57 protein-coding genes, 2 tRNA genes and 1 other RNA gene (1 of these 60 running past the window's edge) are annotated in these 57,671 nt (G+C 40.6%); 35 read left to right on the top strand and 25 right to left on the bottom strand.

Annotated elements, in window-relative coordinates; translation table 11 throughout:
- Positions 1-17 precede the first annotated feature (17 nt).
- The 3 genes from ispE to A7P54_RS09615 are packed head-to-tail and all read right to left on the bottom strand — an operon-like array spanning position 18 to position 3,170.
- Entirely contained in the window at positions 18-851 is an 834-nt protein-coding gene (gene ispE, locus A7P54_RS09605) for a 4-(cytidine 5'-diphospho)-2-C-methyl-D-erythritol kinase (RefSeq protein ID WP_171549433.1), read from the bottom strand.
- Positions 852-865: 14 nt separating this feature from the next.
- Positions 866-1,447: a lipoprotein insertase outer membrane protein LolB gene (gene lolB, locus A7P54_RS09610; RefSeq protein WP_171549434.1), complete on the bottom strand. Its 582-nt coding sequence runs from the start codon at positions 1,445-1,447 to the stop codon at positions 866-868.
- Between the two features lie 4 nt (positions 1,448-1,451).
- Positions 1,452-3,170 (bottom strand): tetratricopeptide repeat protein, encoded by a 1,719-nt coding sequence (locus A7P54_RS09615; protein ID WP_216077076.1) that lies wholly within the window; start codon positions 3,168-3,170, stop codon positions 1,452-1,454.
- A 79-nt stretch (positions 3,171-3,249) separates the two neighbouring features.
- Here A7P54_RS09615 and hemA point away from each other — a divergent pair, with 79 nt between their 5' ends.
- On the top strand, positions 3,250-4,533 hold the full coding sequence (hemA, locus tag A7P54_RS09620) for a glutamyl-tRNA reductase (protein WP_004804973.1): 1,284 nt from the start codon (positions 3,250-3,252) through the stop codon (positions 4,531-4,533).
- Positions 4,534-4,540: 7 nt separating this feature from the next.
- On the opposite strand, the gene A7P54_RS09625 is transcribed toward hemA, so the two are convergent.
- Both A7P54_RS09625 and A7P54_RS09630 read right to left on the bottom strand, forming a co-directional pair.
- Positions 4,541-6,427 (bottom strand): CHC2 zinc finger domain-containing protein, encoded by a 1,887-nt coding sequence (locus tag A7P54_RS09625; protein WP_033134437.1) that lies wholly within the window; start codon positions 6,425-6,427, stop codon positions 4,541-4,543.
- A gap of 127 nt (positions 6,428-6,554) precedes the next feature.
- A complete protein-coding gene (locus A7P54_RS09630) occupies positions 6,555-7,658 on the bottom strand; it encodes an outer membrane protein assembly factor BamD (RefSeq protein ID WP_171549436.1) in 1,104 nt (367 codons plus the stop codon).
- 71 nt (positions 7,659-7,729) lie between these two features.
- Between A7P54_RS09630 and rluD the strand changes: the two genes are divergently transcribed.
- From rluD to A7P54_RS09645, 3 genes are all read left to right on the top strand, one after another.
- Complete coding sequence (rluD, locus tag A7P54_RS09635) at positions 7,730-8,779, top strand: 23S rRNA pseudouridine(1911/1915/1917) synthase RluD (protein WP_026057564.1); 1,050 nt, start codon at positions 7,730-7,732, stop codon at positions 8,777-8,779.
- Between the two features lie 72 nt (positions 8,780-8,851).
- Positions 8,852-9,592 carry a peptidoglycan editing factor PgeF gene (gene pgeF / locus A7P54_RS09640; protein ID WP_171549437.1) on the top strand — a complete coding sequence of 247 codons (741 nt, stop codon included), beginning with the start codon at positions 8,852-8,854 and terminating at the stop codon, positions 9,590-9,592.
- Positions 9,593-9,675: 83 nt separating this feature from the next.
- Positions 9,676-10,248: a flavodoxin family protein gene (locus A7P54_RS09645; protein WP_151716560.1), complete on the top strand. Its 573-nt coding sequence runs from the start codon at positions 9,676-9,678 to the stop codon at positions 10,246-10,248.
- Positions 10,249-10,288: 40 nt separating this feature from the next.
- On the opposite strand, the gene smpB is transcribed toward A7P54_RS09645, so the two are convergent.
- Positions 10,289-10,765: an SsrA-binding protein SmpB gene (gene smpB, locus A7P54_RS09650; protein ID WP_005210928.1), complete on the bottom strand. Its 477-nt coding sequence runs from the start codon at positions 10,763-10,765 to the stop codon at positions 10,289-10,291.
- A 129-nt stretch (positions 10,766-10,894) separates the two neighbouring features.
- Between smpB and coaD the strand changes: the two genes are divergently transcribed.
- The 5 genes from coaD (at position 10,895) to A7P54_RS09675 (ending at position 12,511) form a co-directional block, all read left to right on the top strand.
- On the top strand, positions 10,895-11,386 hold the full coding sequence (coaD, locus tag A7P54_RS09655) for a pantetheine-phosphate adenylyltransferase (protein ID WP_004805114.1): 492 nt from the start codon (positions 10,895-10,897) through the stop codon (positions 11,384-11,386).
- Position 11,387: 1 nt separating this feature from the next.
- Positions 11,388-11,651 carry a YfhL family 4Fe-4S dicluster ferredoxin gene (locus tag A7P54_RS09660; protein ID WP_004805118.1) on the top strand — a complete coding sequence of 88 codons (264 nt, stop codon included), beginning with the start codon at positions 11,388-11,390 and terminating at the stop codon, positions 11,649-11,651.
- A gap of 26 nt (positions 11,652-11,677) precedes the next feature.
- Positions 11,678-12,033: RNase P RNA component class A (gene rnpB / locus A7P54_RS09665), an RNA gene on the top strand.
- Positions 12,034-12,094: 61 nt separating this feature from the next.
- Positions 12,095-12,171 (top strand) — tRNA-Met (locus A7P54_RS09670).
- Between the two features lie 263 nt (positions 12,172-12,434).
- Positions 12,435-12,511: transfer RNA gene (locus A7P54_RS09675), tRNA-Met, on the top strand.
- Between the two features lie 112 nt (positions 12,512-12,623).
- Here A7P54_RS09675 and A7P54_RS09680 read toward each other — a convergent pair.
- On the bottom strand, positions 12,624-13,655 hold the full coding sequence (locus A7P54_RS09680) for a hypothetical protein (protein WP_005205467.1): 1,032 nt from the start codon (positions 13,653-13,655) through the stop codon (positions 12,624-12,626).
- The gene (locus A7P54_RS09685) at positions 13,648-15,273 is read right to left on the bottom strand and encodes an NAD+ synthase (RefSeq protein WP_033134440.1); all 1,626 of its coding nucleotides are present in this window, start codon (positions 15,271-15,273) and stop codon (positions 13,648-13,650) included. The genes A7P54_RS09680 and A7P54_RS09685 overlap by 8 nt, the downstream gene beginning before the upstream one ends.
- A gap of 864 nt (positions 15,274-16,137) precedes the next feature.
- On the opposite strand from A7P54_RS09685, the gene A7P54_RS09690 reads away from it, so the two are divergent.
- Positions 16,138-16,299: a hypothetical protein gene (locus A7P54_RS09690; RefSeq protein ID WP_004805126.1), complete on the top strand. Its 162-nt coding sequence runs from the start codon at positions 16,138-16,140 to the stop codon at positions 16,297-16,299.
- 44 nt (positions 16,300-16,343) lie between these two features.
- Here the strand turns inward: A7P54_RS09690 and A7P54_RS09695 are convergent, their stop codons facing one another.
- Positions 16,344-16,880: a hypothetical protein gene (locus A7P54_RS09695; protein WP_005321396.1), complete on the bottom strand. Its 537-nt coding sequence runs from the start codon at positions 16,878-16,880 to the stop codon at positions 16,344-16,346.
- 77 nt (positions 16,881-16,957) lie between these two features.
- On the opposite strand from A7P54_RS09695, the gene A7P54_RS09700 reads away from it, so the two are divergent.
- Positions 16,958-17,683, top strand: coding sequence for a tetratricopeptide repeat protein (locus tag A7P54_RS09700; protein ID WP_171549438.1), 726 nt, complete (start codon positions 16,958-16,960; stop codon positions 17,681-17,683).
- A gap of 55 nt (positions 17,684-17,738) precedes the next feature.
- The gene (locus A7P54_RS09705; RefSeq protein ID WP_171549439.1) at positions 17,739-18,140 is read left to right on the top strand and encodes a hypothetical protein; all 402 of its coding nucleotides are present in this window, start codon (positions 17,739-17,741) and stop codon (positions 18,138-18,140) included.
- Positions 18,141-18,218: 78 nt separating this feature from the next.
- Here A7P54_RS09705 and hemJ read toward each other — a convergent pair whose 3' ends face one another.
- Both hemJ and A7P54_RS09715 read right to left on the bottom strand, forming a co-directional pair.
- On the bottom strand, positions 18,219-18,671 hold the full coding sequence (hemJ, locus tag A7P54_RS09710) for a protoporphyrinogen oxidase HemJ (protein ID WP_004805133.1): 453 nt from the start codon (positions 18,669-18,671) through the stop codon (positions 18,219-18,221).
- A gap of 21 nt (positions 18,672-18,692) precedes the next feature.
- The gene (locus tag A7P54_RS09715; protein WP_171549440.1) at positions 18,693-19,922 is read right to left on the bottom strand and encodes a beta-ketoacyl-ACP synthase II; all 1,230 of its coding nucleotides are present in this window, start codon (positions 19,920-19,922) and stop codon (positions 18,693-18,695) included.
- Between the two features lie 291 nt (positions 19,923-20,213).
- Here A7P54_RS09715 and A7P54_RS09720 point away from each other — a divergent pair, with 291 nt between their 5' ends.
- The 8 genes from A7P54_RS09720 (at position 20,214) to rimI (ending at position 29,195) form a co-directional block, all read left to right on the top strand.
- Positions 20,214-21,545, top strand: coding sequence for an EcsC family protein (locus A7P54_RS09720; RefSeq protein WP_171549441.1), 1,332 nt, complete (start codon positions 20,214-20,216; stop codon positions 21,543-21,545).
- A gap of 160 nt (positions 21,546-21,705) precedes the next feature.
- Positions 21,706-22,080, top strand: a complete 375-nt coding sequence (rpsL, locus tag A7P54_RS09725) for a 30S ribosomal protein S12 (RefSeq protein WP_004648013.1) — start codon at positions 21,706-21,708, stop codon at positions 22,078-22,080.
- Between the two features lie 159 nt (positions 22,081-22,239).
- Positions 22,240-22,710 (top strand): 30S ribosomal protein S7, encoded by a 471-nt coding sequence (gene rpsG, locus A7P54_RS09730; protein ID WP_004638185.1) that lies wholly within the window; start codon positions 22,240-22,242, stop codon positions 22,708-22,710.
- A 177-nt stretch (positions 22,711-22,887) separates the two neighbouring features.
- Complete coding sequence (gene fusA / locus A7P54_RS09735; RefSeq protein ID WP_004805140.1) at positions 22,888-25,026, top strand: elongation factor G; 2,139 nt, start codon at positions 22,888-22,890, stop codon at positions 25,024-25,026.
- A 92-nt stretch (positions 25,027-25,118) separates the two neighbouring features.
- Positions 25,119-26,309: an elongation factor Tu gene (gene tuf, locus A7P54_RS09740; protein ID WP_004802222.1), complete on the top strand. Its 1,191-nt coding sequence runs from the start codon at positions 25,119-25,121 to the stop codon at positions 26,307-26,309.
- 342 nt (positions 26,310-26,651) lie between these two features.
- Positions 26,652-27,533 carry a metal-dependent hydrolase gene (locus A7P54_RS09745; RefSeq protein WP_005205449.1) on the top strand — a complete coding sequence of 294 codons (882 nt, stop codon included), beginning with the start codon at positions 26,652-26,654 and terminating at the stop codon, positions 27,531-27,533.
- Between the two features lie 222 nt (positions 27,534-27,755).
- Positions 27,756-28,640, top strand: coding sequence for a metal-dependent hydrolase (locus tag A7P54_RS09750; protein ID WP_171549442.1), 885 nt, complete (start codon positions 27,756-27,758; stop codon positions 28,638-28,640).
- Between the two features lie 93 nt (positions 28,641-28,733).
- Entirely contained in the window at positions 28,734-29,195 is a 462-nt protein-coding gene (gene rimI / locus A7P54_RS09755) for a ribosomal protein S18-alanine N-acetyltransferase (RefSeq protein WP_354667336.1), read from the top strand.
- Here rimI and A7P54_RS09760 read toward each other — a convergent pair.
- The 4 genes from A7P54_RS09760 to trxB all read right to left on the bottom strand — a co-directional run bounded on the left by A7P54_RS09760 (position 29,181) and on the right by trxB (position 33,466).
- Positions 29,181-29,996, bottom strand: coding sequence for an arginyltransferase (locus tag A7P54_RS09760; protein ID WP_004805148.1), 816 nt, complete (start codon positions 29,994-29,996; stop codon positions 29,181-29,183). The genes rimI and A7P54_RS09760 overlap by 15 nt on opposite strands.
- Before the next feature lie 28 nt (positions 29,997-30,024).
- The gene (gene aat / locus A7P54_RS09765; protein ID WP_005321428.1) at positions 30,025-30,756 is read right to left on the bottom strand and encodes a leucyl/phenylalanyl-tRNA--protein transferase; all 732 of its coding nucleotides are present in this window, start codon (positions 30,754-30,756) and stop codon (positions 30,025-30,027) included.
- A gap of 86 nt (positions 30,757-30,842) precedes the next feature.
- Complete coding sequence (locus A7P54_RS09770; protein WP_171549444.1) at positions 30,843-32,399, bottom strand: class I SAM-dependent methyltransferase; 1,557 nt, start codon at positions 32,397-32,399, stop codon at positions 30,843-30,845.
- A 116-nt stretch (positions 32,400-32,515) separates the two neighbouring features.
- A complete protein-coding gene (gene trxB, locus A7P54_RS09775) occupies positions 32,516-33,466 on the bottom strand; it encodes a thioredoxin-disulfide reductase (RefSeq protein WP_004805153.1) in 951 nt (316 codons plus the stop codon).
- 252 nt (positions 33,467-33,718) lie between these two features.
- Between trxB and A7P54_RS09780 the strand changes: the two genes are divergently transcribed.
- Complete coding sequence (locus A7P54_RS09780; protein WP_171549445.1) at positions 33,719-36,805, top strand: DNA translocase FtsK; 3,087 nt, start codon at positions 33,719-33,721, stop codon at positions 36,803-36,805.
- Positions 36,806-36,872: 67 nt separating this feature from the next.
- Here A7P54_RS09780 and A7P54_RS09785 read toward each other — a convergent pair whose 3' ends face one another.
- The 7 genes from A7P54_RS09785 to A7P54_RS09815 form a co-directional block, all read right to left on the bottom strand.
- Positions 36,873-37,406, bottom strand: a complete 534-nt coding sequence (locus A7P54_RS09785) for a hypothetical protein (protein WP_171549446.1) — start codon at positions 37,404-37,406, stop codon at positions 36,873-36,875.
- A gap of 146 nt (positions 37,407-37,552) precedes the next feature.
- A complete protein-coding gene (locus A7P54_RS09790) occupies positions 37,553-37,840 on the bottom strand; it encodes a PA4642 family protein (RefSeq protein ID WP_004805161.1) in 288 nt (95 codons plus the stop codon).
- Between the two features lie 122 nt (positions 37,841-37,962).
- Positions 37,963-38,235, bottom strand: coding sequence for a cell division topological specificity factor MinE (gene minE / locus A7P54_RS09795; RefSeq protein WP_004655180.1), 273 nt, complete (start codon positions 38,233-38,235; stop codon positions 37,963-37,965).
- A gap of 2 nt (positions 38,236-38,237) precedes the next feature.
- A complete protein-coding gene (gene minD, locus A7P54_RS09800; RefSeq protein ID WP_004805162.1) occupies positions 38,238-39,050 on the bottom strand; it encodes a septum site-determining protein MinD in 813 nt (270 codons plus the stop codon).
- Between the two features lie 74 nt (positions 39,051-39,124).
- The gene (gene minC, locus A7P54_RS09805; protein ID WP_216077077.1) at positions 39,125-39,844 is read right to left on the bottom strand and encodes a septum site-determining protein MinC; all 720 of its coding nucleotides are present in this window, start codon (positions 39,842-39,844) and stop codon (positions 39,125-39,127) included.
- A gap of 117 nt (positions 39,845-39,961) precedes the next feature.
- A complete protein-coding gene (locus tag A7P54_RS09810; protein WP_171549447.1) occupies positions 39,962-41,020 on the bottom strand; it encodes a preprotein translocase subunit SecA in 1,059 nt (352 codons plus the stop codon).
- 27 nt (positions 41,021-41,047) lie between these two features.
- Positions 41,048-41,962 (bottom strand): acyltransferase, encoded by a 915-nt coding sequence (locus A7P54_RS09815; RefSeq protein WP_005205432.1) that lies wholly within the window; start codon positions 41,960-41,962, stop codon positions 41,048-41,050.
- A 390-nt stretch (positions 41,963-42,352) separates the two neighbouring features.
- On the opposite strand from A7P54_RS09815, the gene A7P54_RS09820 reads away from it, so the two are divergent.
- The 11 genes from A7P54_RS09820 to A7P54_RS09870 all read left to right on the top strand — a co-directional run bounded on the left by A7P54_RS09820 (position 42,353) and on the right by A7P54_RS09870 (position 53,125).
- On the top strand, positions 42,353-43,006 hold the full coding sequence (locus A7P54_RS09820) for an OmpA family protein (RefSeq protein WP_004805169.1): 654 nt from the start codon (positions 42,353-42,355) through the stop codon (positions 43,004-43,006).
- A 197-nt stretch (positions 43,007-43,203) separates the two neighbouring features.
- Positions 43,204-45,243, top strand: coding sequence for a DNA helicase Rep (gene rep, locus A7P54_RS09825; protein ID WP_004805171.1), 2,040 nt, complete (start codon positions 43,204-43,206; stop codon positions 45,241-45,243).
- Between the two features lie 23 nt (positions 45,244-45,266).
- Positions 45,267-45,719 (top strand): dUTP diphosphatase, encoded by a 453-nt coding sequence (gene dut / locus A7P54_RS09830; protein ID WP_005205429.1) that lies wholly within the window; start codon positions 45,267-45,269, stop codon positions 45,717-45,719.
- 195 nt (positions 45,720-45,914) lie between these two features.
- Complete coding sequence (locus A7P54_RS09835; protein WP_005205428.1) at positions 45,915-47,336, top strand: phosphomannomutase/phosphoglucomutase; 1,422 nt, start codon at positions 45,915-45,917, stop codon at positions 47,334-47,336.
- Between the two features lie 12 nt (positions 47,337-47,348).
- A complete protein-coding gene (gene argB / locus A7P54_RS09840) occupies positions 47,349-48,248 on the top strand; it encodes an acetylglutamate kinase (protein ID WP_171549448.1) in 900 nt (299 codons plus the stop codon).
- Positions 48,249-48,375: 127 nt separating this feature from the next.
- A complete protein-coding gene (locus A7P54_RS09845) occupies positions 48,376-49,152 on the top strand; it encodes a GNAT family N-acetyltransferase (RefSeq protein WP_005205426.1) in 777 nt (258 codons plus the stop codon).
- A gap of 363 nt (positions 49,153-49,515) precedes the next feature.
- On the top strand, positions 49,516-50,364 hold the full coding sequence (locus A7P54_RS09850; RefSeq protein ID WP_026057514.1) for a class II glutamine amidotransferase: 849 nt from the start codon (positions 49,516-49,518) through the stop codon (positions 50,362-50,364).
- A 9-nt stretch (positions 50,365-50,373) separates the two neighbouring features.
- Complete coding sequence (locus A7P54_RS09855) at positions 50,374-50,778, top strand: hypothetical protein (RefSeq protein ID WP_005205424.1); 405 nt, start codon at positions 50,374-50,376, stop codon at positions 50,776-50,778.
- Positions 50,779-51,028: 250 nt separating this feature from the next.
- The gene (locus tag A7P54_RS09860; protein WP_004655155.1) at positions 51,029-51,484 is read left to right on the top strand and encodes a bacteriohemerythrin; all 456 of its coding nucleotides are present in this window, start codon (positions 51,029-51,031) and stop codon (positions 51,482-51,484) included.
- 244 nt (positions 51,485-51,728) lie between these two features.
- Positions 51,729-52,811 (top strand): hypothetical protein, encoded by a 1,083-nt coding sequence (locus A7P54_RS09865; RefSeq protein ID WP_171549449.1) that lies wholly within the window; start codon positions 51,729-51,731, stop codon positions 52,809-52,811.
- Positions 52,811-53,125: an RnfH family protein gene (locus tag A7P54_RS09870; protein WP_171549450.1), complete on the top strand. Its 315-nt coding sequence runs from the start codon at positions 52,811-52,813 to the stop codon at positions 53,123-53,125. Before A7P54_RS09865 ends, A7P54_RS09870 begins: the two co-directional genes overlap by 1 nt.
- Positions 53,126-53,187: 62 nt before the next feature.
- Here the strand turns inward: A7P54_RS09870 and bamE are convergent, their stop codons facing one another.
- Entirely contained in the window at positions 53,188-53,586 is a 399-nt protein-coding gene (gene bamE, locus A7P54_RS09875) for an outer membrane protein assembly factor BamE (RefSeq protein ID WP_004805189.1), read from the bottom strand.
- A 111-nt stretch (positions 53,587-53,697) separates the two neighbouring features.
- Here bamE and fur point away from each other — a divergent pair, with 111 nt between their 5' ends.
- Complete coding sequence (gene fur, locus A7P54_RS09880) at positions 53,698-54,135, top strand: ferric iron uptake transcriptional regulator (RefSeq protein ID WP_004655147.1); 438 nt, start codon at positions 53,698-53,700, stop codon at positions 54,133-54,135.
- 97 nt (positions 54,136-54,232) lie between these two features.
- Here the strand turns inward: fur and A7P54_RS09885 are convergent, their stop codons facing one another.
- The gene (locus A7P54_RS09885) at positions 54,233-55,351 is read right to left on the bottom strand and encodes a PilT/PilU family type 4a pilus ATPase (protein WP_171549451.1); all 1,119 of its coding nucleotides are present in this window, start codon (positions 55,349-55,351) and stop codon (positions 54,233-54,235) included.
- 24 nt (positions 55,352-55,375) lie between these two features.
- Positions 55,376-56,413 carry a type IV pilus twitching motility protein PilT gene (locus tag A7P54_RS09890; protein WP_004655144.1) on the bottom strand — a complete coding sequence of 346 codons (1,038 nt, stop codon included), beginning with the start codon at positions 56,411-56,413 and terminating at the stop codon, positions 55,376-55,378.
- Positions 56,414-56,538: 125 nt separating this feature from the next.
- Between A7P54_RS09890 and A7P54_RS09895 the strand changes: the two genes are divergently transcribed.
- Positions 56,539-57,225 (top strand): YggS family pyridoxal phosphate-dependent enzyme, encoded by a 687-nt coding sequence (locus A7P54_RS09895; RefSeq protein ID WP_171549452.1) that lies wholly within the window; start codon positions 56,539-56,541, stop codon positions 57,223-57,225.
- A gap of 187 nt (positions 57,226-57,412) precedes the next feature.
- On the top strand, positions 57,413-57,671 hold the start of the coding sequence (locus tag A7P54_RS09900) for a hypothetical protein (protein ID WP_171549453.1). Its footprint extends 488 nt past the window's final position; 259 of the gene's 747 nt are visible here — the first part of the coding sequence; it begins with the start codon at positions 57,413-57,415; its stop codon lies beyond the right edge, outside the window.

Raw genomic sequence — 57,671 nt, forward strand, 5'->3', positions numbered from 1 at the left:
ACCACTTGGCGACGCCCCTAACAGGTAACTTCAAAATGTCTTAGAGGTGATTCTGCTAAACTGTTGACCAAGTAAGCTTTACAAGGCGCGTTTTGCAAAATTTGCTCTATATCCATTTCATCGGTTACTTCAGTAAAAACACAAGCACCTGTACCTGTAAGCTTTGCTAGACCAAATTGATCTAAATATTGCATTGCTTCATCTACTTCAGGGTATAACTGTCGAGCCAGAGGTTCAAAGTTATTTCCAAAATTAGAAGGTTGTAACTGATAGGCGCAAAATGTAGTGATCTTAGAATCTCTTGTCAATGTTTTTTGTGAAAAAAGCTGTTGAGTGCTGATAAAACAGTCAGGTTTTAAGATTATGAATTTTTTTTGAGCTAAGTCTATGAATGATAAATGTTCACCGATGCCTTCAGCCCATGCATTACGACCTAAAACAAAGATCGGAACATCCGCTCCAAGCTGTACGCCATAATCGGCTAATTGCTGTTCATTTAAGCCGCATTGCCAGAGCTGATTCAGTACAATCAGTGTGGTTGCTGCATTGGATGAACCACCACCGAGACCAGCACCCATTGGAATATTTTTTTCAATGCTGATAGTTAGCCCACAGATTTTTTTTGCATGTGGTTTGAGTAGCTGTGCAGCACGATAGATTAAGTTTTGTTCAAGAGTGACTTCGTTCAGACCCTCAATTTGAATGATTTGCTCTGAGCATTGCTCAAAAGTCATCCAGTCATATAGATCAATCAGTTGAAAAATAGTCTGTAATTCATGATAACCATTGTCACGATGACCTGTAATATGCAGAAACAAGTTCAATTTAGCAGGGGAAGGCACTCTAATCATAAAAACAATCTAAATCATCGGTTTTGAATCACCATTGTAATACGGTTTTCTTTGTTATCGGCAAGTGCTTGCTTCAATAAAAGTTTATTGGGAAGGGTTTGCGCATCGTTATAGCTAAAATCAACCGTCCAGCCATCTTCAACTAACTGCTTTAGACGATTACTTTCATCTTTATTAACTTGTGCATCTTGAGTCGCAGGCTTAGCTTGTACCCAATAAGCGAGATGCATAATCGGTGCTTGCCAACCGGTTGCTTTCTCTAATAATTCTTCAGGTGTTTCAGCCGTAATTAGACCTGTTTTGGCACTGTTTAATGTCACTTCACCTGGTTTACCTTCGATCTGGGTTTTACCAACCCCTAAAATTCCAGTGAGTTCAATATCAAACTGATCCTGTTGTTGAACCCATGTGAAAAAAGCACTGCCAGATTGTTGTGGTGTGCGGACACCGATTTTACCTTGTAAGCTAAAATTATTTTCATCTTGAACTTGTGGTGATGCAATCACTTTATTTGGCTGACTTAAATGTTGGCAACCAGTTAAAAATAGAACGCTACTACTACAAACGGTGATGCATAATTTTGAAAACAAGCGCATGAATTTAACTCTTTTTTACGGTGATGGGTAAGATTAAGCTATCAAGTTGTTGTAATTGTGGGGCATTGGCATGTTTTTGTTTCAATTGCTGTAACACCTCGCTAAATTGCGTGAGTGCGCCTTGCATATATAAGGCTTTAGCATAACGAATACCAATATTGACATTCTCACTCAGCGAATACGCTTGGCCCAAGACTTTGGATGCGGTATCGAAATCATTTTGTAAAAAGGCGATATAGCCTAAGGTGTCTAGGATAGATGCCTGTTCTGGGGCAAAATCTAACGCTAGTTCTGCATATTTACGTGCTTCTTTAAGGCGACGGTTTTGTAGTGCCAGTGTATAGGCATAAGCATTGAGATAGGTTGGGCTATTGGGCTCAATTATTAAGAGTTGCTTTAATGTTCTGTCTAATTTATCTCGATCGGTATATGGATCGAGTAATAATACTTCGGCATAGATCAATTCTGGATCATCTGGCAAACTCTTAATCGCTTCATCCAGTAAAGCAAGAGCTGCTTTTTTATTATCCATCTTCTTTAAAATATCGGCTTGTGCTTGATATAAGAAACTGGCATGTTGTGGATAATTCACCCGTTCTTGGGTCAAGAAGCGTAAGGCATCATTCAGTTGACCTTGTTTTTCAAAGATCGCAATCATATTGCGTCGAGAAACGATATATAAACTACCATCGACTAGGCGATAGTATGCTTTTGCAGTTTCATAATGTTGTTTACGTTGTGCATTGATCGCAAGGTAATAATAAGCCTCATTTTGGTATTTTGCCGATGAGCGCAGTTCAACCAGATATTGTTCGGCTTTTTCGTATTGCTTTAAGTCAATACTGGTCAAGCCTGCAATAAAAAGAGCTTCTTCTGCCTTGGGATGGTCTTTAATAATATCTTCAAGTTTATCCAAGGCTTCTTGTTGCTGATTAATTTGAATGTAATAGCGCGCTTCCGCCATTCGTACATCAATATTATTCTTATTTTTGCGACTGGCTTGAGCAAACCATTTTTGAGTTTCCTCATCATTGCGCAAAGCCATCAATAAATTAGCTTTCATTAAAATGAAACTGGTTGATTTTGAACGTTTGCGTAACGCACGATTAATATTATTCAGTGCTTGTTCATACAAACCATCTTGCGCTTCTAAACCTGCAATTAAAGCGAGAATAGAGGGATTGTTGCGCTCCTCACTGGCACGGAGCGCATTGAGTAGAATCTCACGATCTTGTGCCTGTTCAGGTGCAATACCCGCCAAAATCTGTTCAAGATCGGCAGTAGGATCAATATTGAGAATCTTATCCAGCGTCTTGGCTGCTAACTCATATTCATGTGTTTTTAACGCGATATGAGACAAATAGAACAGGGCTGGAACATCTTTGGGTTCTTGTTCAACCCAATGCGTGGCAATATTTAAAGCAGCTTGTAAGTCATTGTATTCTAAAGCAATGTCTAAAGCACGTTGTTTAATGGTGGTTGAGTTACTACGAATCGCAAGCACAGTATAATTATGGAGTGCCGTTGCAATATCGTCATAAGCAAGAGAAAATTCAGCAATCATGCTCTGTTGCAGTGCATGCTCAAAGCTCTTATCTGCATACATGTCGTGTATTGCTTGTGCAGAGACATAAGAGCTCATGCTACCTAACAACAAGATTGTGGTAGAATACCGTCTAATCGTCTTGCCGCTAAAAAGGGTACGGCGATATAGCTGACGCAATTTTTATTGATCCAAAGTAATGCTTTTTATGACACCGATGTTGCACAATAACATAAATTTAGCGAAATGATGATCTGATATGTCTTTCTTTGCATTGGGCGTCAACCATCAAACAGCCTCTGTTGAACTTCGCGAACAAATTGCTTTCAATGCAGAGCGATTAGCTGCGCTATTGCTTGAACAAAACCAACATGCATCACTGAATGATTTAGTGGTGGTGTCGACCTGCAATCGTACCGAAGTGTATGCCATGACTGAAGATGCGGATAGCGTCCTGAGTTGGCTGGCCCAAGTGAATAATATTGATGTAAAACAGTTAATTCATCATGTTTATCGTTACGAAAATGCCCAAGCGGTTACACATTTAATGCGTGTTGCCAGTGGTTTAGACTCGCTGATGCTGGGTGAGCCGCAAATTTTAGGGCAAGTGAAAAGTGCATTGGCGCTGTCAAAAGATGCAGAAACTGTTTCGCCTGAATTGAATAGTGTCTTTGAATATGCGTTTTATGCAGCAAAGCGCGTCCGTTCTGAAACCTCGGTAGGAAGTCATGCCGTTTCAATGGGTTATGCGGTTGCGCAACTGGCCTCACAAGTGTTTAGCCACACTGAAAAACTCACAGTGATGGTGGTCGCGGCAGGCGAGATGAACACCTTGGTTGCCAAACATTTGGCCGAAATGGGGGTTGCTAAAATCCTGATTTGTAACCGTAGCCGCGAACGTGCAGATCTGTTGGCACAAGAAATTGCCCATCAAGTTGATGTGGAAATTATTCCCTTTGCTGAGCTTGCACAAAACTTGCATAGAGCGGATGTCGTCTCTAGCTGTACAGGTAGTTTGCATCAAGTGATTGAATATTCAGACGTTAAAGCTGCATTGAAAAAGCGTCGCTATCAACAAATGTTGATGGTCGATTTAGCTGTTCCGCGTGACATTGATCCGAAAGTGGAATCATTGGATAACGTGTATTTGTATGGTGTTGATGACTTACAAAGTGTAATTGATGAAAACCTAGCGCAACGTCGTCAGGCAGCTGTTGAAGCTGAGATTATGGTCAATCAATTGGCGACCCAATTGATGACTCAGCAAAAGGTTAAAGAGGCGAGTGGAACTATACAAGCCTATCGCCAGCACAGTGAAGAAGTGAGTCAAAAAGAATTGGCGCATGCTTTAGAATCGTTGCAACATGGAAATACTGCTGAACAGGTCTTACAAGAGTTTGCACATCGCTTGACCCAAAAGTTGATGCACCCAACCTCAATTTTACTTAGAGAAGCAGCTAAGGCTGAAAATCCAGATTACTTTGAATGGCTACAGCAACATCTACAAGATGTGTTTGAACATGAGCGTAAGCCACGCCAGTAATGGACAATTAAGACAATAAACGCAAACTAATCTGTTTGGTCAATTCATTCAGTTGTTGACGTAAATTACGCGATTCAATTAAAGAAATTGGCGATTTGAGTTTTAAGCGCAAATACTTCTCTTGTAGCCCTAGCGCATATTCTTTTGCAAGTTTATCGGCAACTTCAGGTGCTTGGGTTAAGGATTGGATATTGGTACGCTGCATAATATCCGCCAGTTCATGGCTATAACTACTACAAGCGCCCAGCACATAATAGGTTGCAAGTTCCTGATCATCAGGAAGATCATCAAATACAATATTCAGTGCCGCTAAAATCTTCGCCAATAATTCATTTTGATCAATCACCGCGCGTAGCTCTTCAAAATGAATATACAGGAAGGGATGATGCATCAGAATTGCTACCGCAAAATCTTCATCTTTGGTCTGAATATTAAAAGATAAAGAGGCATCATGACTGATTTGTGGCGTGAAGCGTTTGCCTAGACCGAGTTTTTCACGGAAAGACTGACTCAGCAGATAACGGAATGAGCCATGTTTGGGTAATAATTCTGTCAATTCACGCAGTTCACCCATGACCAGACTTTTACCTTCGGGTGTACTGACGTCATGTTGTCCTGTTAAATGGGCAAACACAAAGTCTGATAACAGTGGTGCTTGCTGTAATAATTTTTGGAAATTTTCTAAGCCTTCACGACGAATCAGGGAGTCTGGATCGTGCTCATTCGGAAGCACAAAGAATTTTAGTTCACGCCCATCATTAAGTAATGGTAACGCAATTTCCAAGGTGCGTCGTGCCGCTTTCTGTCCTGCGGCATCTCCATCAAAGGCGATGGTAATTCGAGAATTCTGTTTAAATAGCGTGGTTAAATGATCGGCATTACTGGCTGTTCCCAATGTCGCTACAGCACCATTGATGCCATATTGCTGCAAGGCAATCACGTCCATATAACCTTCGACCATCAACCAGTCATTGGCTTTGAGTTTACGGCCTTCATATAAGCCATAAAGCAATTGATTCTTATGGAACACTTCTGAATCAGGCGAGTTGATATATTTGGGTTTAATCTCATCGTTTAAGGCACGACCACCAAAACCCACCACACGGCCTTTATGATCGCGAATCGGGAAGATGACACGCTCACGCAATAAATCGAAATCTCGACCGCTATCACTGGAACGAATTAAGCCCAGTTGTTTTAAACCTTCAATATCTTGTGGGAAGGCTTTTTCTAAATGTTGCCAGTCTTCGGGGGCATAACCCAAACGCCAAAATTGAATGGTTTGTGGGGATAACCCACGTTGTTTGAAATAGTTTTGTGCCTTTTGACTATTAGGGAGTTGGCGTTCATAAAATTGGGCGACATTTTCTAACAAGTCGTAGAGATTACCTTCTTGTACTTGTTCTTGAATGTTAAATGAAGGATCAAACTGCGCAAAAGGATCATCCATATAGTGATCCATATCAACAAAATGATCGTCCAGCGCTTCCTGGATAGAAGGAGCTGGTGCTGTTGATTGCTCTTGCGGGGTTTGTGTGATTTGCGGAGCTACAGCCTGTTGTGGGCTGCGTTTATAGGATAATTTTTTATTGTCGTGATTATCTTTGGGTAATTCGATGCCTGTCTGATTAGATAAATCTTTCATTACATCGACAAAGTTACGACTGTCAATGTCCATCAAAAAGCGAATGGCATTGCCATTGGCTTGGCAACCGAAGCAATGATAGTACTGCTTATCTCGATAAACATGGAATGAGGGTGACTTTTCCTGATGGAAAGGACAGCAACCCGAATAAGTACGTCCCGTCTTTTTTAACTTCACACGTTGACCGATCAGATCGACAATGTCGGTTCGATCTAAAATTTGATCAATCGTATGTTGTGGAATTGCCATGTGTGTTTAACCATTTAAGACCGGGAGTAGAACATTGTTGCACTGCAAAATGTCAGGAATCATTGTTGCATAAAATAAAAAACAGGCAAGGGAGACTTGCCTGTTTGATGTATCAGATGATTGCAAATTAGTTTGCAGCATCGTCCTCAGATGTATTGCTCGCTTCTGGCTTATCGAGTAGGCCAAAGCTTAAACGGTTTTTCCAACTCGGTTTATTTTCCGTGGTTGCTGCTGGTGCTTCAGGTGCTACCACTGGAGCAGGTGTGGCTTGTTCAGTTTCAGGTTTATCAAACAAACCGAAGCTTAAACGGTTGGTTAAGCTGCGTTGTTCAGTATCGCTGCTTACTTCATCTTTTTTCGTTTGAACCGTTTTAGATTCGCGACCCAACAAACCTAAAGTTGCGCGATTCACCCAACTACCTTCTTTACGTGCAGCACGTAAATTCACTTCACCATTCGATTTTACGAGATTTGGATAGTTGAGTTTTAAGATATCAATATATTGCTGAGAGGTCGCATTATCGCCAAGTTTTTGATAGCTGTAAGCTAAAGTCGCTAATGCTTCAGGCGTTTGTGATGTTTGCGGATAGTGTTCAATCACCCATTGTGCACGTTCAGCAGCAGCAAGCCATGCTTTGCGTTCAATGTTGAAACGCGCTGCGTTCATTTCGCTTTCAGCCAATTCTTGACCAATAAACTTCATACGCTGTGCAGCATCAACCGAATATTGGCTACTTGGGAAGCGACGAATCAGTTCCACGAAGTTTTGATAAGCAACTTTGACATAGCTCACATCACGGTGAGATTGCTGTAAAGAAGTATAGCGAATCAAACTGTCGTAATTCATTTCCATGTTGGCTACGCCACGAACATAGTAGGCATAATCAACATTTGGATGTTGAGGATTTAATCGAATGAAACGATCTGCAAGTGCAATCGTACCTTCATAATCTTTTTGCTTGAATTTTGCATAAAGCAGCTCAAGTTGAGCTTGTTGCGTATATTGCCCAGTTGGATAGTACGTGTCTAAAGCTTCAAGTGACTTTACTGCATCGGTATATTGATTGCGTTCAAGCGATTTTATTGCTTTTTCAAAATAAACTTGTTCACTTGATTGTGGTCCTTTATCCACCACATCTTTCTTACTTGGATTGCTGCTACAGCCCACAAATGCAGACGCTACACCTAAAGATAGTGCAAGCACCGTAATTTTATAACGTGGTAGCGACATAAAAACTCCTCTGTTATTCTGGGCAATGAGCTACAATGGTGCTATTAAACCATTTTTGTACCGATCATCAAATGACTTCAGCACAATCTTCCAATTCAAACATCTCTGAAACAGATTTCTTACTCGAAGATTCTGTGGATGCAGATAATCATAATTCCGACTCAACTGCAACACGTTTATCGTTGCAAATTCAACTTGATGAAAACTATTTAGGTCAACGTATTGATCAGGTTGCCGCATTGGTTTGGAGCGAGTTTTCTCGTGAAAAACTCAAGCAATGGATGAAAGACGGTCATCTGTTGGTAAATGGTAACATTGTTAAACCGAAGTACCGTTGTGAAGGCAATGAGCTGCTTACGCTTGAAGTTGAACTTGAGACACAAACTTCAAGCCAACCTGAAAATATTCCATTAAATATTGTCTATGAAGATGACGATATTATTGTAATCAATAAAGAAGTGGGGATGGTCGTTCATCCAGGCGCAGGCAATCCAACTGGAACCTTAGTGAATGCGTTACTTTATCATGCGCCAAAATTGGCAGAGCTGTCTCGTGCAGGCTTGGTACACCGTATTGATAAAGACACCAGTGGCCTATTGGTGGTTGCAAAAAATCTGGAAGCTCAATTTTCTCTGAGCAAGCAGTTAGCCAAGAAAACCGTTTATCGCGTTTATGATTTAGTTGTGTATGGTAATGTCATTGCGGGTGGCACCATTGATGAACCGATTAAGCGTCATCCTGTAGACCGTGTCAAAATGGCGATCTTACCGGGTGGGCGTGATGCGGTAACACATTATAATGTGAAAGAACGCTTCCGTGACTTTACCCGTATTCAGGCACAACTTGAAACAGGGCGTACCCATCAAATTCGTGTGCACTTTAGCTATCTTGGGCATGGTTTGGTTGGCGATCCTGTTTATGTCAATCGTGTACGTTTCCCAGCAGGCGCATCAGAAACATTAACTGATAAGTTACGTAGCTTTAAGCGTCAAGCGCTGCATGCAGCCAAACTCGGTTTGGTACATCCGCGTACAGGTGAAGAAATGATGTTTGAAGCGCCTTGGCCTGAGGATTTTACTCAGTTGCTTGAAGTCCTCCGTAGTGAAAATGAAGCCTATTAAGTAAAGTTCCTTTTTAATAAAGGATGATTTATTCAGCTCCTCCCTTTGAAAAGGGAGGTTGGGAGGGATTTTATGGAATTTATACAAGGTCTGCCTAAAGGTATTTATGTTGGGCAAACACGAATTGAACATCCTCAAACTATTGCAACATCAAATGAAAATCTGTCTGGATTTAATCTGGCTTTGCATGTCAATGATGATGCACAACGTGTTCAACAGCATCGTATGGTCTTGTTGAATCAGTTATCTATATTTGGTGTAGATAAAATCACATGGATGACGCAAACCCATAGCACGATTTGTCATACCGTAAATGAACAAATTCCATTTATTGCGCTTGAAGGCGATGGCTTGGTTACGCAAAAAGCAGGCCATGCTTTAATGATGATGACAGCTGATTGCCTGCCTGTAGTCTTGGGCAATGCCGAAGGGACTGAGGTTGCCAATTTGCATGCTGGTTGGCGTGGTTTAGCCAATGGGATTATTGAAAATACTGTCATTGAAATGCGGTCTCAGCCTGCTTGGGCATGGCTAGGTGCAGCAATTAGCCAACCGTGTTTTGAAATAGGCGCAGAAGTTAAAGCTGCATTTTGTGAAAAATATCCTGAACTAGAAACAGCTTTTGTTGCTGGCCAAGTGATGGGTAAATATCATGCGGATCTTTATGCGATTGCTCGCTTTATTTTAAACCGTTTGGGCGTGGAAACTGTTTTTGGCGGAGATCAGTGCTCTTATCAACAAGCCGAAGATTATTTTTCTTATCGTCGTGATACAAAAACAGGACGAATGGCAACTTTTGTATTCATGCAATAAATTGCATCCCTTGTGTTGTTGATTCGCCATGTCGTAGTGAAAATGTTAAACTTGATCTAATTCATTGGTTTTTAAAATTCTCCATGTCTGTTATTGAGCAAATTATTCCCCAAGTTAAAGTTTGTGTGGTTTATCACAGTCCTTATGGGCATACAGCCAAAGTTGCGCAATATATTACTCAGGGTGCCGAGCAGGCAGGTGCAGAGGTGCATCTCATTTCTGTGGCTGCGCCACAGTGGGACTTATTAGACCAAGCAGATGTGATAGTTATTGGTTGTCCAACCTATATGGGCAGTCTCACAGCTGCATTGAAACAGTTTATGGAAGATTCGTCTAAACGCTGGTTGGCGCGGGCATGGCAAGGCAAACTGGCTGCTGGTTTTACCAATGGTGGCGGTCTTAGTGGCGACAAATTGGCGGTATTGCAGCAGATTAACTTATTTGCGATGCAACATGGCATGGTGTGGGCTGGTTTGCCATTTATGCCAACGGGAAGAAGCGCTTTAGATATTAACCGTATGTCGAGCTTTCTGGGCTTAATGACTCAGTCAGATAATGCCAGTGTTGAAATTACTCCACCTGAAGGTGATTTGGAAACTGCACGCAAGTTCGGAAAATATTTAGCTGAATTAAGATTGACACATATCCCAGTTTAATCTTGAACGAAAAAAAACCTCCAATAATTGGAGGTTTTTTTTATTTATACAGCAGACGAGATTTATCACGTTGCCAATCACGGTCTTTTTCTGTGGCACGTTTGTCGTGTAATTGCTTACCTTTCACCAGCGCAATTTCCAACTTAACCAAACGGCCTTTCCAGTAACAAGCCAACGGCACACATGAATAGCCTTTTTGATTCACTGCACCCAAAAGCTTTTCTAGCTCACGACGAGAGAGTAGCAACTTACGCGTACGTGTTGCTTCTGGAACGACATGGGTTGATGCAGACAATAAGGGCTGAATTTGTGAGCCCAGCAAAAAAGCTTCGCCATTTTTAAAAATCACATAGCTTTCAGTGAGGGTCATACGTCCTGCACGCAAAGACTTTACTTCCCAGCCTTGGAGGGACATGCCTGCTTCAAATTTTTCTTCGATAAAGTAATCGTGACGCGCTCTTTTATTTTGAGCAATCGTGCCACCATTATGTTTTTTTACAACTGTTGCTTGCGCCATAATCTAAACTTCCACAATTACAGCTATTGTGCCGTAAAACGCAACCTTTTTCCAATGTTTAGGAATTTCGCGTTTAGAGCCAAGATTTGTTAAAATACGCTCCTTATCTCATTAACTAGAGTACAACGCATGTCTAAAACACGTGTGATTTATCCGGGGACTTTCGATCCAATTACCAATGGACATGTTGATTTGGTTGCAAGAGCATCAAAAATGTTTGATGAAGTTGTGGTTGCAATCGCGATTGGTCATCATAAAAATCCTGTGTTTAGTTTAGAAGAGCGTGTTGAATTAGCCAAAGCATCATTGAGTCATTTGACCAATGTTGAGTTTGTTGGTTTTGATGGTTTACTGGTTAATTTCTTCCGAGAACAGCGTGCAACAGCCGTACTCCGTGGTTTAAGAGCAATTTCTGATTTTGAATATGAATTTCAACTGGCGAATATGAACCGTCAACTTGATCCACATTTTGAATCAGTCTTTTTAACTCCCTCTGAGCAATATTCATTTATCTCATCAACATTGGTAAGAGAAATTGCTCGTTTAAAAGGTGATGTGACCAAATTTGTGCCTGCCATTGTGGTTGAGGCCTTTGAACGTAAACATCAACAAGGTTGGTAGCGTGTCTTTATATATTACAGATGAATGCATTAACTGTGATGTCTGTGAACCTGTTTGTCCCAATGAAGCCATTTATATGGGTGAGCTGATTTATGAGATCGATCCTGCACTCTGTACAGAATGCATCGGTCATCATGATCAGCCACAGTGTCAGTTGTTTTGTCCCGTTGATTGTATTCCGCTCGATCCGCAACATGTCGAATCGCATGATGACTTGATGGCGAAATACAAAAAGTTAACTGGGCAAAAAAATGCGAGCAATTAACATCGATCTTTGATAAGATGCGCCACGAAGTGGGCTGGACGGTCGCTGCTGTGGAGGTCTCCGTGACTGAAACAGGGGAGGAAAGTCCGGGCTTCATAGGGCAAGGTGCCAGGTAACGCCTGGGCGGCGAAAGCCGACGGCAAGTGCAGCAGAGAGTAGACCGCCTCATTCGTGAGGTAAGGGTGAAAGGGTGCGGTAAGAGCGCACCGCGTGTCTGGTAACAGTTCACGGCAAGGTAAACCCCACCAGAAGCAAGACCAAATAGGAATCCTGAGGCACGGCCCGTGCTGGATTCGGGTAGGTCGCTTGAGCGTATGAGTGATTGTACGCCTAGAGGAATGATCGTCCTCGACAGAACCCGGCTTATAGGCCCACTTCTCAAATTTTTTAAAATTGTGCTTGACGTGTGTATTGAAAGTTAAGATAATGCGCCCACAGTTTTCGGCTATGTAGCTCAGTTGGTTAGAGCACCGCACTCATAATGCGGGGGTCACAAGTTCAAGTCTCGTCATAGCCACCATTTTATAGACCACGCTCCTGCGTGGTCTCTTTTTGTCTGTAGTTTTTGTAATCTTCAAAACAATCTTTTGACACTAGGTTCTCTGGTTATTTTTAATTGAATAAAAGCTCATTCATGACTCAATTTTGTCGTTGTAGCAGAGATCTGTTGAAATTTGATCAATTGATGGCTGATAGCATAAAAACTGTTCATATGTTCTATATTTTCAAGGTCATAGACTTGACCAACTGAATCGAAAACTAGATAATGCGCACACAGTTTACGGCTATGTAGCTCAGTTGGTTAGAGCACCGCACTCATAATGCGGGGGTCACAAGTTCAAGTCTCGTCATAGCCACCATTTTAAAAACCACGCTCCTGCGTGGTTTCTTTTTATCTGCTTATTACGTAAAAATAATTCATCAGATGTGCAAAAGCCTGTAAATAACTCATTTATTTACAGGCTTTGTTTTTTATAAATGTTTTTCGATGGTCGCTAAAGTTTGAGGACTTTCATAAAACGGTTTTAAAATGAGGGTAATGATCGGCTCGAGTACATCATGTTCATCTAAAGCCACCACGACTTTAGGATAGAAGCGTACCGCTTCATTGAGTAGATCTGTTTCTTCTATACCGATTGCAGCAAAAACATCTTCCAAACTTTCATCTTTATAGAAGTCATAAAACACTTTCACGCCGTATAAGATTAGATCTTGTATAAAAGAGGATTGGCGTAACTCTTTCCAATACTCATAGATCATCACAAAGAATTCTTCCACATCCAGTGGCGTGACTTGCTTGGTATATTCAGATAAAGGCTGGGCTTTGTTGTCGTCCCAGATATTGCGCGCAAGGCTCTCAAGGTCATCATTTGAAAGCAAGCTGAGATCAACTAGTTGTTCTTGAATGAATCGACCAATACTTTCTTCAATCTTTTGTTCAATACGCTGCTGTTGGCGATGCGAAAAGCTTTTTAGTTTTTGTTGCCATTCGTATTTGCTTTCAGAAATATGCGCTTCATCTGACTGAGCAAATAATTTTGGTAATTTGTTTTGTAGTGTTGTGGTGGCGATGTATTGGCACAACTGCTGAATCGAAGGGCTTTCTTTTAAAAACTGATTTAAATAATGGCGAATATTTTCCAGCTCTAAAAACTTGGATAGCCACATTTCAAACTGGTGATCTGAGAATACGTCTTGTAACTGTGCAGATGACTGTAAAGAAAAGACATGCAGTCTTTGTGCAATTTCTCCAATAAATTCTAATAGACCTGCACCGAGTTGCATTTCAAATGCATAGCGTTTTACAACCGCCTGAATTTGTTCTAATTCAACCACTTCCTTGAGCTGAATATTAGGTGCATGTTGGAGAAAAAGTTGAATAAATTGCTGGAAAAAATCAGCAGAAAGTTGAGTGGTGAGTTGATTTTTATAAAATGAAACTTGCTCAAGCATTAAAGCTTGAGCAAGTAATTGTGACTTTTCAGAAACAATTTTTTCAGTCATTCGCGGTCCATCCATTGACGATCGGGTAGCGTCGCTCACGACTGAAGGCACGTGAACTAATACGTGGTCCAATCGCGCCCTGACGACGCTTGTATTCATTACGATCTACCAAGCGAATGACTTTTTCGACCACTTCAGCTTCGTAGCCTTTGGCGATAATATCTGCTTGGCTGAGATCTTCTTCAATATAAGCATATAAGATGGCATCAAGTACATCATAAGCAGGTAATGAATCTTGGTCTTTTTGATCTGGACGAAGTTCTGCTGATGGTGGACGAGTAATCACACGCTCTGGAATCACAGGTGTTTCTTCAAGCGTGTTACGGTATTTTGCTAATTCAAATACAATGGTTTTATACACGTCTTTCAGCACTGAAAAACCACCAACCATATCGCCATAGAGGGTGCAATAGCCTACCGAGATTTCAGACTTGTTGCCTGTAGATAGCACGAGATTACCAAATTTATTAGATAAACCCATCAGTAAAGTACCGCGAGTACGTGCTTGTAAATTTTCTTCAGTTGCATCAGCAGGGGTATTACCAAAGAATGGGAACAAGGTTTGCATGAAGCTATTTACGATTGGGTGAATCTCGGCAATACCAAAGGTGACGCCCATACGACGTGCTTGTTCAGTTGCGTCTTCTACACTCATTTGTGAGGTGTAGGTATAGGGCATCATCACAGCTTGTACTTTATCTGCACCAATGGCATCAACCGCAATGGCCAATGTTAAAGCTGAATCGATTCCGCCAGATAAGCCAAGAATCACACCTGGGAAGCCAGAGCGTTGCACGTAGTCACGTGTTGCCATCACTAAGGCTTGATAAATCTCGGCAAAAGTTTCTAATGTAGGAATCGCATCAGTTGCTTTGAACTGTTTTTGTTCTGCATCATATTCAGCGTAAGCAAGCGCTTCTTGAAAGCTTGGTACTTGCAGTGCAAGTTGGCCGCTATTATTGCTGACAAAGCTTGAACCATCAAAAATAAGGTCGTCTTGTCCACCCACTTGGTTGACATAGACAATATTTAGACTCAATTGTTTTGCAAGTTCATTGAGGGTTTGAATGCGGTGTTGTGGTTTGCCCACTTCATACGGTGAAGCATTTAAGACCAGAACTGTTTCAACATTCAATTGACTGAGTTGTTTAACGGTATTCAGTGACCAAACATCTTCACAAATCAAGACACCGAATTTATGGCCTAGATATTCAAAAACAAGATGTTGATGACCTTCTTGGAAATAGCGTTTCTCATCGAACACGCCATAATTTGGCAGGTTTTGTTTGTTATAAACACCTAAAACTTGCCCGTCTTTCATGACAGCAGCAGAGTTATAGCGATGACCATCCTCAGTTTGGTGCACAAAACCGAATACCATCAAGATATCTTTTACTTCGCTTAATTGGGCAAACGCTTTTTGAGTGCGCTTTTGTAGATTTGGGCGGAGTAATAGGTCTTCAGCAGGGTAACCAAGCGTAGAAAGTTCAGGGAAGATGATCAAATCAGCCTGTTGTTGTTTCGCTAAATTTGCTTGCTCAACCATCTTTTGAGTATTTGCATCAATATTGCCAATGTGCGGAGAGAATTGAGCAAGGGCAACTTTAAAATTTTTCATTCAAACCTAATCCTAAGTCTTAACAAGTTCTGATATACAAGCTGTTGATTTATATGGGTATAATTATTTAAAACAAGTGTATATCATGGCGCCAAACATTTTATATCTTAAACAAAAATGACAAGTTTACTAATATATACTAAATGCACATTTTTCTGCGTAAAAATAACAAGTTTTTCTGTATAAAACAGCAACATTTCTCAATGTTTGCGTGATTATGGTGCATGATTATAAATAAATTGAATAGAGTCATATAAAGTTTTTTTCATGTCATTTTCGCATGTAAGCATGACACCCTAATTACAAGATCAACAAACAATAAAAAATTGAGAAAAAAGAACAACTTTAGGCTTTTACTTTACATTTAAAAAATATTTAAAACAGGTGTACTTTTTTAAAAAATGTTATTTTTCAATGGTTTGAAATTGTATTGTGTGTTTTTTATACCGTTTATCGGGAATATCTTTGCGACACTTGAGTGTACATTTGTGCACTGCTATTATCCTAATTAATGTGAACGGATGTGCACTTTGATACTCATCAAGTGTAACCAGGCACGTAAAATGAAGAGGTAACAACAATGTCAGTTTTATTATTTCCTGTAATTGCATTTGGTTTGGCTGTAGTCGTTGGTCGTGTGGGTACAGTAATGTTCCAAGAAAAAGATCAACAAGTTTAATTGATCATTAAATTTTGATTCATTTTTGATGAGGTAACGAACGATGTCAGTTTTATTATTTCCGGTAATTGCTTTTGGTTTAGCTGTGGTTGTTGGTCGTATTGGAACAGTAATGTTTCGCGAACAAGATCAGCAGGCCTAACCTAGTTTTTAAATAGTCATTTTAAATAAAGAGGTGCGAAATTATGACTTCAACAATTTTATTGCCTGTAATCGCCTTGGTATTCGCTATTGGTGTTGGGCGTATTGGTACCATTGTTAAGGATGCGATGCGTGTAGATTTTACGACTGATATGGATGATAGTCATGAACTTAATACTGAAACTCAAAAAGGCACTGCTGCATAATTTTTCTTGCACAATGCTTACTTAAAAAGCTCTGTAGTTAAAACTTACAGGGCTTTTTTATTTTTTAGAATAATGTTGGGGATTTTGTGGAAAAACACATCTCGTGCAATATCACCTTGTTGTTCGATGTTATAACTAGAAAAGGCTTTGTTTTTTATAAATTGATATCGATATGGATTGTATTGCTTAAAACTGAGGTAATAGCCAACTTGAAGGATTGCACCTTTAACAACCACATTGATTCCTTGCTGAAACTGTAAAATATGCGCTAGTTCGTGAATAAAGATTCCCTGCAAGGATGTGGAGCATGTTGAATAGTCAGGGCTAAAGTATTTCTGATGCACAAATAGATTGCCATTGGGTGCCATAAAAATATTAGTAGGTTGCCAAGGTAGGTAGGGAATATTAAAAATCTTTATTTGTGCATAATCGATAAGATCGCCAAAGACAGGGCGTGCCATTTCGATTTCACCAGACGTCAAACCACGATATTGAAATTGATTCATTTTGAGGTAAAAGATTAGGCTGGCAATGAATCGAGCTTTCAATTTTGGTAGAGCATGCTGTATTGGTTTGTTCATCTGAACTAGGCATCTGAAAAACGTGAAGATCTGGTTTATTCTAGAATAAAAGCAAACTAAACAGGGTGAATTTTGGTATGCGAAGCATTAAATTAATGGTTTTTTCACTCTGCTGGGTGAGCTGCGCAGCTTTTGCAAATTTAGACATACAGCACTATAAAAATTGTACGGGATCACCATTGAAAGCGTTACAAGCTAATAGCACGCTTTTTTTCTTAACCATTGATGCTTATAAAAATAATCAATACAACTATGCTGCAATCTTGGATGCATCTGAAACTGAAATGACGCAGTGTCTTATTGTTGATCAAAACCGAAACGTGATTTTAGATACCATACCCAGCATGATTTCTAACAGTTGCAGTGGACAATGGGATAAACAAAGTCATACACCGGTTTGGATGGCTGATATTGGTGGGGGAAAAGATGGGGTTAACTACTTTCACTACTTAGCTACGGAACAGTTAAAGCAACTCAATAAAAGAGATGTTTCTGAGATACAGCAAATTGTTGGGAGCATTGATTGCCAATTATCTACCTATAGAAAACAGGATGCAGCAGAACTAAACGATTCTGCATTTTTCCTTTATCAATTGGGTTATGATGATGCTTCATTAAGATTGTTAAACCATGTCATAAAATTAGATCCGAATAGAACTGTGGCTTACTTAAATCGAGCGGATGCTTATTTAGCTTTAAAAAATATAGGTCAAGCCAGAAAAAATTACATGATTTATGCTGATCAAATGAAAAAGTTGGGCTTATCCAACAAAGTCCCGTTAAGAATAAAAAAATATTTATGATCTGATGGCGAGCGCAGAAATACAGATCAATCATTTGCAGCAAGAGATGAAATGAATGATGAAACAAACTTTATGGTTGTGCCTATTTTTATCCGTGTGCGTACAGGCCTATGCAAGTAATGAATATTACTGTTTTGCTAATGGTAATGGCAAAAAATCAATTTTATTGGTTTCACCACAATATCAAAAGACACTGTCGATCAAGTATTATCCCTATCTCAAAGATATCAAGCTTTCTGAGCCAGTCCATATTGAAGAGGTTGAGATGGGTGAAGTCGCTCAGCCTGAAGTTTATAAGACCATGAATGAGCTGATTGATGGCAAAGTGACAGGGCAATATACCTTTGTGTCGCAAGGCTATATTCTTTATGGCGTAAGTTATCGTAATCTGAAAACAAAAAAAGAGACACATTTTGAGCAAGTGTCTTTGAATTTGAAGGGGATAAGCTGTTTGTAGTCTGGATGCCTAGATCGGAAACGAATGCTGTAATTGTTTTGAAGAAAATTACAGCATTAGAAAACAAGACTTGTTGTCTTAGAACTGAGGTTTTACTACGACTAAAATCACCACTGCAAATAGAATCAAGGTCGGCATCTCATTAAAGAAGCGCCAAAACTTGTGTGATTTATAGTGGGCATTGCCAATCAGTTTTTTACGGTAATAACCACAAACAAAATGGTAAATCACCAATAAACCGACTAGACCGACTTTAAGATAGAACCATAAAGCTTCATGATAATGTCGGGTTGCATCACCCCAATCAACCAGAAAGTGGGCGGTAATAAGTGTGGCAATCATAGACGGCCACATAATACCGCGATACAACTTACGTTCCATGACTTCAAAGCGTTGATGGCTAACTGCATCTTCACTCATGGCATGGTAGACATAAAGGCGTGGTAAGTAGAACAATGCAGCGAACCAACACACCACAGCAATAATATGTAATGCTTTTACCCACAAGAAAGCATCAGAAGGTGCATCCATCGATAATCCTGCTAAATGGGATTATGCATCCCACTTCTTGAAAATAAGGCAGGCGTTAACACCGCCAAAGCCAAAACTGTTACTCATGACAGTATTCAGTTTTGCATCACGTTTTTCAAGTACAATATCGAAACCTTGTGCGCCTTCATCAAGCTCAGTCACGTTGATGTTTGGCGCAATAAAGTCATTTTGCATCATCAAGACAGAATAAATTGCTTCCTGAACGCCCGCAGCACCTAAGCTATGACCCGTCATCGATTTGGTCGAGCTGAGTGGTGGAACTTGTCCTTCACCAAATGCACGTTCCATTGCTTTAAGCTCAGTTACGTCACCCGCTGGTGTTGAAGTACCGTGTGTGTTGACATAGTCAATTTGCTCTACACCATGCTGTTTTGCTTCATCCAACGCCATGATGATACAACGTGTTGCACCTTCACCACTTGGCGCAACCATGTCAGCACCATCACTGTTTGCAGCATAGCCAATCACTTCAGCGAGGATATTCGCGCCACGCGCTTGCGCATGTTCAAGTGATTCAAGCACAACGAAACCACCACCACCAGCAATGACGAAACCGTCACGGTCTTTTGAATATGGACGTGAAGCAGTTTCTGGTGTGTCATTATATTTTGAACATAATGCACCCATTGCATCAAACAATAAGCTTTGTGACCAGTGATCTTCTTCACCACCGCCAGCAAGCATTAAATCTTGTTTACCCAATTGAATCAGGTTGTAGGCATAACCAATTGCATCGGCAGACGTTGCACATGCACTGGTAATCGAGTGCGCTACGCCTTGCAGTTTAAATGCAACACCAACATTGGCGGTAATGGTGTTACTCATATTACGAGGTACAAAGAAAGGACCGATTTTACGCGCGCCTTTTTCCTCTAACAGTTTGATCATTTCTGCAACAGATGCAGTTGAGTTACCACCAGAACCGCCAGCGATACCGTAACGTGGATTGTTTGCCAAATCTTCTTGTTTCAGTCCAGCATGTTCAACAGCTGCGACAGCTGCGTTATACGCATACATCGCACAGACGCCCATAAAGCGTTTCAGTTTGCGATCAATACCATCAAAATCCTGTTCAGCTACAGCGCTGACATGGCTTTTGAAATTCAGTTCTGCATAAGTTGGATTTAAACGTGTGCCTGAGATTCCATTTTTTAAAGAATGAGTGACCTCTTCTAAAGAGTTACCGATACATGAGTTAATGCCCATACCAGTGATTACAACACGTTTCATTTACAGATCCCTTTTATGGTAATACTTAAGCCCTGTGCATCTCGCTATGAATACAGATCAGGAGAAAAATAACGATTAAAATGGCTTATGAGTGAATGACACCATGATAGCAGAAAGGTTTTTTATTTCTTATGGCAAATCTTATGCCTATTTCCAGTTGTGTAAATATTCGTAAATATTCGCGATGTTGTGACGAAACGTAAAGAAAGAACACAGATAAAAGTTGAGATAAATCTGCATTCAACCTAGTATTTACCTAGAAATGCACAGATTACACAACAGAGGTACTTGATGACAAAATCTAAAAACAAGCAATCTTCAGGTTTATTTGCACAAGCCTTTGGAGTGGCTAAAAAGCTCAGTTCAGAATTGCAGAAATTTCAAGTTGCCCCAACCACATCGGGTGCGGAACTCGCGAATTCATCCAATATTGTTGAAGGAAAAGCACGTTTCAAAAGTCCATTTGAGGTCGAAAAATACGAAAATCCTCAACAAATGCTACGTCAACAATTTCCAAAACTATCTCATCAATTGTTAGGTCGTCATTATAACCGAGTGAATAGTGTGGCTTCGTTTGTATCACCAGATTTGGGCGATAAGGTCTCAGACTATTTATTCCAATGGTTAAATGAGTTTAGTTCAAATAGTTCTTTGACTGAAAAAATCCTTGAGGAAGCAGGGGTCAAAGATATTATGGAACTGACCACAGATACCGGACGTTCACAGCGCCTAAGTCAGGCATTAATTGAGCAAAATAAATTATTGGCTGCAGCACAAGGAGCGATTACAGGTGCAACGGGAGTCTGGGGTGCAGCGATCGATATTCCAGCATCTATTGTTTTGACCTTGAGAACGATTTATCAAACTGGTCGTTCACATGGTTTTGATTTATCTGAGGATACAGATCAAGAAATTGTTGCTTTCATCTTTAAAGAAATTGATTTGAGTTTAGTTGCGGAAAAACAAACCTTGTTAGTTGCGTTAAAAGCGTTGAAATCCATGTTGGAAACGCATGATTTGCAACAGTTTCAGCAATTGTTAGGTTCAAATAATGATATTGAGTTGGTGAAAAAATGGTTAGTGGATGAAAGTGGTGAGTTTAAATGGAACTGGCTCAATCGGATTCCTCAAGCTTCTGTGCTTAGTAAATTGACACCTGTTGCAGGTGCAGCGCTAGGTGGTTTCTATAGTTGGAGACTATTAGAGGATGTTGGGCACAAATCGCAATCTATTTTTGGTGCAGCTCGCTTCTATATTAATGAACATCCCCATGAAAAAATTTCGCCACTAGATGCATATTTTAAGGCGGAAGCTTTATTGAAAAAGGCGAGCCCACGTTTGTTAAGTGCAGCGGCAGAAGCCAACAAAACCACAGCATCAGATGAACAGAATGATGTGATTACTAAAGTGACGGTTCAAGTGAAAGCAAATAAAGCTTCGACAGTCGCTGTGGGTGACAAGGTAGAAGAGGGAATTCAGCAGCTTGCAGAACAGCATGTGGTTGAACATCCCCATGCAGAACAACAGCCAGCATTAAAAGCACAGCAAGATGAAACTTTTGAGGATATTGAGGCTGAGCAAAAATCAATTGATATAGAACCTGCCTCAACAAAACATAGCTAAATCTGGCTGTAATGTTTTAGACATAAAAAACACGACAAACATCAGAAATGGTCGACACTTCAAATGTTGACCATTTTTACTTCTTAGCTTACAATTATGTGCCCTTAAAAAGAGGTTCTTTCCTTTTTTTAAGGTTGTTTAATAACGGGAGAATTGCCAAATGGCAACAACAAATCAGTTGATCCGTAAGGGTCGTACAACTTTGATTGAAAAATCTAAAGTTCCTGCGTTGAAGGCTTGTCCACAACGTCGTGGTGTATGTACACGTGTTTATACTACTACACCTAAAAAACCTAACTCAGCAATGCGTAAGGTTTGCCGTGTTCGCTTAACTTCAGGTTTTGAAGTATCTAGCTATATCGGTGGTGAAGGTCATAACCTACAAGAGCACAGTGTTGTTCTTATCCGTGGTGGTCGTGTTAAAGACTTACCAGGTGTACGTTACCATACCGTTCGTGGTTCTTTAGACTGTGCTGGCGTTAAAGATCGTAACCAGTCACGTTCTAAATACGGTACTAAGCGTCCTAAGAAGTAATTCTAGGAAACTAGTCCAAACAACCCTTTAGCGTTTCGCTTGTTTGAATTCTTCATAGTTTTGTAATTCAAGCGACGTATAGTAAGGCCAGCGAAAGTACATGACACTCGTACAAACTGCTGGATTATCCTGAAGTGTCATATTATTAGGTGTATTAAAATGCCAAGACGTCGCGTAGTCGCTGCTCGTGAGATCCTTCCAGATCCAAAATTTAGCAGCCAAACAATCGCTAAATTCATGAACCACGTAATGCAAGATGGTAAAAAATCTGTTGCTGAAGGTATCGTTTACGGTGCTTTAGAACGTGTTCAAGAAAAAAACAAAGTAGACCCAGTTGAATTTTTTGAGACTACTCTTGAAAAAGTTCGTCCTATGGTCGAAGTAAAAGCACGCCGTGTTGGTGGTGCTACTTATCAAGTACCTATGGAAGTACGCCCATCCCGTCGTACTGCTTTAGCTATGCGTTGGTTAGTAGATGCTGCTGCTAAGCGTTCTGAAAAAACGATGGCTTTACGTCTTGCTGGTGAGTTGCTTGATGCAGCTGAAGGTAAAGGTGCAGCGATCAAAAAACGTGAAGACGTGCATCGTATGGCTGAAGCCAACAAAGCCTTCTCTCACTACCGTTTCTAAGCGGATAAAACAGTCCCTAATCAGGAGAATATTCATGCGTACCGCAGCTCGATTCAACATCGCTCTTTACCAAAGTGGGGGCTTTGCGGGTATTTAAGTTGCCTGCTTGGATATTTGTGCGCATCAATTTAATTGATGCGTCCTGTTTTAAATATAACATTTAGGAATGTAGACATCATGGCTCGCCAAACCCCAATTAGTAATTACCGTAACATCGGTATTTCTGCGCACATTGACGCAGGTAAAACAACTACAACAGAACGTATTTTGTTCTACACAGGTGTATCTCACAAAATTGGTGAAGTACACGATGGTGCAGCAACAATGGACTGGATGGAACAAGAGCAAGAGCGTGGTATTACAATTACCTCTGCTGCAACGACTTGTTTCTGGTCAGGTATGAGTAGCCAATTCCCACAACACCGTATCAACGTAATCGATACACCGGGACACGTAGACTTCACAATCGAAGTTGAACGTTCTATGCGTGTTCTTGATGGTGCGTGCATGGTTTACTGTGCTGTTGGTGGCGTACAACCTCAGTCTGAAACTGTATGGCGTCAAGCGAACAAATATAAAGTGCCTCGTTTAGCGTTCGTGAACAAGATGGACCGTACTGGTGCAAACTTCTTCCGTGCTGTTGATCAAGTTAAAACTCGTCTAGGCGGTAATCCTGTTCCTATCGTTGTGCCAATTGGTGCAGAAGATACGTTTGCAGGTGTTGTTGACCTCATCGAAATGAAAGCGATTATCTGGGATGAAGCATCTCAAGGTATGAAGTTCGAATACGGTGATATTCCTGCTGACCTCGTTGATACTGCGAACGAATGGCGTACTAAGATGGTTGAAGCTGCGGCTGAAGCATCTGAAGAGTTAATGGACAAGTACCTAGAAGAAGGCGATCTTTCTAAAGAAGAAATCATCGCTGGTTTACGTACTCGTACTTTAGCATCTGAAATCCAAGTTATGCTTTGTGGTTCAGCGTTCAAGAACAAAGGTGTTCAACGTATGTTGGATGCTGTAATTCAATTCTTACCTTCTCCTACAGAAGTTAAAGCGATTGAAGGTATTCTTGACGACAAAGATGAAACTAAAGCATCTCGTGAAGCATCTGACGAAGCTCCGTTCTCTGCACTTGCGTTCAAAATCATGAACGACAAGTTCGTAGGTAACTTAACATTCGTACGTGTTTATTCTGGTGTTCTTAAACAAGGTGATCCAGTTTATAACCCAGTTAAATCTAAGCGTGAACGTATCGGTCGTATCGTGCAAATGCATGCGAACGAACGTCAAGATCTTGATGAAATCCGTGCAGGTGATATCGCAGCGTGTGTAGGTCTTAAAGACGTTACTACGGGTGATACATTATGTGATGAGAAAAACATCATTACACTTGAGCGTATGGAATTCCCAGAGCCAGTAATTTCATTGGCTGTTGAACCAAAAACTAAAGCTGACCAAGAAAAAATGTCAATTGCTTTAGGTCGTTTGGCGAAAGAAGATCCATCGTTCCGCGTTCGTACAGACGAAGAATCTGGTCAAACAATTATTGCTGGTATGGGTGAGCTTCACCTTGACATCATCGTTGACCGTATGAAGCGTGAATTCGGTGTTGAAGCGAACATTGGTAAACCAATGGTTGCTTACCGTGAAACGATCAAAAAGTCTGTTGAGCAAGAAGGTAAGTTTGTTCGTCAAACAGGTGGTAAAGGTAAATTCGGTCATGTATATGTTCGTTTAGAGCCTATGGATGTTGAAGAAGCTGGTAAAGAATACCAATTCGCTGAAGAAGTTGTCGGCGGTACAGTACCTAAAGAATTCTTTGGTGCGGTTGATAAAGGTATTCAAGAACGTATGAAGAATGGTGTATTGGCTGGTTACCCTGTTGTGGGTATCAAAGCGACATTATTCGACGGTTCTTACCACGATGTCGACTCTGACGAATTATCGTTCAAAATGGCTGGTTCATACGCTTTCCGTGACGGTTTCATGAAAGCTGATCCTATCCTTCTTGAACCAATCATGAAAGTTGAAGTAGAAACTCCAGAAGACTACATGGGCGATATCATGGGTGACTTAAACCGTCGTCGTGGTATGGTTCAAGGTATGGACGATCTTCCTGGTGGAACAAAAGCAATTAAAGCAGAAGTTCCATTGGCTGAGATGTTTGGTTACGCGACTCAAATGCGTTCTATGTCTCAAGGTCGTGCGACGTATTCTATGGAATTCGCTAAATACGCTGAAACTCCACGTAACGTGGCTGAAGGCATCATCGCTAAGTTCCAAGCTGGCGGTAAAAAAGGTGACGACGAGTAATCTTTCGATTACTATATTACCCAACTAAATTTAGTTAAAAAACCAAGTGCTCATGGGCGACCCTCATGAGCAGTTTATAAAGGAAGATCATCATGGCTAAAGCCAAGTTTGAACGTAATAAACCACACGTAAACGTGGGTACAATTGGTCACGTTGACCATGGTAAAACAACTTTAACTGCTGCGATTGCAACTATCTGTGCAAAAACTTACGGCGGTGAAGCGAAAGATTACTCACAAATCGACTCAGCTCCTGAAGAAAAAGCACGTGGTATTACAATTAATACTTCACACGTAGAATACGATTCTCCAATCCGTCACTACGCTCACGTAGACTGCCCGGGCCACGCCGATTATGTTAAAAACATGATTACTGGTGCTGCTCAGATGGACGGCGCGATCCTTGTGTGTGCTGCGACTGATGGTCCAATGCCACAAACTCGTGAACACATCCTTCTTTCACGTCAGGTTGGTGTACCTTACATCATCGTATTCTTGAACAAGTGTGACCTTGTTGATGATGAAGAATTACTTGAATTAGTAGAAATGGAAGTTCGTGAACTTCTTTCTACTTATGACTTCCCAGGTGATGACACTCCAATCATCCGTGGTTCAGCGCTTCAAGCATTAAACGGTAACGATGGTCCTTATGGCGAGAAAGCTGTAATCGACTTAGTTGCTGCACTTGACTCTTACATTCCAGAGCCAGAACGTGCGATCGATAAAGCATTCTTGATGCCAATCGAAGACGTATTCTCTATCTCAGGCCGTGGTACAGTTGTAACTGGTCGTGTAGAAGCTGGTATCGTAAAAGTTGGTGAAGAAGTTGAAATCGTAGGTATCAAAGATACGGTTAAGACTACTGTAACTGGCGTAGAAATGTTCCGTAAATTGCTTGACGAAGGTCGTGCAGGCGAGAACTGTGGTGTTCTTCTTCGTGGTACTAAGCGTGAAGACGTACAACGTGGTCAAGTACTTGCTAAGCCAGGTACAATCAAGCCGCACACTAAATTCGATGCAGAAGTATACGTACTTTCTAAAGAAGAAGGTGGTCGTCATACTCCATTCCTTAACGGTTACCGTCCACAGTTCTACTTCCGTACAACTGACGTAACTGGCGCGATCAAATTACAAGATGGCGTAGAAATGGTAATGCCTGGTGACAACGTTGAGATGTCAGTAGAGTTAATCCACCCGATCGCAATGGACCCAGGTCTACGTTTTGCGATCCGTGAAGGTGGTCGTACTGTAGGCGCTGGTGTTGTTGCTAAAGTAACTGCATAATCGCTTAGAGTGATAAAAAAACACCCCTCTGGGGTGTTTTTTTATGTGTGTGGTTTTCTTATATCGAAAGTCGAATACTTAAGTAAAATTCTCCTCACATCGAAAATTAGTCTTACTTCTTTTCTTTTCCTCTTGCGTCAGAAAAGTAGTTTCATTGGTTTTCTTGTTTTCTCTTGCGTCAGAAATTTTAATACTTAATTAAAATTTCCTCCTCATGTCCTAAACTGATACCACGCTGTCCTAAACTGCACTTAATTGATTCGTATAAAACCGTAATATAAAACTCAAGAAAACGAACAAAAGTGCTCAGTGGAGATATTCCACTGAAAAGGAGTAGGCAGCATGAATGCTAAAGTGAATGTTTCGAATCGTGCAGGTGCAAGTTTCCCAGTACGTCGTATGAATTTTGATTTTAATGAAGTTCCTGAATATTGGGTCAGTGGTTCTGCTGGATTAACTCATTTTATGACAGGTTTATCTGCACTATTCCCAGATGGTGAAAAACTCTTTATCGATTCAGTGCGTGCTGTACGTTATCACCCGGCCATTAAAGACAATGAAAAGCTGCAAAAAGAAATCAGTGCTTTTATTGGTCAAGAGGCGATGCATACTCAAGAGCATGTCAACTTTAATGCTTCAGCTCAGAAGTATGGTCATGATGTCGAGACACTTGAACGAAGAACAGGTGTCGTGATTCAAACAGGCCGTAAATTATTTGCTAAATTGGTGAAGCCATTTGGCATGACGCAAGAAATGGTGGATTTGACCGCCACTACAGCACTCGAACATTTTACTGCAACCATTGCGTCAGAATTATTGCGTAATCCGCATATTCAAGAGTTAATGCAAGACAAGACCATGGAATATATGTGGTTATGGCATGCGGTAGAAGAAAATGAACATAAGGCAGTTGCTTATGATGTGTATGAAGAAATTTTTGGTCGTGGTGTAAAGGCCTACGCATTACGCAATACTGCACTGGTCGTTTCGATGGTTGCAATTTTCTTGACCCAATCTTCATTCGTATTGAAATTATTGAAAGATGATGGAAAATTGAATTTCAAAGAGCTCGGTATGATTTATGAATACGCCTATAGTCCGTCGAAAGGAATTATCTCTGGAATGGCGGGTGAAATGTTGGCCTACTTCAAGCCTGGTTTCCATCCAAATGATTTAGATACCGTACAATTATTGCAAGATTGGAAGGCAAAATTAGGTCTGTAAACGCTGTTTATTTTAGCCTCGTAATTCCTGAAAAGGGACAATAAGTATTGTCCCTTTTTTATTTTAATCTTTCATTTCATACAGAATTTTGAGCAAGCTGACATGTCCTAAGATGATGCTTTTCTGACCTTATCTGCACTTATTTCATGCACTGAAAAGAGCGTATAAATAAAGTATGGAATACGATCAATGAAAAATATTCATCGGATAGGAGAACAGGGTATGAATGCTAAAGTCAATATTTCAAACCGAGCTGGCGCCAGTTTCCCTGTACGCCGAATGGATTTTGAATTTGGTGAGGTGCCACGTTATTGGGCCAATGGTGATGCTGCTTTAACTCATTTTATGACTGCGCTTTCGGCACTGTTTCCAGAAGGTGAGCAATTCTTTGTGAACAGCACCCGTGCAGTACGGAATGATCCCAAACTCGCAGATGAGCGACTTCAGAAAGAGATCAGTGCCTTTATTGGTCAAGAAGCCATGCATTCAAAAGAGCATCTTGCATTTAATGCTTCAGCGGAGGCCTATGGTTACGATGTTCGTAAAATGGAAGGGCAAACAGGTCGTTTAATCAACCGTACCATTGGAATGACAGCAAAACTCTTAAAACCTTTCGGTTTCACCAAAGAAATGATTGGTTTGACGGGAACCTGTGCCTTGGAGCACTTTACTTCAACCATTGCAGAAGAACTATTAAGTAATCCAGACATTCAAGCGATGTTTATGGATCAAACCATGTACCATTTATGGATGTGGCATGCAGTTGAAGAAAACGAGCATAAAGCGGTTGCTTTTGATGTCTATGAAGCGATGTATGGTCAAGGCCCTAAAGCGTATTTTATGCGTTCATTGGCCTTAGTTATTGCAATGGGGCTCATCTTTATTACCCAATCTTATTTTACCGCCAAGCTTCTACAAACAGATGGCAAATTGACATGGCGTGATACCAAATACATGATCAAATTTATGTATGGCTATAAAGGTTTTATGACCCGCCAAATCCCGACCTTGTTAGATTTTTTAAGACCGAAATTTCATCCGAATGATGAAGATACCACAGCACTTTTGAATAAATGGCGTGCTGAATTGGGTTTTAATCTAAGTTAACTTCAATGGGCAGTCAAAACTGCCCATTTTTTTATTCAAATTTTGCTTTAAATTGCTGATAATCTGCACCAGTATTTTATAGAGTGATAGATCGTGATTCGATTGATGCAAGAAAATGACTTAGAAAGTGTGGCGGGGATTGAGCGATTGGTGCAAACCCATCCCTGGTCAAAGCAGCAGTTTCAGGAGTCTGTCGCCTCGTATCAATGTACGGTGTATGAACAAGCCAATCAAGTGGTGGGATTCTGTATTCTGCAGCCAGTTTTAGATGAAGCGAATTTATTGTTGATGGCGATTCACCCAAGCCAACAGGGCAAAGGACTGGGTTATGAATTATTAGAAAGTTCAATACAGCAATTAAAAAATAATCCGATCCAGATTTTTCTGGAAGTTCGTGAAAGTAATACAGCTGCGATTCGTTTGTATGAAAAGTCAGGTTTTCATCAAATTGACTTACGTAAAAATTATTATCCAAACCCCGATGGTTCAAGAGAGCATGCTGTGATTATGGTCAAAACATGCACTGATGATTTTGCAGCGTTATTTAATAATTAAATTATTCCATTCAGAAGGCAGCGTACTCATCAATGAGTTGCCAAGCTGATGGATTTCATTTTCAGAGAGTGGACGATTGAGTCGACGCCATTGCCCATCAAGCAATAATTCGAGTGGTGTATATTGCGATTTATAATTCATTTTTGGTGAATGTGGCACCCAGTAGCCTAGGTATAAATAGTCTAGGTTGAGTGTGCGTACATATTCGATTTGTTTAAGGATCGCAAACACACCTAAAGAGCGACGTTGTTCATCTGGATCAAAGAAGGTATAGACTGCTGACAACCCATCGTCCATCAAATCACAGGTTGAAACACCAATCAGTTTTTGGTCTTTCCAAAGTTCAATAAAGAAACTTTCTGTGCAGCTATGTACCAGAAATTTTTCAAACTGATCCAGACTGGCAGGGTACATATCACCATCTGAGTGACGTTCATTGATATAACGTTCATATAAGTCGTAGTGTTGTTGAGTGGCTTGCGAGGTCGGCAAAATACTCATTTGCAAATCTTGATTGCGTTTCCATGCCTTTTTTTGGCTGCTGTTCATTTTAAATTCTTGAACGGGAACACGGCAAGATAAGCATTGGCGACATAAGTGACATTCTGGGCGATAGACAAAATCACCACTACGACGAAAACCAACACGAGAAAGTTCTGACAACGTCACCACATCGATACGGTGAATTGGATCTAGGAAAACCATTCGGGCTGATTTGTTATCAAGATAACTGCAGTCGTGCGGTGGCGTAATATAGTACTGTAAGTCATTTAAAAGGGACTTGGGTTGATATGATTTCATTAATCTGTCCCTCCAAGGTGTTAATCCGTTAACCGTCTAATTTTGCAAAAACTGCTATTGTTTTACTTGAAAATACACGTTCTTGATAACTTTTCCAATTGATAGAGGGGGCAATAATTACATCTTGTAACGATTTAAGGTAGGCTTGGCGAGAAAGTGTACTCGCACCGAGGCTTAAAAGGTGATCATTGACCAATTGGCAATCAATCCATGGCAACTGATTTTCTTGTCCAATCAGCATTAAAGTATAGAAAGCCATTTTAGAAACATCTGTTTCAGTACTAAACATGGATTCTCCAAAACAGCCTTTACCGATACTGACACCATAGAGTCCGCCAACCAAGTTATCCTGCTGCCAGACTTCAACACTGTACGCATATCCTGCTTGGAATAAGGCGCAATAGCCTGAAATGATATCTTCACTAATCCAGGTTTCATTGGCATAGCTCCGCGGCAATGAACAAGAACGAATCACCTCTTCAAAAGCATGGTTAATGGTAATTCGATAATCATGCTTTTTCATATTTCGAATTAAAGATTTACTTGGTTTGTAGGCATGTGGCTCGATAATGCATCGCGGTTCAGGACTCCACCAGCAAATTGGCTCGTCTTCATTGAACCAAGGGAACAGCCCGTGTGTGTAGGCTTCAAATAAAGTAGAAGGGGATAGGTCTGCACCAATACAAATAAATCCTTGTCCTTCAGGATCAGCTTCGATTGGATTCGGGAAAATATATTGCGAGGGTGGGAGTTGTTGCATAGCATAAAAAATTAATAAGATTAATTCTAAGCTAACTGAAGTTATAGGGAATGGCAATCATTGGCAGAGCCATTCCCTATACGAGATTAATCAAACAAACGTAAATGTTTAGCAATTTCTAATTTTTTACTGTCGAGGAAAAGTTGCGCTTTAGTTTGAATAATTTCAAGACTCTTGGCTTGGTCAGAGACGGTTTTGCCATCTTTATCTAAGACCAGCCAATTGAGTTGGCTGATTGCATCCTGTACATATTGCGCAAATTCACTTGCTGATGCTAAACCATCAATGAAATGTGCACGATAGAACAGTTGATGGAAATGCTCAGTTGGAATACCGATTCCTGTAATTGGGCTAATCAGGACATTATAGTTTTGATGAAAACTCGCTTGCTTTAATAAGTAGTGATTTAAACGTTGGGATTGCTCTAAAGTTTGTTGCTTCGGGTCTAAGTTTTGACACGGTTGAGCTAAACCGAGGTGAGATAGAATGACTAAAGCATTGAGAATTTTTGCATAGTTGAGATCTGGCAAACTTTGTTCCAGTTCAAAAATGGTCAGTGGTTGATAGTTTTCCTTTGCAAATTTATCGCCAATGGGCAGATAAATTTCTTCAATTAAATTAAAGGTGCCTAATAACCCACTGATACTGGTTGGTAGCTGTTCCTTGGCTGTCAGTAACACAAAGGCCGTGTTGCGCAGCCGTTCTTGTGCCTGTAATGGGGTTAAGTTATTTTTACCTCGAATAAACAAGTCTCGTCTAAATTGCGTGTTAGCAAAATAGTCGCGGCATTGTTCTTTAAAAATAGGGTGCTCAATGGCATTCAAAAAAGCTTGGTGCTGTTCTGAAAAATTGATGTTGTCGAGGTGTGTATTTAAATCGGTTGAACCTGCATAGGACAGTTTGATTTCATCCAGAATACGCACAATTTGCTGGAAGGAAAAACATTGCCAATCTTGATTGAGATATTCATGAATCAAGTAGTTTGGATTTTGCTGTTTTAAATCAGCGACTTTTTGTACGGCATTGGGATTGCGTTGGGCAAAAATTGGATTTTGCTTAAGTAAGTCTTCACTGAAGGTGAGGGCTTCATTGACCTTTTGCAGAGGATTGGTACTTTTGCTATTAAACTTAAAATGGCTATGAAATAACTCGCGAATTGGCATATTCGCTGCCCAACCAGTAACGCAGTTATAGCTGATATAGACAATACCGTTGGGTTTTAAGAATTTACGAATAAATTTGAGAATAATGTGCTGATTTTCATAGCTGATCCAGCTCCAAATCCCGTGTAGGCTGATCGAATCAAACATCGGAAGATCAGAACGATTAAGCAACTCTTCAAAACTATCATCATAGAAGTAATGTTCGGTTTTGCTCTGCTCAGCCAGTTGATTGGCATGTGCTGCATGTGCTGGATTGAAATCTGTACCGTAGAATGCCGCTTCATTACAGGTGGCGTGAATATTAATACTGACACCTTGACCAAAGCCAAGTTCACAATGATTATGATTTTCCTGAAAATCTGGACTATCGATGCCATTTAAAAGTAAGCAAAACTTTTGGAAATTCGGGCTGAGGTCTCGATAATAACCGTAGGTATAATTTACTTCAGTTTGGTAGCCATTCGTCCAGGTCGTTGTCATTGATATATCCTATAGACTGATTGTTGATATGTTTAAAAAGCCGTCAATTTTTCGATTGTATGGATACTCGCAAAAAAAAACCACCAAAGATTGGTGGTTTTTCAATATTGGCCTAATTAGTTTAGATTATCGAGATATTTCTCTGCATCTAATGCTGCCATACAGCCTGAGCCTGCTGAAGTAATCGCTTGGCGATAGATACTATCCGCCACATCACCTGCAGCAAATACGCCTTCAATAGAGGCAGCAGTTGCATTACCGGCAGTGCCGCTATGCACTTGGATATAGCCATCACGCAGATTTAACTGGCCATCAAACATACCTGTATTCGGTTTATGTCCGATCGCAACAAACAAACCTTGAACTTGCACATCTTGCGTGCTTGAATCTTGGGTTGATTGAATACGAACAGCCGTTACGCCTGTTTTGTCACCCAATACTTCATCCACTTGATGGTTCCAGATAATACTGATTTTGCCTTCTTTTTCTTTGGCAAAAAGATGGTCTTGTAAAATCTTTTCAGAACGTAAGCTGTCACGACGGTGAACAAGGGTCACATGCGCTGCAATATTAGACAGATAAAGTGCTTCTTCGACTGCTGTATTACCACCACCAACAACCATGACATTTTGGTTCTTATAGAAGAAACCATCACAGGTTGCACATGCGCTTACACCTTGACCCATAAACGCAGCTTCAGATTCAAGACCTAGGTATTGTGCAGTTGCACCTGTTGCAATAATCAACGCATCACACGTGTACTCTTCCATATCGCCTTTGAGTACGAATGGACGAGTTTTAAGATCTACTTCATTGATATGATCGTAGACAATTTCTGTACCAAAACGTTCTGCATGAGCTTGCATACGTTCCATAAGTACAGGACCAGTTAATCCTTCTGGGTCACCTGGCCAGTTGTCAACTTCAGTGGTCGTTGTTAATTGACCACCGAGTTGCAAACCCGCAATCAGTGTTGGCTTGAGGTTAGCACGTGCAGCATAGACTGCTGCGCTATAGCCTGCAGGACCAGAACCCAAAATAATTAACCGTGAGTGACGAGCGCTCATTAAAGAACATCCTTTTTATATCAAAACTGCTAAAATTATACGTGAATCCAGAGCGGAGTGGTTTAAATCCATCGGGATAATATTGATTAACTCAATCGAATTGAGCTATATCCGAGCAGGATGTTAACAACAACAGTAAACAATCGTGCATCTTTTTTGTAAGAACGAGTGCATAATATAAAACTTATTGATTAAGGCATTTTAGGCCTTGAAAGATACTAACAAATAACGAATTGGGTTACAGGACTGTATATGACTGCGGTGTCAAGTGTTTATGCACAACGCTTTTTAATGACATTATTTTTGATTTCTTTTGGCATTTATTTATTTCTTGCCACAGTAACCTATACACCATTTGATCCGGGCTGGATGCATATTTCCAGTGATACCCAGCAGGTTTCAAATGCCAGCGGTGTGGCAGGCGCTTGGATCGCAGATTTACTGTTCGGTTTCTTGGGGTGGGCAAGCTTGCTGATTCCTTTATTTTTATTTATTGAAGCCATTCAAGTCTGGTGGCCAAGAAGCTTTTTAAACCGCCCATTTCGTTATGCTGCACAGTTTTTCTTGATCCTGTCCATTTCTAGTTTGTTGTATCTGCATTGGAATACACCAGCAGACACCTTGGACAATGCAGCGGGTGGTATCATTGGTTATGAGTTGGGGCAGAGTTTATCCCAATTATTGACCATCTATGGCGCAACTTTATTCTTATTGGCTTTTAGTATCTTATTACTGACTTTAGCCTTTGGCATTCAGTGGAACAAGACCTGGGCTACATTGAAAAATACGCCTGCTTATTTACAAGATTTATTTTATAAAAATGTGCCCCAGAATGAATCTGCATATGATCTGACTGAGCAATTAGCCGCTGCCGATACACCTGCAATTAAGAATAAAGTACAAACTGAGTCTGATCTTGTAGCAGATACGAGTGAAGCTAAAGCGAATCAAGTTCAAGCAAAACTGATTAAAATTGATGATTCACATCATCAGTTGATGGCTGAAAAATTGTTTGCTGATGTGCTTGCAAAAGAACAGCAACAAGGTAGTCAGCCAGTACAAACTGAGCAGATTGAAGATTTTGAACAGACTTTACAACGTGCCCATCAGTTTGAAACTGAAAGCCAACGTTTGGTTCAAACAGGTGAAGTATGGCGTGCTTTACAGCGCGATGATGCGAGCCATAAGCAAGAAATTGATGCATTGTTAAGAGCAGCGGATGACACTCCTCATGCCCTAGCACAGTATGCATCTACGGCACATGTAGCAACCGCAACGCAGACATCCAGTCACAGCAATCTAGATTGGAATGATGATCAAATTTTCGATGAATTGTTGGCTGCTGTTCCAAACAGTAAGACAGCGACAGATTTACATACTCCATTTACGCAAGAGCCTCCGGCGCATTCGGCCCCTCAGGTTGCTGAGGTCGAATTTGAGGCAGATATTGAAGCATTGATTAATGAATCTGCAAGACCAGCAGCTGTACAGCCAGAGACTGCACCGATTCAAAATGCAATACATCCTATCCAAGAGGATGTTCATCGCATAGCTGAGCAGCAAGCAGATGATTTTAGTGATCTTCTGATCGAAGAAGAGCGTGAACAGGCTTCACCACGAACAACCAGTTATGCGCAATCCTCTGCTTTTGTAAAAGCACCGATTGAGGTTTCAACGGCGCCGAAAGAAACACTGTCTAAAGAAGCCTTTATCGAAGCATGGCAAGAAACGGCAGGTAAAGCTGATCCAGATGCAGATTTGGATCTTGAAGATGATTTTGATCTGGATGCGCCTTTAACGGATGCATTTGGTCGCCCAATGTCACGCGCCATGCAAGTCGCGCAAAAACGCCGTGATCTACCGACTTTACCGGGTCTGGAATTGCTGGATGAAGTTGATCCAAACAAAAAGGTCAATTTTACCGCTGAGCAATTAGCACGTCTTTCAGAGCTTTTAGAGATCAAACTACAAGAGTTTAATGTGAAGGCTCAGGTGGTCGAAGCCCAGCCGGGGCCAGTAGTAACACGCTTTGAACTCGATCTTGCACCGGGTGTAAAAGCCTCTAAAGTAACCAATATTTCACGTGATTTGGCACGTTCAATGTCGATGGCTTCGGTTCGTGTGGTTGAAGTGATTGCCGGAAAACCATATATCGGAATTGAAGTGCCGAATAGTAGCCGTGAAATGGTACGGTTGATTGAGTTATTGAAAACGCCAGCTTTTGAAGACCCTGCGGGTTTGCTCTCTATGGCGATGGGTAAAGACATTTCAGGTAATCCTGTCATTACTGACCTCGGTAAAGCACCACATATGCTGGTTGCGGGGACCACAGGTTCTGGTAAGTCGGTTGCAGTGAACTCGATGATTTTATCGATGTTACTGAAATATACACCAGACCAGTTACGCTTGATTTTGATCGATCCAAAACAGCTTGAATTAGCCAACTATAATGATATTCCACACTTGTTAACGCCTGTGGTCACGGACATGAAAGATGCAGTCAGTGCTTTAAACTGGTGTGTCAATGAAATGGAACGTCGTTATAAGCTAATGTCCTTCCTGAAAATTCGTAAACTCAGTGACTATAACCGTAAGGTCGAAGAGGCGATTGCCAATGGTGAAGATCTCATTGATCCAACATGGAAAGCCAGTGATTCGGTTGTCGGTGAGCGTGCACCACGTTTAGCGCCATTACCATCGATTGTGATTGTTGCCGATGAGTTTGCTGACATGATCATGCAAGTCGGTAAAAAAGCCGAAGAAATGATTACTCGTTTAGCGCAGAAATCGCGTGCAGCAGGAATTCATTTACTGCTAGCAACACAACGTCCGTCGGTAGATGTGATTACAGGTTTGATTAAAGCCAATATTCCAACCCGTGTTGCATTACGTGTAAACAGTAAAATTGACTCACGTACCATTCTCGATGCAGGTGGTGCAGAAGACTTACTCGGTCATGGTGATATGTTGTTCCTTGGGCCGGGTAAAATCGAGCCTGAGCGTGTGCATGGCGCCTTTATTAGCGATGATGAAGTGAACCGAATTTGTGATGCTTGGCGTGAACGTGGTGAGCCAGATTATGTTGATGAAATCCTGACACCATTTGATGAAGAACAGACGTCTCGTGGCTTTGAAGATGGGGATGGTGATCCAAGTCGTGATGCGCTTTACGATCAATGTGTATCGTTCGTTTTAGAGACACGTAAAGCATCGACTTCATCGCTACAGCGTAAATTTAGCTTGGGTTATAACCGTGCGGCTCGCATTATCGACCAAATGGAAGAGAATGGCATTGTCAGCTCAATGGGCGCCAATGGTAAGCGAGATATTCTGGTTTAATCAGAACTATTTGCTAAAAAAGCCTCTAGTCATAGAGGCTTTTTTATTTGTAAAAGAATTGGGGGGATTAGACCTGAGTAAAAAGACCAATTAAGATGAATAGCCAAAACAAAGAACCAATTGCAACGACAATGATATGTCCAGCCCCGAGTTTTTCTTGACGAATTGCATTGAGGTCTGTGGATTGGATTTTTGCATAATTCAATGCGACAACAGCAGGGATTAAGAAAATGAAATCGAATAGGGTAATCAACCAATAAGGATCAGGCAGATAGTAGGCAAATATTATGAGTAGATAGCCAACGAACATCCATGCTGATGAAAATGACTGGGTATAGCCATTTGCTTGGGCATAGTTTTGAATCTTGTTAAACAGCGAATATAAAAAGAAAATTGAAAAAATGGCACGTGCGGCAGGCATAATATTTAAATTATCTTTGATCGCAAAAAAACGCCATGCTTTAAACATCCACCAGATTTGATATAAACCAAATGAAGTGATGGATAAGATGATAAACCGTTTCATGCTGATAATTCTCAGATCAGCAAGATGGTGATTTATTGGAGGTGGTTCAATTAAATGATGGTTCGTGTTTGTCATTGTCTTTCTTGGAAAATAGAGTTGTTTTGGTTTTATTTTAATAAATTACAGCGAATTGGTAACACGGTGGTTTTACATAATGCCACATCATTAAGATCTGATAACAATAGCACAGATAAATCATATGGCATTATTGGGGAAAGCAATTAGGCAAATTTTGCCAAGACTTCCAAGAAACCATCTTTTTGGCGTGGGAACTGTGCAATCACATCATGAATGCGTTGACCTTCTGGATTCGTCGCATTGAGATCACGACCATCAGCCAAAAACTGGATAATTAAGCGTTCATAATCATTTGGACGCATATGTTTGAATGCATGATAGAGCACATGAAAGTCAGCATTTACGCCAGTTGGAGGAAGTTGGTTAAGGTAGGCAAACACACGCTCATCTGACCACTCTTCATTGAAAGTTGCTGGCTGTGATAATGCCATGACAATCTCCTCAGTCTTATAAAATAATAAAGGCAAAATACTTGTAGTGGGGAAAGTCATACTTTCCAAATCCACCCGCGTATTCTGCCTTTATTTGCGAAAAATCGCTAATGAAAAAACTTCTATCGATCTTCAGGTAAATTGATATTCATTTCTAACATTTCGATATTTGCTTCTGAACGAACCTGCATCTGAATATGCTGTTCATCTACACCACGAACATAACGACTCACCACCTGCATGATTTCTTTTTTCATTTGGTCGATTTTGTCTTGGCCTAGGCGACGACCTAAACCTTGTTCAGAGGCAACAATTACCTTTAAACGATCTTTGGCAGTTTGTGCACTTGATGGCTTTTCATCACTGCTAAAAAGTTTACTCCAGAATCCTGCCATAATTACGCTCCAAATAGTCTAGCTAACCAACCTTTTGGCTGTACTGCAATGTGTCGATAAGGACGGTCTTCGCCAAGGAAGCGAGCTACTAAGTCATCATAAGCTTGGCCAGCTTTTTCTTCTGTATACAGAATCACTGGTTTACCTTCGTTTGATGCTTGAAGTACGCTCGGACACTCAGGGATAACACCCAAAGTTGGCACACGTAAAATATCTTTCGAAATATCATCGATTGTAAGCATTTCTTGTTTATCAGCACGCTCTGGGTTAAAACGTGTAATACATAAGTGCTTACGGATACGACCTTCGTTTTGTTCAACTTTTTTGGTCTTGCTGTCGAGCATACCAATAATACGATCTGAGTCACGTACGGATGAAATTTCAGGGTTAGTTACAATGATGGCTTCATCAGCATGATACATTGCTAAAATCGCACCACGTTCAATACCTGCAGGAGAGTCGCAGATAATGTAATCAAACTCTTGAGAAAGTTCATCAATGACACGTGCAACACCTTCATCGCTCAAGGCATCTTTATCACGGGTTTGTGATGCAGGGAGAATGTATAAGTTTTCAATCTCTTTATCACGGATCAGCGCTTGCTGTAAACGTGCTTCATTATTAATAACATTAACGAAATCATAAACTACGCGGCGTTCGCAGCCCATGATCAAATCTAGATTACGTAAACCTACATCGAAATCAATCACAACAGTTTTATGACCACGTAGGGCTAAACCTGTTGCAAAAGATGCGCTTGTTGTAGTTTTACCTACACCACCTTTGCCTGACGTTACGACAACAATTTTGGCCACCGAATCCACTCCTATTTATGGTCATACGCCCCTAAAAGGGCTTATTTGGTGCTTTTAAAACTCAATTAAATAAATTAAAACTGCAAGGCTTCAAATTCAAGTTCTTGCTTGTTATTTAAATAAATATGTACAGGCTTTTTGATCATATCTTTGGGAATATCATCTGCTACACAATAAGTCCCTGCAATAGAGATTAATTCTGCTTCGAGCGAATGGCAGAAAATACGTGCCGCAGTTTGCCCGCCTGCGCCTGCAATGACTCTACCACGAGCATTGCCATAAATGTGAATATTTCCAGATGCAATCACTTCTGATCCACTATTCATACCCGCATTTAAGATAATATCGCCCTGATCTTGTACCAAACATTGGCCTGTACGCAAAATCTCATCATGATAAGAGGTGATATACGCATTCGATGTATTTTTTTGTGGTGTTTGTATTGCAGCATTATCCACTGTTTTTGCAGGGGAGTGGTCAACCACTTGTTCTTTGGATGCCTTGATGCGCTGTAAGGGCTGGTCGGCAGGGAGAACAGGGAATTGAATCGCACGAGCTTCATCACCCAAAATGCCATCAATGACGGCCATCGGTTGTAAGCCTAAATCAATTAAAAGCTGAATTAACGCAATCAGCTCTTGTTCAACGGTACTGTCAATAATGACGAGTGTACCGATATAAGAACCTTCATTCAGTGTATCGCTAAGTTGCTGTCGGATTGCATTATGGTCATTTGTGTCGAAAGTCAGTCGACTAAAATTCACCATTCTGCCCGTAATCCGTATATCAGCCATAATTTATCCTTCAGGGCTTTTTAAGCGCTCTATTGTGTTGAAGCGTGTTGTAAATAAAAGCAAATGCTAGAACAAATTACACGAATTCTCTAGCTTGATTGGTAATTTTTCTTGTAATCATTCTGCTTTTTTATCCAATTGATCAGATTCCTGCAAAGTTTGCTGCCATTGTTTGACTTTTACCTGTTTTCGAATCGCTTCGAGGCTTTCAAATACAACAGATTCGACCAATTCCTCCAAGTAGTGATTGTCAATATTCAGCTCACTGACTTGCTCTGCAATAAACTGATAGTTTTCATTTGGTCTTTGTACTGAACCTGCTGTAAAGGGTTCAATCAGACCTGCGCTGATATTTTCCCCTAATCGTTGCCCAATACTTTGTATTTGTTGTTCAATACGGCCACCCACAATCGGGATTAGACGCAATAACTGCGTCAGTTCAGGGGTATCTTCTATGGCTTGATTGACAATAGCACCGACTTTTTGAGTGATCACGGGTTGTTGTTGTTGTAATGCTGTCGCCAAGGACTCTTGTAACATTGACGTCAGCGTCACAGTAAAGAGTTGTCGATGATGATCAACCAGATCATGAATAATTTTTTTATGACTGGAGCTGGTTTGCAATTCGTGTCGAATGCCATCAATCACAGTAATGACGACACGATCAGACAGTTCTTCCATCACCACGCGATAATAGAATAGAGCTTTGATACGTATGCCATCTGGCACAACCTTATAACCAAGTTCATGTAGTCGGTAGGCGATAATTCCTGCGCGGAATAAACGCAGGAAACGTAAATGCGGAATGATGGCTAAGATTTCATACCAGTGAATAAAGGGGAAAAACCACCAACGGGCATGATGTCTTTGTGCAATTGAGATGATCCAGCGCACAACCAGTTCAACAATCAAAAAGATAATGAACCATGCTTCAGTGGTAATCACCCAAGGGTGTAAATGGGTACGATAAAAATCCAGCACACTGGAGAGATGGATAAAATTAAAAAACCAAGCCCCGATATTACTCATCAGGAAAAAGTTCATGCCTAGACAGAACAAGTTAAAAACAATAATAAACACCATGAAAATGTCATAGACGAGGAACAGTTTGAAAAACACACTGTTCGGATTGACATAGTTATATTTAGAGTTTTGTCCTGAGTCCTGCTGGGTCATGTCTTTACTCAATTCCTGATGAGAATATTAATTATATTTTGCTTTCATTTGTGAAATCAGCTGGTCTTTTTCAGTCCAGATTTGATCAACCCATTTTTGGAAACGTTCACGATAGACAGGGTCATCCTCATAGTTACCGCCGAGTACCCAGTCTGGAATTTCTATTTTACGCAAATCGACAGCGATACGTGACACATCTCCCAACCAGAATTCGCCATAACCGGGTGCACCATCAGGATACACAATTGTCATATCGACTAATGCATCAATTTGATCCCCCAGAATACTGAGCGCCAAGGCCAAACCACCCGCTTTGGGTTTGAGGAGGTTTTGAAAAGGGGATTGCTGTGCAGCATGTTTTTCAGCAGTAAAGCGAGTGCCTTCTAAATAATTTAATAAGGTAAAAGGTTGGCTAAGCAACTGTTCACAGGCTTTACGCGCTTCCAGCATATCGCGTGATTTTAGCTCTGGATTTTTAGCAATCTGCTCTTTACTATGCCGTTTCATCATTGGGAAACCCAATATTTTGAAAGCTTGTCCTACAAAGGGAATAAAAATAAGTTCCCACTTGGTAAAGAAGCGAGTAAGTGGCATACGGGTTAAACCGAAATACTGATTCACAGTGGTATCGACCCAACTTTGATGATTACACATCATCAAGTATCGCCCCTGCAAATTCAGATCAAGTTGTTCATCAATACTGATGTCCCATTGTAAATTTGGCAGAACATGGTCAATTAACCAGTTATTTACCCCTAACCAACTGTTGGTAATTTGAATATTTGTTTCATCTACTTTTGCAGATTGTTTAAATAATTTGGTGAGGCCTAAAGCAAGTACTGGTGGTCCATGAAAGAAGGTACTGCCTGTAATCACAGAACTAACGGTTAATCCTTTACTGACTTTTTGCAATAGGGATGCTTTTTTATTAGCGGTAGCCATAAATCGAACCTTGAGTGCATATGTTTGAAAAAGAGATGTTCCAACTATAAACAACAGATGTTGAAATACAACTGTATATTTTAAGTTATTGACATTTTTTATATATTCAAATGCGTACATCGGTTTTTATTGGTCAAAGGTCGAGATGATCTTGTCAAGTTTGCTTGTAAATTGCATGTTTTTTATTTTGTGATTTATTTCTCATTTTGTGTTTGTTATGAGATGGGTATAACAATGGAGAAATTGTGTTGCTTGAATCAAGTAAAATGCATCAAAATATTACAAAACTACAAATAAAGTGTTTATTATTAACAAAAAATCAATGGTCTAGCACCATTTTCTCATTCATCATTTGTCCAGACAACAAAATACATAGACAGGAGCAACGCAATGCGTGCATTAGTAATTTCAACACTCGTAGGGGCTGGCTTGGTACTTTCTGGTTGCCAAACGACTGGTAATAACATTGGTGGCGTAGAATACGATAAAGCAGCTTTAGGTGCATTAATCGGTGCTGCTGCAGGTTATGGTGTTTCTAAGGGTAACGCAAATACGAGTAAGCAAAACAACCGTGCTGCGGCAATTGGTGCAATTCTTGGTAGTGCTGGTGGTTTGTATCTCGATAATAAAGAGAAAAAATTACGTGAGCAAATGGCGGGTACTGGTGTAGAAGTAGGCCGTAACCCAGATGGTTCTGTACAATTAATCATGCCTGGTAGCATTACGTTTGATACGAACAAATCGAACATCAAACCGAACTTCTACGGTACTTTAAACAAAGTAGCGCAGACTTTAGGTGAAGATAACAAGAGTGCGATCCTTGTAACGGGTTATACAGATAACACGGGTAATGACTCAATCAACATCCCATTATCTCAAGCGCGTGCTCAATCAGTGAAAAACTACTTAGCTGGTCAAGGCATTTCTGGTAGCCGTATCGATGCACAAGGTTTAGGTTCAGCGAACCCGATTGCTTCAAACGCGACTGCTGCTGGTAAAGAGCAAAACCGCCGTGTAGAAATCAGCATTTATGCTAAACAGTAATTTTTACTGATTTCAAAAAAGCCACCTTCGGGTGGTTTTTTTATTGCAGATCAAAATAGACGACAAGCTACGGCGTGTTATTTGGATAAGGCATCATAATTTATACATATCCCTAGATTTACTATTGGGATTCTAAAACAGAGATGTCTATAATTGTGCTCGAAAAATCAGGCTCGGAAACGAGAGAGGTATAACCGATGTCATCTGCCAGTCAACTTAATGACAAGCAACTTGAGGCCATGAAATATGTTCAGGGGCCATTGTTGGTACTTGCAGGGGCAGGTTCAGGTAAAACCTCTGTAATTACCCGAAAAGTTGCTTTCTTGGTACAACAGTGTGGTATTCCTGCCTATCGTATCACCGCAATGACTTTTACCAATAAAGCGGCGCGTGAAATGAAAGAGCGTGTGGGTAAGTTACTCTCACGTGAAGAAGCCAAAGGGCTTTCGGTCTCGACCTTCCATACTTTTGGGTTAAATTTACTCCGCCTCGAATTAAAACATTTACCACTTAAAAACAATTTTTCGATTTTAGATGCCGATGACTGTAAACGAATCTTGATGGATTTGATGCAGCGTGACAATTTATCAGGTGCGGAGAGCAAAGAGCTGCTCGCCAAGGCGATGAAGAAAATTTCAGACTGGAAAAATGATCTGATCGTCCCTGAACAAGCTCACTCAACTTGTGAAACGGTTGAGGATGTCCAGTTTGCACATCTGTATCAGCTCTACGAGCGTAATTTGCGTGCCTATAATGCCGTAGACTTTGATGACTTGATCGTGATGCCAACACGTTTACTTCAGGAAAATGCCGAAGTGCGTGACAAATGGCAAAACCGTGTTCGTTATTTATTAGTGGATGAATATCAAGACACCAACACTGCGCAATATACCCTCGTTAAGCTTTTAGTTGGGGTGATGGGACAGTTTACCGCTGTAGGTGATGATGACCAATCTATTTACGCTTGGCGTGGTGCAAAGCCTGAAAACATGGCCTTGTTAAAAGATGATTTCCACAATCTTAAAGTGATTAAGCTGGAGCAGAACTATCGCTCGACCAGCCGTATCTTAAAAGCGGCCAATGCTGTAATTGAAAATAATCCGCATATTTTCGATAAGAAACTATGGAGTGATAAAGGTCACGGTGAAACCATTCGTGTGATCACTTGTTTAAATGATGATGATGAAGCAGAACGTGTGGTTAAAGATCTGATCACGCATAAGCTGATGAATGGTAAAAACTGGAAAGATTATGCAGTGCTGTATCGCGGTAACTTTCAAGCCCGTGTGATTGAAACTCAGCTTCGTCAGATGCAAATTCCGTATAAGTTATCAGGTGGACAGTCTTTCTTCGCGCGTGCCGAAATTAAGGATGTGATGAGCTATTTACGCCTCATCATTAACCCTGAAGATGACAGTGCCTTCTTACGTATTATCAATACGCCTAAGCGTGCCATTGGCCCAGTGACGTTAGAGAAACTCGGTTTATTTGCTCAAGAAAATACCTTGTCTTTATTAACTGCATCGTCAGACCAACGTTTAAGCATGGTGTTACCGAAGAAAGCAGCAACACAATTACATGAGTTTGCTGATTTTATCGCGACATTTACCCGTGAATTGCTTGATGATGATGAGCCAATGCCGAAAGTTCGTCAGATGATCAACGAAGCAGGCTATATCGATTATATCCGTGAGCAGGCAGCAACCCCTGCACAAGAGAAAACCAAGCTCGACAGTATTGAAAGCTTGTATAGCAGTATTCAAAATTTGTTGAATCGTACTGATGATGTCGATGAGAAAAATATTGAAAGTGTGATTCGAAAATTGGTACTGCTAGATATGCTTGAGCAGCAGCAGGAAGAAGAAGATACCGATAAAGTGAACTTACTAACCTTGCATGCCGCCAAAGGTTTAGAATTCCCTTATGTGTATATGATTGGCTTGGAAGAAGAGCTATTACCACATAAGAACTCGATTGCATCGGAAACGGTCGAAGAGGAACGCCGCTTGATGTATGTAGGCATTACTCGTGCCCGTCAAGGCTTAACACTGACCCTTGCTGAGCAGCGTAAGAATGGTGGACAAATGCGTCAAATGACGCCAAGCCGCTTCTTGGACGAGATGCCACAAGATGATTTGGAGTGGCATGGTCGTAAAAAGAAACTGGCACCCAATGTTGATCCAAAAGAACAAGCTCAGCAGTACCTTGCCAACTTAAAAGCATTGTTGAAACGTTAAGAAATTGTAAGTAGGAAATTTTAATGAAAGTTCAAGTTAAAGTATTAGATGCACGTTTAGGTCAAGAGTGGGCTTTGCCTTCTTACGCAACGACTGGTTCAGCAGGTTTAGATTTACGCGCATGTTTAGATGAAGCGATTGAGATTGCTGCGGGTGAAACCGTTTTAGTGAAAACAGGTTTGGCGATTTATATCGAAGATCCAAACTTTGCAGGTTTAATTCTACCGCGTTCAGGTTTAGGCCATAAACATGGTATTGTGTTAGGTAACTTGGTGGGGTTGATTGATTCTGATTACCAAGGTGAACTCATGGTATCGGTTTGGAATCGTGGACAAAATAGCTTCCGTTTAGAACCTGGTGAGCGTTTAGCACAATATGTATTGGTTCCAGTGGTACAGGCTGAGTTCGAACAAGTGAGCGAATTCGTTGCGACTGAGCGTGGCGCAGGTGGTTTTGGTCATACTGGAAAACAATAAGCTTTTTCAGTAGTTATCACTTTAAATGCAATGTTTTTCTGAAAAACGTTGCATTTTTCATATTGATTGTTGCCTTGATATATATTACAAAGCAGCTGACTAATTATTTTAATTTTTCTGAATAAGGGTTAATTAATTTCTTAATAGTTTCTGCTTTTTTTATGGATCAAATGATTATAAAAATAGGGGCTTACAGTGAATATACAACATACATTTCCGCTGAATATTTTCCGTGCTTACGATATTCGCGGAAAGCTAAGTAATTTAACGCCAAATATTATTAGCCTAATTGCTTATGCTTTAGCTTCGCAATATAAAAATGCTGAACAGACACACGTGGTGATTGGTTATGATGCACGTTTAACCAGTCCGACTTATGCCAATATCATCCAAAATATATTCGAAAAACAAGGTTTACAAGTCACTAATATTGGTTGTTGTTCATCACCGATGATGTATTACATTGCCCGTGATTTTGGTGGCAATGGTATTATGGTGACCGCAAGTCATAATCCGAAATCGGATAATGGCATTAAATGGATTTTAAAAGGTGAGCCACCAACACCAGAAACCATTCAACAGGTGGGGCAATATGCACAGACCTCTTTGAGCAATATTGAGGATTTCTTGCATTCAGAAAATACCGCACACCAAATTGTTGCTCCGTATTGTTTGCAGTATCAGCATTCCTTAATCAGTGATATACAGTTAGCGCGACCATTAAAAATCGTTCTCGATGGATTACATGGTTCTGCAGGGCGTTGTGCCAAATTGGTTTTAGAAAAACTAGGCTGTGATGTGATTGCTTTACGTTGTGAAGCCAATGGACATTTCCCTGATCATGCGCCAGATCCATCTCATGCTGAGCATTTAAAGCAATTACAAGCCGCTATTGTTGCTGAGAAAGCCGATCTCGGTATTGCGTTGGATGGTGATGGGGATCGTGTGGTTTTACTCGATGAGAATGCACATATTATTAGTCCTGATCGCTTATTGTCTTTATTTGCGCAGATGTGCTTACAGCAGCATCCACATAAAGAAATCGTTTTTGATGTGAAGTGCTCACGTATGGTGGCGGATACCGTACAGGGGCTGGAAGGTCAAGCCAAAATGATTCGTACGGGCAGTAGCTTTTTACGTGCTTATTTATCGCAATCAAAGGGCACGGCTGTTTTTGGTGGTGAATATGCGGGTCACTATGTCTTTAATGATGGACGCGGTTTTGGCTATGACGATGGTTTATACGCAGCTTTGCGTGTGATGGAATATTTAACCCAATCCAAAGCAACAACCCTGTCTGAGTTATTGGCCGCTTACCCAGAACGTTATTGCACGGAAGACACCTATATCAGTACCCATGATGCCAATCCTCAGCAAGTTTTAAATGATATTGAAATTTTAAGTCATCGTTTAGGCGCGCGTTTAAGTAAAATTGATGGTGTAAGACTTGATTTTGACGATGGATTTGGCATTATTCGAGCATCAAATACTGGCGAATATTTTACCGTCCGTTTTGATGCTGATAATCAGAACCGATTAATTGAAATTCGTCAAAAGTTTGTTTCTATGTTGCAAGACCAATATCCAAAGATTGCACAAGAACTCGCACAGGCCTAAAAGGAGAGACGCATGCCACATGAGCATATCGGCATTGATAAAGCAAAAATTTTGATCGAAGCTTTGCCGTATATCCAACGTTTTGCAGGAAAAACGCTGGTTGTAAAATATGGTGGTAATGCGATGACTGATCCTGAATTGGAAAGTTCATTTGCCCGTGACATCGTATTGTTAAAAACGGTTGGCCTGAATCCAATCGTTGTGCATGGTGGTGGTCCACAAGTGGATTCATTGCTAAAACGCTTAGGACAAGAGTCTGATCGTATTGATGGCATGCGCGTGACCGACCAAGCAACCATGGAAGTGGTCGAAATGGTGTTGGGTGGTAGAGTCAATAAATCGATCGTGAATCTGATTAATAAACATGGCGGCCGTGCTATTGGTTTAACTGGTAAAGATGGCAATTTATTGCGTGCACGTAAATTGCTGATGGAAAAACAAGAAGCTGATGGCTCAATTTCGCAAATTGATTTGGGCATGGTGGGTGAAGTGACTGGCGTAAAAACTGATGTACTTGAAATGTTTACCCAAAGTGATTTCATTCCAGTAATTGCACCATTGGGTGTAGATGAAGAAGGCAATACCTATAACATCAATGCGGATCTTGTGGCGGGTAAAGTTGCAGAAGCACTTGGTGCTGAAAAGCTGATTTTACTCACCAATATCACAGGTGTATTGGACGAAAATAAAAATTTATTGACTGGTCTAAGCACACAAGAAGTGGATCGCCTGATTGAAACAGGCGTGATTTATGGCGGTATGATTCCAAAAGTGGGTTGTGCATTAGATGCCGTTAAAGGTGGTGTAGTGAGTGCACATATTGTTGATGGTCGCGTACCGCATGCAAGTTTATTAGAGATCTTCACTGATCATGGTGTGGGTACATTGATTACCAACCGCGCCAAACATTAATTCATCCTATTGATTTGAAAAGAGACCTCAAGTAGGTCTCTTTTTTTGTCATGACCTGTTCATGTTTTAGTCATCGCAATGTCATTTAAGCAATTTAAGGTAGGTCTAGTCATAAGGAGCTTTCATTATGCTAGAAAAATTAAATCAATATCGCCAGACATTGACTTTACCCTTACGCCACAAGCCAGCTCAAAATCAATTCCGTTTTGAATGGGTGGATAATTTAAAAGAATTACAAGAAGTACAACGCTTTAGAGCAACGCAATTTAGCCATCAATTTGGGATGCATTTTGAAGATGGTTTAGATCAAGACCTGTATGATTTCGGTTGTGAACACGCGGTGTTACGGGAAAAATGGACCGGTGAGATTGTCGCTTATACCCGTCTGAAATTGTTCCAAGGCCATGAAATTGGACAGAGTTATAGTGCTCAAGAATTTGAAATCGTTCCACAATTCTCTCATTTACCGAGTATTCTCGAAATTGGACGTACTTGTGTGCACCCTAAATTTCGTTCGGGTAAAGCCCTGTCAATGCTCTGGTTGAACCTGACCCCTAAAGTACTGTGGTCTATGCGTGCCAAGTATTTGATGGGTTGCGTTAGTATTCATTTAGAAGATAATTTGGCACGTGCTTATTACACCCATCGTCAGATTCAACAATTGGGTGAGCATCAGACGATTGATATTCGTTCAAAACGTAGCTTTGAACCAGAACGTCCTGACTATAGTTTCCCGCAAGATGAACGCATGCCAAAACTGTTTCAGACCTATCTAGGAATGCAGTCGAAACTGTCAAAACAAGCATTTTATGATGAAGATTTTAAATGCTTGGATTATTTCGTTTTCCTTGAAGTGAATAAGATTGCGACCTCTTTTGTGATGAACAAAATGGTGCAACGTTAGTAAGGTTTTGTTGATACTTCAACCATGCATTGCGTTATGAGCTAAAACAACATAATCAATGCATGAAATACCTACTATGATGGTCCTTATCAAGTTTCATACCGACGTTTAGAGCTGTTTTAGCCATAACCCTACGGGACAGGGATATTTTTTGCCGCTACGTCGTTATGTCTTGTTCATTTAGAGCCACTAAATTTTACAAGCCCTGCCTCGTATCAGCCAAAAATACCCTCTGCCGCAAGCATCTGTGTAATATCAACAGAACCTCTTATCATTCTTAATCTAATAGTGAGCACATATTGAGATTTACAAGCCATCTCTCCCTCATGCACAATAGGCGTAGATGTTTGATAGTTTAAAGATATGTGCCAGCTATTAGGAATGAATTGCGCCACCCCGACAGATATTACTTTTTCTTTTCGTGGGTTTTCACAACGCGCAGGGGTGACCTCTGATCATTGCGATGGTTTTGGGATCGCTTTTTTTGAAGATAAAGCTTGCCGCTTGTTTGTGGATAATCAATCTGCGGTTGAATCTCCTATTGCTGATCTGATTCGTAATTATCCGATCAAGTCTCGCAACGTCATTGCCCATATTCGTAAAGCCACTCAAGGTAAAATCAATCTCGAAAATTCACATCCCTTTTTGCGTGAGCTATGGGGGAGACATTGGATTTTTGCGCATAATGGCGATTTACATGATTTCAAACCTGAGTTAAGTGGCCGTTTCGAACCGGTAGGGAATACCGACAGTGAATTGGCATTTTGCTATTTACTGGATCAGATGGTTGAAGCTTTTGGTTATACCGAACCAAGTTTAGAAGAAATTTTCTCATTATTGGAACGTATTTCGCCACAAATTGCAGAGCATGGCACCTTTAATTTCTGTCTTTCCAATGGTAAGGCCTTATTTAGCTATGCGACGACGAAGTTGCATTGGCTCGTACGTGAGTATCCATTTCAACCTGCACATTTAATTGATCTCGATGTAGAAGTCGATTTTAGTCAAGTGACCACGCCAGAAGATCGTGTTGCAGTGATCACGACAGAGCCGTTAACCCATAATGAAGCATGGACAGCATATCAAGCAGGGGAAATGATTTTATTCCAGCACGGTAAACCGATTCAGCATGCCTTAACACGAGTTGAGCGCTTAATCCGCGAAGCAGAAAATCCAGCCTTAAAACGCGTGACCAAAGCGGATCAGTACTGACGTATTCAAATGGATAAAAGTGAACTCATCTCCCGATTAATTTCTTTAGATTTACCCAAAGATGAGTATGTGGTTGTTGGTGGCGGGGTATTAGCCGCACATTGTATCCGTGATACAGCAGATATTGATCTTGTGGTAAGCCCAGAGTTGTTTTGTCATTTACAAGCGACCTGGAACCAGAAAATTCGCCCAAATGGGAAAATAGGACTTTATCAGGGCTGTTTTGAAGCTTATCTAGATGTGAACTGTGGTGACAGTCAGGAAAGTTTTCAAACCCTATTGGCAAGTTCTGATGTGATTGCTGGAATACATTTTATGCATTTATCTATACTCGCTGCATTTAAACGAAATTATGGGAGGAAAAAGGATTTATCTGATTTAAATTTAATAGCAGCATTTCAAAACAATAAATAAGACTATTTTGCTTGGATTTTTTTAATTTTAAAATTATTTTTTATAAAAATTAGATAGATATTTTTTCTTGTTGGTTAAAAAATACTTGAGTGTTTTGATCGGTTAAAATATTTAAATAAATATAAAACAAGGGTTTAATTTGTTTTCTTTATCAATAGTTAAAATCTGACAAAAACGCTGTGTTTTTATTTAATTGCTTTGCCGATATTATATCCTTATTCAATAAATCAAATATGGTTTGGGGTTCGATATGGGTATGAAATGGTCTGTCGAATATAATACAGGAATCGAGGTGATCGATGATCAGCATCGTCGTATTCTAGATTATATTAATGAAATTGATGAATTAAATGAGGGTGATGATCGGGCAAAATTAAAAGGTATTTTGGATAATATCATTGATTATACCCAGTCTCATTTTACCTTTGAAGAAAGCTTACAAGAAGAAGCAAACTATAAATATCGTGTACCACATAAGCGTGTACATGACTTATTTATCAAAAAGATAGAGACTTATCGTCAACGTTTTGAGCTGGGGCAAGAAATTGATAGCGAGCTACATGAAGCACTATCAAAATGGTTGATCAACCATATCCGTCATGATGATGCAGATTATGTTGGTGCTGTAAAAGAAAATATGATCGGAATCATTAAAGAAAATGAAAAGAAAAAAGGGAAAAACTGGTTTTCTCGTTTCTTCTCATAATAATAAGACAATAATAAAAGACCCCTTATGATAAAAAATAATAAGGTGTGGTATGAGTGAACATAAGGGGTCTACTTAATAATATAATAATTCGTGCGCAGCAAATCATCGTAAGGTGATTTGCTTCTTTCTTTCGATATCTTTTGTTTTGATTTTCAGGCGTGAGAAAGGCAAAATAGATTGAATATTTCATTGCGAACTCCATAAAGCGCAATGAGTTCAAAGATTTTTCAAGGAATGCATTATGCAGGACACAACTCTGTCACGCTGGCTTGCACCAGTGATGGCGTTTTGCCTATCTTTTGTCATGATTACCACATTGGCACCCACCGTTGGAATCCAGATTGACCGTCAATTCGATTTCTGGCTACTGTGGTTAGGCACCATGATTCTGTTGGCATTACCCATCGGTTATCTTGAAATTGCTTTAGCAAAGCGTTCGCAGACCACGGCATTACAAGCACTTTCAACCTTAACACGGGATGCAGATGCTTCACCTAGATGGCGTATCGTGGGCTGGTTGGCTGTTATATTTGTTCCATTCTTTGCAGGCAGTGTATTGACTGCCGCAACACATGTCGTGAGTCAGCAGCTTACGCTTGCTGTATCAGAGCAGATTGTTTTTGCAATCCTTGCCATAGCTGCACTTGGATTATCTTTTATCCCTCGCCAATTTTTAATTGCTTTGACAACGATTGGTGTGATTGCTGCATTTATTCTTGCCAATGTCATGGGAACACATCTAACGGCTTGGCATTGGACAGGAATCGAGTTTAAAGAGTGGGGCAATGCAACAGTTCTTGCTTTGGTTGCTAGTGGTTTAGGACTTGGGTTGTATTGGCAAAGTAGTTTAGTCGCAGTGAAAAAACAGGACGCCGCAACAAGTACTGCCTTGCCAATTTGGGTGGCGCAATTACTGGCTGTGATCGCCTTTGGTTTCTTCTCTGTGCAAGCACAGTTACCTGCATTGGCATGGGTGTTTGCTGCCATCATGTCAGCGGCACTCTTAATTCAATTTGCAAAAGAACAGTTGGCACAACGTCAGCTTGCGATCATGATCCAATGGGCGATTTTACTTGCTGCTATTGCTGTTTGGGCTGTACCGCAAGTGGAACAAATCTTTAATAGCCTGCTCATGCTTTGGGGATTACTGATTTGCTTGATTTACGCAGTATTTGCTGGCTGGATTATGAAGATTAGTCATCTGCGTAAAGCAATGGGCTTTAGCAATGAGCTGTTTTATAACCTCTGGCGTATTGCCATCCGTATCGTGTTACCACTTTCAATTGTCGTAGCAATCATTGCTGTGATTGGACAAGTGCTGTAATGGAGCAGGCTAAACAAGTATGGGTCGCTTTCTCAAGTCCTGAACAGCAATTTCATATTGCTGTCAGCTTTAGCGAGGGAATGACGGCCCAACAGGCAATTGATGCCAGTGGCTTAGCAGCACAGGCGGTACTACCAGAAGTTTTACAGTTAGGTGTATTTGGTAGCAGAATTGACGCGGATACAGTCCTGCAAGCAGGTGACCGTGTTGAAATCTATCGGGCACTTACCATTAACCCGAATGATATTCGGCGTAAGCGGGCAGCAAAGAACCCAGTTGGGCGATTTATCAAAGGTAATCGCTTTAAGGCATAAAGCTGATAAGTAAAACCCCTCATGATTGACTCGATGAGGGGTTTCTTTTTACTGGAAAGCCGTTATAGTGGTGGCGCAGTCAAAATAGCTTCTTTTGATGCCGGTAAACCAGGTTGTGATTCTGGAATCGTATCTAAACCTTCTAAGCGTTCTACGTTACCATTCGCATCAAAATAAACTTTTAAATGTTGACCGTGTGCCGCAGGTATTTTTGCTTTTTTCGCATAAGTACCTGGGATATAGTTGTAGATGTAGTCCCAACGTTGTGGGTTCAGTGGATCTGTCACTGTTGGACTACCAAGCAAGAAACGGACTTGCTGAAAGCTCATGCCCACTTGTACTTGAGAAGCTTGTGCTTTGGTTAATGGTGTTCCTTGTGGAATATCAACTTTATAAACACCAAAGACTGAACAACCGCTAAGTACTGTAGTGACGAACAACGCCAGCATGATTTTTTGCATTTTGCTACACTATCCTGATAAATGATGATGCATTTGAGTCAAGGATAGATCATACTGCATCTAAACTCTATTGCCTATTCCAACTTAAGATTTGTTGAGAGACCTTTTTTTATGCCGATTTCTAATCAAGACTTACGCAAAGCTGGACTTAAAGTTACCCTTCCTCGTATTAAGATTTTGGAATTATTAGAAAATTCAAAACAACATCATTTAAGTGCTGAAGATATTTATAAAACCTTGCTTGAACAAGGTGAAGATGTTGGCTTAGCGACAGTTTACCGTGTGTTAACACAATTCGAAGCTGCGGGCATTATTCAGCGTCATCATTTTGAAAACAATCACTCTGTTTTCGAAATCATGCAGGAAGATCATCACGATCACCTTGTTTGCTTAAACTGTAATAAAGTTATTGAATTTACAAATGATATTATCGAGAAAGAGCAACATTCAGTTGCAGACCAACATGGTTTTGCCTTAACTGGACACTCTTTAAATCTATATGGCTACTGTAGTGATGCAGAATGCCAAGAGGCTTATCGTAAAAAATAAGTTGTGTTGAGTAAAAAATCTAAGTGTTCACGAAAATTGAACAAATAAAAAAGGGAAGGTTACAAAAACCTTCCCTTTTTTAATGGCTTAGTTTGAATTATTGACCATCGAAGGTAATGTTACGGCTGGCACTCAATAACTGGTCTGCACCTTCTTCTGACAGTTTGATGGTGAGGCGTAAGTCGTTTGGCGAATCCGCATGTTTTAAAGCATCTTTATAGGTGATCTGTCCTGCCTTATAAAGGTCGAATAGAGCTTGGTCAAAGGTTTGCATACCCAACTCACGTGAACGTTTCATCAGATCTTTAATCTCATGAATTTCACCCTTACGGATATAGTCAGCCAGAAGTGGTGTATTAATCAGAATCTCAATCGCAGCACGACGTGAATTACCATCTGGTGTTGGAATCAATTGCTGTGCAACGAGTGCTTTTAAGTTCAGCGACAAGTCCATATACAATTGACTATGACGGTCTGCTTCAAAGAAGTGAATGATTCGATCGAGGGCTTGGTTGGCGTTGTTGGCATGCAGGGTAGCGAGGACCAAGTGACCTGTTTCGGCGAAAGCGATGGCGTAGTCCATGGTTTCACGTGAACGAATCTCACCAATCAAGATCACATCTGGCGCCTGACGTAGTGTATTCTTCAATGCAATTTCAAATGAATCGGTATCAATCCCGACTTCGCGCTGTGTCACAATACAGCCAGCATGTTGATGTACAAATTCAATTGGGTCTTCAATAGTGATGATATGACCCTTAGAATTGTGGTTACGGAAACCAATCATTGACGCGAGAGACGTTGATTTACCTGTCCCTGTAGCACCAACAAAAATGATGATGCCACGTTTAGTCATTGCCAGCTCTTTGAGTACTTCTGGCAGTTTTAGATCATCCATGCTTGGAATATGCGTTTCAATCTTACGCAGTACCATACCTGGCATATCACGTTGCTGAAAAGCACTGACACGAAAACGCGCCGTCTTTTCACGGTTCATGATTGCGAAGTTACATTCACGTGTGTCTGCAAATTCTTTACGCTGTTTGTCGGTCATAATGGATTGAACCAATTGACCCACAATTTCCCCTGAAAGTTTCGATTTAGAAACAGGCACGATCTGCCCGTTAATTTTCATTGAAGGTTCAACATCCGCAGTGACAAATAAGTCCGATGCATTTTGTTGAATCATCAAATTGAGTAAATCATTAAAGTCCATGATATTTCTCTAATCCATTTATTTTTATAGGAATGATTCAGGTTGTTTTGCCACAGTACGTGCAGTTTGAGGGCTAATTAAGCCTTTAGACACCAGTGTTTTTAGGCTTTGATCCAAAGTGGTCATCCCGTAGTTGGCACCTGTTTGGATCGCAGAATACATTTGTGCAACTTTGTTTTCACGGACAAGGTTACGAATCGCAGGAATCCCGATCATGATTTCATGTGCAGCCACACGACCACCACCATTCTTTTTCAACAGGGTTTGAGAAATCACGGCTTGTAGAGATTCAGACAGCATGGCACGCACCATGTCTTTTTCTTCTGCAGGGAATACGTCGATGACACGGTCAATGGTTTTTGCCGCAGAGGTGGTATGCAGTGTACCAAACACCAAGTGACCTGTTTCCGCAGCGGTCAGTGCCAAGCGGATGGTTTCTAAGTCACGCATCTCACCGACCAGAATAATGTCAGGGTCTTCACGCAGTGCTGAGCGAAGTGCTGCATTAAAGCCGTGGGTATCACGATGCACTTCACGTTGGTTGATTAGACATTTTTTCGATTGGTGTACAAATTCGATTGGATCTTCGACCGTTAGAATATGGTCATAACGGTTTTCGTTAATATAGTCGATCATCGCTGCAAGTGTGGTCGATTTACCCGAACCCGTTGGGCCTGTGACGAGTACAATTCCACGTGGATAATCACAGATTTCTTTGAAAATTGAACCTAAGCCCAAATCTTCCATCGTTAAAACTTTAGATGGAATGGTACGGAATACCGCACCTGCACCACGGTTCTGGTTAAATGCGTTGACACGGAAACGGGCAATATTCGGTACTTCAAATGAGAAGTCAGTTTCTAAATCTTCTTCAAAGTCACGACGTTGTTTATCATTCATAATGTCGTACACCAAGCGATGTACATCTTTATGTTCAAGTGCTGGTAAGTTAATACGACGAACTTCACCATCCACACGAATCATAGGAGGCATACCCGCTGAAAGGTGTAAATCGGAAGCACCGTTTTTAACTGAAAAGGCGAGTAGTTCTGTAATATCCATAATTTCCCCGAAACAAACTAAAATGTCTCATTATTTTGTAGAATAATATAAGGCTTTCATTCGGGCTTACCAACACCTTAAAGAATGGAAAGCAAAAAAAGATTTCGTAAATGAGAACTGTGTCAATGAATCAATCGCAACAATCCCGCCAATCTGTTTTAAATCAAATAGAACAAGCCTGTCAGCGTGTTCAACGTGATCCTGCAACAGTGCAATTGTTGGCGGTTTCCAAGACACATCCCAGTGCCAGCCTTCGCGAAATGTATGCAGTTGGACAGCGTTGTTTTGGTGAAAACTATTTACAGGAAGCATTAGAAAAAATTGAGGAACTACAAGACCTAGAAATCGAATGGCATTTTATTGGGCATGTACAACGTAATAAAACCAAGCATCTGGCTGAAAAATTTGACTGGGTGCATGGGGTTGATCGTTTGATCATCGCTGAGCGTTTATCCAGTCAGCGTATCGAATCTCAAAGGCCTTTGAATCTTTGTCTGCAAGTGAATATTGATGGGCAAGATTCTAAAGACGGTTGCCAACCTGCTGAGGTCGCTGAACTTGTTCACCAAATCAGCCAGCTCCCCAATATCCGCTTACGTGGTTTGATGGTGATTCCTGCACCCGAAAATCATGCTGCATTTGCTGATGCGAAAGTGCTATTCGAGCAAGTGAAAGCGCAACATGCACAACCGCAAGACTGGGATACCTTAAGTATGGGCATGTCTGCTGATCTGGACACTGCAATTACGGCAGGTTCAACCATAGTGAGGGTAGGAACTGCATTATTCGGAGCACGGGATTATTCAAATTAATATAACGTGAATTGAATAAAGAGCAGTAGAAATAAAGAACAAATTACAATTATATAAAATATCTCTGCTGCTGAAAAAAACGGCATAAATTAGAATGACGTGTTTATTCATTTATATTCAAGCTGAATATAAATGAATCACGATTATTTTTACAAAGATAAAAATTGAATTTAGGATCACGTTTAAAATGAAAAAACTCTATTTTTTAATCTCTTTTATTTTATGTCTATTTTTAGCAGCGTGCAGTAAAAAACAGAGTGATGTGGCTGCAGAGGCTGCCGATAGTAATGCGAATGCTCAAGTGGCTGTAGACGAGAAACTGGGTACCAAATGGGGCGATGAGATTAGCTCGCATGTGACTGAGGTGAATTTAAGTCGTTTAACCGAGCAACCGATTGCTGAATCACAAGTCCGTTATGCCAATAAACAATATCAAGGCAAGACCG

This window comes from Acinetobacter sp. Ac_3412 (assembly GCF_013072675.1).
In the GTDB taxonomy this organism is placed as follows: Bacteria; Pseudomonadota; Gammaproteobacteria; order Pseudomonadales; family Moraxellaceae; genus Acinetobacter; species Acinetobacter higginsii.

Excerpts from the sequence above, each read along its gene's own strand:
- ispE (WP_171549433.1), bottom strand. The coding sequence starts at position 851 with ATGATTAGAGTGCCTTCCCCTGCTAAATTGAACTTGTTTCTGCATATT.
- lolB (WP_171549434.1), bottom strand. The coding sequence starts at position 1,447 with ATGCGCTTGTTTTCAAAATTATGCATCACCGTTTGTAGTAGTAGCGTT.
- hemA (WP_004804973.1), top strand. The coding sequence starts at position 3,250 with ATGTCTTTCTTTGCATTGGGCGTCAACCATCAAACAGCCTCTGTTGAA.
- A7P54_RS09625 (WP_033134437.1), bottom strand. The coding sequence starts at position 6,427 with ATGGCAATTCCACAACATACGATTGATCAAATTTTAGATCGAACCGAC.
- A7P54_RS09630 (WP_171549436.1), bottom strand. The coding sequence starts at position 7,658 with ATGTCGCTACCACGTTATAAAATTACGGTGCTTGCACTATCTTTAGGT.
- rluD (WP_026057564.1), top strand. The coding sequence starts at position 7,730 with ATGACTTCAGCACAATCTTCCAATTCAAACATCTCTGAAACAGATTTC.
- pgeF (WP_171549437.1), top strand. The coding sequence starts at position 8,852 with ATGGAATTTATACAAGGTCTGCCTAAAGGTATTTATGTTGGGCAAACA.
- A7P54_RS09645 (WP_151716560.1), top strand. The coding sequence starts at position 9,676 with ATGTCTGTTATTGAGCAAATTATTCCCCAAGTTAAAGTTTGTGTGGTT.
- smpB (WP_005210928.1), bottom strand. The coding sequence starts at position 10,765 with ATGGCGCAAGCAACAGTTGTAAAAAAACATAATGGTGGCACGATTGCT.
- coaD (WP_004805114.1), top strand. The coding sequence starts at position 10,895 with ATGTCTAAAACACGTGTGATTTATCCGGGGACTTTCGATCCAATTACC.
- A7P54_RS09680 (WP_005205467.1), bottom strand. The coding sequence starts at position 13,655 with ATGACTGAAAAAATTGTTTCTGAAAAGTCACAATTACTTGCTCAAGCT.
- A7P54_RS09685 (WP_033134440.1), bottom strand. The coding sequence starts at position 15,273 with ATGAAAAATTTTAAAGTTGCCCTTGCTCAATTCTCTCCGCACATTGGC.
- A7P54_RS09690 (WP_004805126.1), top strand. The coding sequence starts at position 16,138 with ATGACTTCAACAATTTTATTGCCTGTAATCGCCTTGGTATTCGCTATT.
- A7P54_RS09695 (WP_005321396.1), bottom strand. The coding sequence starts at position 16,880 with ATGAACAAACCAATACAGCATGCTCTACCAAAATTGAAAGCTCGATTC.
- A7P54_RS09700 (WP_171549438.1), top strand. The coding sequence starts at position 16,958 with ATGCGAAGCATTAAATTAATGGTTTTTTCACTCTGCTGGGTGAGCTGC.
- A7P54_RS09705 (WP_171549439.1), top strand. The coding sequence starts at position 17,739 with ATGATGAAACAAACTTTATGGTTGTGCCTATTTTTATCCGTGTGCGTA.
- hemJ (WP_004805133.1), bottom strand. The coding sequence starts at position 18,671 with ATGGATGCACCTTCTGATGCTTTCTTGTGGGTAAAAGCATTACATATT.
- A7P54_RS09715 (WP_171549440.1), bottom strand. The coding sequence starts at position 19,922 with ATGAAACGTGTTGTAATCACTGGTATGGGCATTAACTCATGTATCGGT.
- A7P54_RS09720 (WP_171549441.1), top strand. The coding sequence starts at position 20,214 with ATGACAAAATCTAAAAACAAGCAATCTTCAGGTTTATTTGCACAAGCC.
- rpsL (WP_004648013.1), top strand. The coding sequence starts at position 21,706 with ATGGCAACAACAAATCAGTTGATCCGTAAGGGTCGTACAACTTTGATT.
- rpsG (WP_004638185.1), top strand. The coding sequence starts at position 22,240 with ATGCCAAGACGTCGCGTAGTCGCTGCTCGTGAGATCCTTCCAGATCCA.
- fusA (WP_004805140.1), top strand. The coding sequence starts at position 22,888 with ATGGCTCGCCAAACCCCAATTAGTAATTACCGTAACATCGGTATTTCT.
- tuf (WP_004802222.1), top strand. The coding sequence starts at position 25,119 with ATGGCTAAAGCCAAGTTTGAACGTAATAAACCACACGTAAACGTGGGT.
- A7P54_RS09745 (WP_005205449.1), top strand. The coding sequence starts at position 26,652 with ATGAATGCTAAAGTGAATGTTTCGAATCGTGCAGGTGCAAGTTTCCCA.
- A7P54_RS09750 (WP_171549442.1), top strand. The coding sequence starts at position 27,756 with ATGAATGCTAAAGTCAATATTTCAAACCGAGCTGGCGCCAGTTTCCCT.
- A7P54_RS09760 (WP_004805148.1), bottom strand. The coding sequence starts at position 29,996 with ATGAAATCATATCAACCCAAGTCCCTTTTAAATGACTTACAGTACTAT.
- aat (WP_005321428.1), bottom strand. The coding sequence starts at position 30,756 with ATGCAACAACTCCCACCCTCGCAATATATTTTCCCGAATCCAATCGAA.
- A7P54_RS09770 (WP_171549444.1), bottom strand. The coding sequence starts at position 32,399 with ATGACAACGACCTGGACGAATGGCTACCAAACTGAAGTAAATTATACC.
- trxB (WP_004805153.1), bottom strand. The coding sequence starts at position 33,466 with ATGAGCGCTCGTCACTCACGGTTAATTATTTTGGGTTCTGGTCCTGCA.
- A7P54_RS09780 (WP_171549445.1), top strand. The coding sequence starts at position 33,719 with ATGACTGCGGTGTCAAGTGTTTATGCACAACGCTTTTTAATGACATTA.
- A7P54_RS09785 (WP_171549446.1), bottom strand. The coding sequence starts at position 37,406 with ATGACAAACACGAACCATCATTTAATTGAACCACCTCCAATAAATCAC.
- A7P54_RS09790 (WP_004805161.1), bottom strand. The coding sequence starts at position 37,840 with ATGGCATTATCACAGCCAGCAACTTTCAATGAAGAGTGGTCAGATGAG.
- minE (WP_004655180.1), bottom strand. The coding sequence starts at position 38,235 with ATGGCAGGATTCTGGAGTAAACTTTTTAGCAGTGATGAAAAGCCATCA.
- minC (WP_216077077.1), bottom strand. The coding sequence starts at position 39,844 with ATGGCTGATATACGGATTACGGGCAGAATGGTGAATTTTAGTCGACTG.
- A7P54_RS09810 (WP_171549447.1), bottom strand. The coding sequence starts at position 41,020 with ATGACCCAGCAGGACTCAGGACAAAACTCTAAATATAACTATGTCAAT.
- A7P54_RS09815 (WP_005205432.1), bottom strand. The coding sequence starts at position 41,962 with ATGGCTACCGCTAATAAAAAAGCATCCCTATTGCAAAAAGTCAGTAAA.
- A7P54_RS09820 (WP_004805169.1), top strand. The coding sequence starts at position 42,353 with ATGCGTGCATTAGTAATTTCAACACTCGTAGGGGCTGGCTTGGTACTT.
- rep (WP_004805171.1), top strand. The coding sequence starts at position 43,204 with ATGTCATCTGCCAGTCAACTTAATGACAAGCAACTTGAGGCCATGAAA.
- dut (WP_005205429.1), top strand. The coding sequence starts at position 45,267 with ATGAAAGTTCAAGTTAAAGTATTAGATGCACGTTTAGGTCAAGAGTGG.
- argB (WP_171549448.1), top strand. The coding sequence starts at position 47,349 with ATGCCACATGAGCATATCGGCATTGATAAAGCAAAAATTTTGATCGAA.
- A7P54_RS09845 (WP_005205426.1), top strand. The coding sequence starts at position 48,376 with ATGCTAGAAAAATTAAATCAATATCGCCAGACATTGACTTTACCCTTA.
- A7P54_RS09850 (WP_026057514.1), top strand. The coding sequence starts at position 49,516 with ATGTGCCAGCTATTAGGAATGAATTGCGCCACCCCGACAGATATTACT.
- A7P54_RS09855 (WP_005205424.1), top strand. The coding sequence starts at position 50,374 with ATGGATAAAAGTGAACTCATCTCCCGATTAATTTCTTTAGATTTACCC.
- A7P54_RS09860 (WP_004655155.1), top strand. The coding sequence starts at position 51,029 with ATGGGTATGAAATGGTCTGTCGAATATAATACAGGAATCGAGGTGATC.
- A7P54_RS09865 (WP_171549449.1), top strand. The coding sequence starts at position 51,729 with ATGCAGGACACAACTCTGTCACGCTGGCTTGCACCAGTGATGGCGTTT.
- A7P54_RS09870 (WP_171549450.1), top strand. The coding sequence starts at position 52,811 with ATGGAGCAGGCTAAACAAGTATGGGTCGCTTTCTCAAGTCCTGAACAG.
- bamE (WP_004805189.1), bottom strand. The coding sequence starts at position 53,586 with ATGCAAAAAATCATGCTGGCGTTGTTCGTCACTACAGTACTTAGCGGT.
- fur (WP_004655147.1), top strand. The coding sequence starts at position 53,698 with ATGCCGATTTCTAATCAAGACTTACGCAAAGCTGGACTTAAAGTTACC.
- A7P54_RS09885 (WP_171549451.1), bottom strand. The coding sequence starts at position 55,351 with ATGGACTTTAATGATTTACTCAATTTGATGATTCAACAAAATGCATCG.
- A7P54_RS09890 (WP_004655144.1), bottom strand. The coding sequence starts at position 56,413 with ATGGATATTACAGAACTACTCGCCTTTTCAGTTAAAAACGGTGCTTCC.
- A7P54_RS09895 (WP_171549452.1), top strand. The coding sequence starts at position 56,539 with ATGAATCAATCGCAACAATCCCGCCAATCTGTTTTAAATCAAATAGAA.